At 63.9% G+C, this 52,383-nt stretch carries 60 protein-coding genes and 2 pseudogenes (2 of these 62 cut by a window edge); 30 read left to right on the top strand and 32 right to left on the bottom strand.

The annotated features are described in order from the left end of the window. Positions 1-764: the 5' portion of a hypothetical protein gene (locus tag AC0L20_RS00825; protein WP_473287057.1), read on the bottom strand. 256 nt of this gene lie to the left of the window's left edge; only the first 764 of its 1,020 coding nucleotides appear in the window; it begins with the start codon at positions 762-764; the stop codon falls past the left edge of the window. Between the two features lie 355 nt (positions 765-1,119). On the opposite strand from AC0L20_RS00825, the gene AC0L20_RS00820 reads away from it, so the two are divergent. Next, positions 1,120-1,737, top strand: a complete 618-nt coding sequence (locus AC0L20_RS00820) for a L,D-transpeptidase (RefSeq protein ID WP_456769638.1) — start codon at positions 1,120-1,122, stop codon at positions 1,735-1,737. Between the two features lie 7 nt (positions 1,738-1,744). Here AC0L20_RS00820 and AC0L20_RS00815 read toward each other — a convergent pair whose 3' ends face one another. Further along, positions 1,745-2,173 (bottom strand): COG4315 family predicted lipoprotein, encoded by a 429-nt coding sequence (locus AC0L20_RS00815; RefSeq protein ID WP_473287055.1) that lies wholly within the window; start codon positions 2,171-2,173, stop codon positions 1,745-1,747. Positions 2,174-2,352: 179 nt separating this feature from the next. Next, complete coding sequence (locus tag AC0L20_RS00810) at positions 2,353-2,817, bottom strand: MarR family winged helix-turn-helix transcriptional regulator (RefSeq protein ID WP_063992621.1); 465 nt, start codon at positions 2,815-2,817, stop codon at positions 2,353-2,355. A 103-nt stretch (positions 2,818-2,920) separates the two neighbouring features. Here AC0L20_RS00810 and AC0L20_RS00805 point away from each other — a divergent pair, with 103 nt between their 5' ends. The 3 genes from AC0L20_RS00805 to AC0L20_RS00795 all read left to right on the top strand — a co-directional run bounded on the left by AC0L20_RS00805 (position 2,921) and on the right by AC0L20_RS00795 (position 6,445). Then, positions 2,921-4,843, top strand: a complete 1,923-nt coding sequence (locus AC0L20_RS00805; protein WP_473287052.1) for an FAD-binding monooxygenase — start codon at positions 2,921-2,923, stop codon at positions 4,841-4,843. 162 nt (positions 4,844-5,005) lie between these two features. Then, complete coding sequence (locus tag AC0L20_RS00800) at positions 5,006-5,992, top strand: SH3 domain-containing protein (protein WP_473287050.1); 987 nt, start codon at positions 5,006-5,008, stop codon at positions 5,990-5,992. A gap of 174 nt (positions 5,993-6,166) precedes the next feature. Then, on the top strand, positions 6,167-6,445 hold the full coding sequence (locus AC0L20_RS00795; RefSeq protein WP_456764566.1) for a hypothetical protein: 279 nt from the start codon (positions 6,167-6,169) through the stop codon (positions 6,443-6,445). Positions 6,446-6,464: 19 nt separating this feature from the next. Here the strand turns inward: AC0L20_RS00795 and AC0L20_RS00790 are convergent, their stop codons facing one another. Beyond that, entirely contained in the window at positions 6,465-6,755 is a 291-nt protein-coding gene (locus AC0L20_RS00790) for a DUF3551 domain-containing protein (protein WP_473287048.1), read from the bottom strand. A 126-nt stretch (positions 6,756-6,881) separates the two neighbouring features. Here AC0L20_RS00790 and AC0L20_RS00785 point away from each other — a divergent pair, with 126 nt between their 5' ends. After that, positions 6,882-7,061, top strand: a complete 180-nt coding sequence (locus tag AC0L20_RS00785; RefSeq protein WP_027517643.1) for a hypothetical protein — start codon at positions 6,882-6,884, stop codon at positions 7,059-7,061. Between the two features lie 85 nt (positions 7,062-7,146). Next, positions 7,147-7,461: a hypothetical protein gene (locus tag AC0L20_RS00780; RefSeq protein WP_473287046.1), complete on the top strand. Its 315-nt coding sequence runs from the start codon at positions 7,147-7,149 to the stop codon at positions 7,459-7,461. Between the two features lie 67 nt (positions 7,462-7,528). On the opposite strand, the gene AC0L20_RS00775 is transcribed toward AC0L20_RS00780, so the two are convergent. Both AC0L20_RS00775 and AC0L20_RS00770 read right to left on the bottom strand, forming a co-directional pair. Continuing rightward, entirely contained in the window at positions 7,529-7,873 is a 345-nt protein-coding gene (locus tag AC0L20_RS00775) for a DMT family transporter (protein ID WP_473287044.1), read from the bottom strand. A gap of 164 nt (positions 7,874-8,037) precedes the next feature. Beyond that, positions 8,038-8,703: an O-methyltransferase gene (locus tag AC0L20_RS00770; protein ID WP_473287042.1), complete on the bottom strand. Its 666-nt coding sequence runs from the start codon at positions 8,701-8,703 to the stop codon at positions 8,038-8,040. Between the two features lie 97 nt (positions 8,704-8,800). Here AC0L20_RS00770 and AC0L20_RS00765 point away from each other — a divergent pair, with 97 nt between their 5' ends. The 3 genes from AC0L20_RS00765 to pdxY all read left to right on the top strand — a co-directional run bounded on the left by AC0L20_RS00765 (position 8,801) and on the right by pdxY (position 11,038). Continuing rightward, positions 8,801-9,445, top strand: a complete 645-nt coding sequence (locus AC0L20_RS00765) for a TetR/AcrR family transcriptional regulator (RefSeq protein ID WP_473287455.1) — start codon at positions 8,801-8,803, stop codon at positions 9,443-9,445. Between the two features lie 92 nt (positions 9,446-9,537). Then, positions 9,538-10,179 carry an FMN-binding negative transcriptional regulator gene (locus AC0L20_RS00760; RefSeq protein WP_473287040.1) on the top strand — a complete coding sequence of 214 codons (642 nt, stop codon included), beginning with the start codon at positions 9,538-9,540 and terminating at the stop codon, positions 10,177-10,179. A 46-nt stretch (positions 10,180-10,225) separates the two neighbouring features. Then, complete coding sequence (pdxY, locus tag AC0L20_RS00755; protein ID WP_473287038.1) at positions 10,226-11,038, top strand: pyridoxal kinase; 813 nt, start codon at positions 10,226-10,228, stop codon at positions 11,036-11,038. Positions 11,039-11,048: 10 nt separating this feature from the next. On the opposite strand, the gene AC0L20_RS00750 is transcribed toward pdxY, so the two are convergent. Next, the gene (locus AC0L20_RS00750) at positions 11,049-12,347 is read right to left on the bottom strand and encodes a M15 family metallopeptidase domain-containing protein (RefSeq protein WP_473287036.1); all 1,299 of its coding nucleotides are present in this window, start codon (positions 12,345-12,347) and stop codon (positions 11,049-11,051) included. Positions 12,348-12,673: 326 nt separating this feature from the next. Here AC0L20_RS00750 and AC0L20_RS00745 point away from each other — a divergent pair, with 326 nt between their 5' ends. The 4 genes from AC0L20_RS00745 to AC0L20_RS00730 all read left to right on the top strand — a co-directional run bounded on the left by AC0L20_RS00745 (position 12,674) and on the right by AC0L20_RS00730 (position 14,709). Further along, positions 12,674-12,877, top strand: a complete 204-nt coding sequence (locus AC0L20_RS00745) for a hypothetical protein (protein WP_456764559.1) — start codon at positions 12,674-12,676, stop codon at positions 12,875-12,877. Positions 12,878-13,049: 172 nt separating this feature from the next. Further along, on the top strand, positions 13,050-13,304 hold the full coding sequence (locus AC0L20_RS00740; protein WP_211396075.1) for a hypothetical protein: 255 nt from the start codon (positions 13,050-13,052) through the stop codon (positions 13,302-13,304). Between the two features lie 246 nt (positions 13,305-13,550). After that, positions 13,551-13,697, top strand: coding sequence for a hypothetical protein (locus AC0L20_RS00735; RefSeq protein ID WP_018454523.1), 147 nt, complete (start codon positions 13,551-13,553; stop codon positions 13,695-13,697). 91 nt (positions 13,698-13,788) lie between these two features. Then, the gene (locus tag AC0L20_RS00730; protein ID WP_473287033.1) at positions 13,789-14,709 is read left to right on the top strand and encodes a DMT family transporter; all 921 of its coding nucleotides are present in this window, start codon (positions 13,789-13,791) and stop codon (positions 14,707-14,709) included. 21 nt (positions 14,710-14,730) lie between these two features. On the opposite strand, the gene AC0L20_RS00725 is transcribed toward AC0L20_RS00730, so the two are convergent. The 3 genes from AC0L20_RS00725 to AC0L20_RS00715 all read right to left on the bottom strand — a co-directional run bounded on the left by AC0L20_RS00725 (position 14,731) and on the right by AC0L20_RS00715 (position 15,758). Further along, positions 14,731-14,916 carry a hypothetical protein gene (locus AC0L20_RS00725; RefSeq protein WP_035962695.1) on the bottom strand — a complete coding sequence of 62 codons (186 nt, stop codon included), beginning with the start codon at positions 14,914-14,916 and terminating at the stop codon, positions 14,731-14,733. Positions 14,917-15,078: 162 nt separating this feature from the next. Next, on the bottom strand, positions 15,079-15,294 hold the full coding sequence (locus AC0L20_RS00720; RefSeq protein ID WP_473287031.1) for a hypothetical protein: 216 nt from the start codon (positions 15,292-15,294) through the stop codon (positions 15,079-15,081). Positions 15,295-15,407: 113 nt separating this feature from the next. Further along, positions 15,408-15,758, bottom strand: a complete 351-nt coding sequence (locus AC0L20_RS00715; RefSeq protein WP_473287029.1) for a zinc ribbon domain-containing protein YjdM — start codon at positions 15,756-15,758, stop codon at positions 15,408-15,410. A 200-nt stretch (positions 15,759-15,958) separates the two neighbouring features. Here AC0L20_RS00715 and AC0L20_RS00710 point away from each other — a divergent pair, with 200 nt between their 5' ends. From AC0L20_RS00710 to AC0L20_RS00695, 4 genes are all read left to right on the top strand, one after another. After that, positions 15,959-16,495, top strand: coding sequence for a helix-turn-helix domain-containing protein (locus AC0L20_RS00710; RefSeq protein ID WP_473287027.1), 537 nt, complete (start codon positions 15,959-15,961; stop codon positions 16,493-16,495). Between the two features lie 306 nt (positions 16,496-16,801). After that, the gene (locus AC0L20_RS00705; RefSeq protein ID WP_473287025.1) at positions 16,802-17,461 is read left to right on the top strand and encodes a cell envelope biogenesis protein TolA; all 660 of its coding nucleotides are present in this window, start codon (positions 16,802-16,804) and stop codon (positions 17,459-17,461) included. Positions 17,462-17,550: 89 nt separating this feature from the next. Further along, positions 17,551-17,877 carry a hypothetical protein gene (locus AC0L20_RS00700; RefSeq protein ID WP_473287023.1) on the top strand — a complete coding sequence of 109 codons (327 nt, stop codon included), beginning with the start codon at positions 17,551-17,553 and terminating at the stop codon, positions 17,875-17,877. A gap of 90 nt (positions 17,878-17,967) precedes the next feature. Then, complete coding sequence (locus tag AC0L20_RS00695; RefSeq protein WP_247325252.1) at positions 17,968-18,243, top strand: hypothetical protein; 276 nt, start codon at positions 17,968-17,970, stop codon at positions 18,241-18,243. Between the two features lie 117 nt (positions 18,244-18,360). On the opposite strand, the pseudogene AC0L20_RS00690 reads toward AC0L20_RS00695, so the two are convergent. Beyond that, a pseudogene (locus AC0L20_RS00690) lies at positions 18,361-19,157 on the bottom strand (lytic transglycosylase domain-containing protein). A gap of 204 nt (positions 19,158-19,361) precedes the next feature. Between AC0L20_RS00690 and AC0L20_RS00685 the strand changes: the two are divergent. From AC0L20_RS00685 to AC0L20_RS00675, 3 genes are all read left to right on the top strand, one after another. After that, the gene (locus AC0L20_RS00685) at positions 19,362-20,369 is read left to right on the top strand and encodes an acyl-CoA desaturase (RefSeq protein ID WP_473287021.1); all 1,008 of its coding nucleotides are present in this window, start codon (positions 19,362-19,364) and stop codon (positions 20,367-20,369) included. 308 nt (positions 20,370-20,677) lie between these two features. Beyond that, positions 20,678-20,896 (top strand): hypothetical protein, encoded by a 219-nt coding sequence (locus tag AC0L20_RS00680; RefSeq protein ID WP_456764551.1) that lies wholly within the window; start codon positions 20,678-20,680, stop codon positions 20,894-20,896. Then, on the top strand, positions 20,890-21,108 hold the full coding sequence (locus AC0L20_RS00675; protein ID WP_027517660.1) for a hypothetical protein: 219 nt from the start codon (positions 20,890-20,892) through the stop codon (positions 21,106-21,108). Before AC0L20_RS00680 ends, AC0L20_RS00675 begins: the two co-directional genes overlap by 7 nt. A 54-nt stretch (positions 21,109-21,162) precedes the next feature. Here the strand turns inward: AC0L20_RS00675 and AC0L20_RS00670 are convergent, their stop codons facing one another. Continuing rightward, entirely contained in the window at positions 21,163-22,206 is a 1,044-nt protein-coding gene (locus tag AC0L20_RS00670; RefSeq protein ID WP_473287019.1) for a hypothetical protein, read from the bottom strand. A 219-nt stretch (positions 22,207-22,425) separates the two neighbouring features. Here AC0L20_RS00670 and AC0L20_RS00665 point away from each other — a divergent pair, with 219 nt between their 5' ends. Continuing rightward, positions 22,426-22,722 carry an HdeA/HdeB family chaperone gene (locus tag AC0L20_RS00665; RefSeq protein ID WP_473287017.1) on the top strand — a complete coding sequence of 99 codons (297 nt, stop codon included), beginning with the start codon at positions 22,426-22,428 and terminating at the stop codon, positions 22,720-22,722. 118 nt (positions 22,723-22,840) lie between these two features. Here the strand turns inward: AC0L20_RS00665 and AC0L20_RS00660 are convergent, their stop codons facing one another. From AC0L20_RS00660 to AC0L20_RS00630, 7 genes are all read right to left on the bottom strand, one after another. Further along, positions 22,841-23,356 (bottom strand): ParB N-terminal domain-containing protein, encoded by a 516-nt coding sequence (locus tag AC0L20_RS00660; RefSeq protein WP_473287015.1) that lies wholly within the window; start codon positions 23,354-23,356, stop codon positions 22,841-22,843. A gap of 492 nt (positions 23,357-23,848) precedes the next feature. Beyond that, positions 23,849-25,000 carry a KAP family P-loop NTPase fold protein gene (locus AC0L20_RS00655; protein WP_473287013.1) on the bottom strand — a complete coding sequence of 384 codons (1,152 nt, stop codon included), beginning with the start codon at positions 24,998-25,000 and terminating at the stop codon, positions 23,849-23,851. After that, a complete protein-coding gene (locus tag AC0L20_RS00650; protein WP_473287011.1) occupies positions 24,912-25,334 on the bottom strand; it encodes a P-loop NTPase fold protein in 423 nt (140 codons plus the stop codon). Before AC0L20_RS00650 ends, AC0L20_RS00655 begins: the two co-directional genes overlap by 89 nt. Positions 25,335-25,570: 236 nt before the next feature. After that, positions 25,571-25,819: a DUF2442 domain-containing protein gene (locus tag AC0L20_RS00645; protein ID WP_473287009.1), complete on the bottom strand. Its 249-nt coding sequence runs from the start codon at positions 25,817-25,819 to the stop codon at positions 25,571-25,573. After that, positions 25,800-26,045, bottom strand: coding sequence for a DUF4160 domain-containing protein (locus tag AC0L20_RS00640; protein WP_473287007.1), 246 nt, complete (start codon positions 26,043-26,045; stop codon positions 25,800-25,802). Before AC0L20_RS00640 ends, AC0L20_RS00645 begins: the two co-directional genes overlap by 20 nt. Positions 26,046-26,076: 31 nt before the next feature. After that, entirely contained in the window at positions 26,077-29,841 is a 3,765-nt protein-coding gene (locus AC0L20_RS00635; RefSeq protein WP_473287005.1) for a vitamin B12-dependent ribonucleotide reductase, read from the bottom strand. A 61-nt stretch (positions 29,842-29,902) separates the two neighbouring features. Further along, positions 29,903-30,097 carry a hypothetical protein gene (locus AC0L20_RS00630; protein ID WP_473287003.1) on the bottom strand — a complete coding sequence of 65 codons (195 nt, stop codon included), beginning with the start codon at positions 30,095-30,097 and terminating at the stop codon, positions 29,903-29,905. Positions 30,098-30,599: 502 nt separating this feature from the next. Between AC0L20_RS00630 and AC0L20_RS00625 the strand changes: the two genes are divergently transcribed. Next, the gene (locus AC0L20_RS00625; protein WP_473287001.1) at positions 30,600-31,496 is read left to right on the top strand and encodes a DMT family transporter; all 897 of its coding nucleotides are present in this window, start codon (positions 30,600-30,602) and stop codon (positions 31,494-31,496) included. A 33-nt stretch (positions 31,497-31,529) separates the two neighbouring features. Here AC0L20_RS00625 and AC0L20_RS00620 read toward each other — a convergent pair whose 3' ends face one another. Beyond that, complete coding sequence (locus AC0L20_RS00620; protein WP_473286999.1) at positions 31,530-34,409, bottom strand: ATP-binding protein; 2,880 nt, start codon at positions 34,407-34,409, stop codon at positions 31,530-31,532. A 238-nt stretch (positions 34,410-34,647) separates the two neighbouring features. Between AC0L20_RS00620 and AC0L20_RS00615 the strand changes: the two genes are divergently transcribed. The 3 genes from AC0L20_RS00615 (at position 34,648) to AC0L20_RS00605 (ending at position 36,593) form a co-directional block, all read left to right on the top strand. Continuing rightward, positions 34,648-35,406 carry an alpha/beta fold hydrolase gene (locus AC0L20_RS00615; RefSeq protein ID WP_473286997.1) on the top strand — a complete coding sequence of 253 codons (759 nt, stop codon included), beginning with the start codon at positions 34,648-34,650 and terminating at the stop codon, positions 35,404-35,406. Between the two features lie 156 nt (positions 35,407-35,562). Further along, complete coding sequence (locus tag AC0L20_RS00610) at positions 35,563-36,231, top strand: type 1 glutamine amidotransferase domain-containing protein (protein ID WP_473286995.1); 669 nt, start codon at positions 35,563-35,565, stop codon at positions 36,229-36,231. A gap of 65 nt (positions 36,232-36,296) precedes the next feature. Beyond that, complete coding sequence (locus AC0L20_RS00605; protein WP_473286993.1) at positions 36,297-36,593, top strand: putative quinol monooxygenase; 297 nt, start codon at positions 36,297-36,299, stop codon at positions 36,591-36,593. A 245-nt stretch (positions 36,594-36,838) separates the two neighbouring features. Here the strand turns inward: AC0L20_RS00605 and AC0L20_RS00600 are convergent, their stop codons facing one another. Continuing rightward, the gene (locus AC0L20_RS00600; RefSeq protein ID WP_473286991.1) at positions 36,839-37,618 is read right to left on the bottom strand and encodes an outer membrane protein; all 780 of its coding nucleotides are present in this window, start codon (positions 37,616-37,618) and stop codon (positions 36,839-36,841) included. Positions 37,619-37,929: 311 nt separating this feature from the next. Between AC0L20_RS00600 and AC0L20_RS00595 the strand changes: the two genes are divergently transcribed. Then, positions 37,930-38,865 (top strand): arginase family protein, encoded by a 936-nt coding sequence (locus AC0L20_RS00595; protein WP_473286989.1) that lies wholly within the window; start codon positions 37,930-37,932, stop codon positions 38,863-38,865. Here the strand turns inward: AC0L20_RS00595 and AC0L20_RS00590 are convergent. The 3 genes from AC0L20_RS00590 to AC0L20_RS00580 form a co-directional block, all read right to left on the bottom strand. Then, positions 38,862-41,114, bottom strand: coding sequence for a CHASE3 domain-containing protein (locus tag AC0L20_RS00590; RefSeq protein WP_473286987.1), 2,253 nt, complete (start codon positions 41,112-41,114; stop codon positions 38,862-38,864). The two genes, AC0L20_RS00595 and AC0L20_RS00590, sit on opposite strands and share 4 nt — an antisense overlap. Then, on the bottom strand, positions 41,111-41,533 hold the full coding sequence (locus tag AC0L20_RS00585) for a response regulator (RefSeq protein ID WP_027569815.1): 423 nt from the start codon (positions 41,531-41,533) through the stop codon (positions 41,111-41,113). Before AC0L20_RS00585 ends, AC0L20_RS00590 begins: the two co-directional genes overlap by 4 nt. Positions 41,534-41,775: 242 nt before the next feature. Continuing rightward, positions 41,776-42,453, bottom strand: a complete 678-nt coding sequence (locus AC0L20_RS00580) for a BA14K family protein (protein ID WP_473286984.1) — start codon at positions 42,451-42,453, stop codon at positions 41,776-41,778. Positions 42,454-42,700: 247 nt separating this feature from the next. Between AC0L20_RS00580 and AC0L20_RS00575 the strand changes: the two genes are divergently transcribed. Next, a complete protein-coding gene (locus AC0L20_RS00575) occupies positions 42,701-43,108 on the top strand; it encodes an NADH:ubiquinone oxidoreductase subunit NDUFA12 (protein WP_354054866.1) in 408 nt (135 codons plus the stop codon). 498 nt (positions 43,109-43,606) lie between these two features. Here AC0L20_RS00575 and AC0L20_RS00570 read toward each other — a convergent pair whose 3' ends face one another. Then, entirely contained in the window at positions 43,607-44,293 is a 687-nt protein-coding gene (locus AC0L20_RS00570; RefSeq protein ID WP_473286982.1) for a DJ-1/PfpI family protein, read from the bottom strand. A gap of 91 nt (positions 44,294-44,384) precedes the next feature. Between AC0L20_RS00570 and AC0L20_RS00565 the strand changes: the two genes are divergently transcribed. Further along, positions 44,385-45,326 carry a GlxA family transcriptional regulator gene (locus tag AC0L20_RS00565; RefSeq protein ID WP_473286981.1) on the top strand — a complete coding sequence of 314 codons (942 nt, stop codon included), beginning with the start codon at positions 44,385-44,387 and terminating at the stop codon, positions 45,324-45,326. Positions 45,327-45,436: 110 nt separating this feature from the next. Further along, the gene (locus AC0L20_RS00560; RefSeq protein ID WP_473286980.1) at positions 45,437-45,613 is read left to right on the top strand and encodes a hypothetical protein; all 177 of its coding nucleotides are present in this window, start codon (positions 45,437-45,439) and stop codon (positions 45,611-45,613) included. Between the two features lie 59 nt (positions 45,614-45,672). On the opposite strand, the gene AC0L20_RS00555 is transcribed toward AC0L20_RS00560, so the two are convergent. Further along, positions 45,673-46,689 (bottom strand): Na+-dependent transporter, encoded by a 1,017-nt coding sequence (locus AC0L20_RS00555; RefSeq protein ID WP_473287454.1) that lies wholly within the window; start codon positions 46,687-46,689, stop codon positions 45,673-45,675. Between the two features lie 14 nt (positions 46,690-46,703). Further along, positions 46,704-46,835 (bottom strand): annotated as a pseudogene (locus AC0L20_RS00550) (alpha/beta hydrolase); the annotation flags it as partial. A 253-nt stretch (positions 46,836-47,088) separates the two neighbouring features. On the opposite strand from AC0L20_RS00550, the gene AC0L20_RS00545 reads away from it, so the two are divergent. Next, positions 47,089-48,135 (top strand): DUF2155 domain-containing protein, encoded by a 1,047-nt coding sequence (locus AC0L20_RS00545; protein ID WP_473286978.1) that lies wholly within the window; start codon positions 47,089-47,091, stop codon positions 48,133-48,135. A gap of 34 nt (positions 48,136-48,169) precedes the next feature. On the opposite strand, the gene aat is transcribed toward AC0L20_RS00545, so the two are convergent. The 5 genes from aat to accC all read right to left on the bottom strand — a co-directional run. Continuing rightward, positions 48,170-48,850: a leucyl/phenylalanyl-tRNA--protein transferase gene (aat, locus tag AC0L20_RS00540; protein WP_473250023.1), complete on the bottom strand. Its 681-nt coding sequence runs from the start codon at positions 48,848-48,850 to the stop codon at positions 48,170-48,172. A 50-nt stretch (positions 48,851-48,900) separates the two neighbouring features. Beyond that, the gene (locus AC0L20_RS00535) at positions 48,901-50,016 is read right to left on the bottom strand and encodes a sensor histidine kinase (RefSeq protein ID WP_473286976.1); all 1,116 of its coding nucleotides are present in this window, start codon (positions 50,014-50,016) and stop codon (positions 48,901-48,903) included. Further along, on the bottom strand, positions 50,013-50,453 hold the full coding sequence (locus AC0L20_RS00530) for a response regulator (RefSeq protein WP_007609730.1): 441 nt from the start codon (positions 50,451-50,453) through the stop codon (positions 50,013-50,015). Before AC0L20_RS00530 ends, AC0L20_RS00535 begins: the two co-directional genes overlap by 4 nt. Next, on the bottom strand, positions 50,450-51,967 hold the full coding sequence (locus AC0L20_RS00525; protein WP_473286974.1) for a sensor histidine kinase: 1,518 nt from the start codon (positions 51,965-51,967) through the stop codon (positions 50,450-50,452). Before AC0L20_RS00525 ends, AC0L20_RS00530 begins: the two co-directional genes overlap by 4 nt. A 106-nt stretch (positions 51,968-52,073) precedes the next feature. Next, positions 52,074-52,383, bottom strand: the 3' portion of a protein-coding gene (gene accC, locus AC0L20_RS00520) for an acetyl-CoA carboxylase biotin carboxylase subunit (RefSeq protein WP_473286971.1). The gene runs 1,049 nt beyond the window's last position; the window shows 310 of its 1,359 coding nt (coding positions 1,050-1,359); its start codon lies beyond the right edge, outside the window; its stop codon occupies positions 52,074-52,076.

Here is a 52,383-nt window from a genome sequence, read left to right as displayed (position 1 = left end):
TTCAGCGCGGGCGGCTTCGCCATCTCGCGCGCCATCTGCTCCTGCCCGGCCTTCAACTCGGCGATGTTGGCCTTGAGCTGCTCGATCTGTTGCGCCATCGCGGCGAGATCGCGCGTCATCGACTGCACCGATTGTGCAGGATCGGATTGTGTTGCCGTGGGCACTGCTGCCGCAACCTGGGTTGCGGGCGGGGCCGCAGATTGGTCGGCCGCTTGATCCGTTGCGGCCTGGTCCGTCGCGGCCTGGTCCGCAGGCGGCGCGGCCTGTGCGGCGGCGACCGGTGCCGTCTGCGAGGTCGAAGGCAGCAGCGACGCCAATACCGGCGTCCATTCGGCGAGCATCTGTTTTGCGGTGTCGCCATGTTTCTCCCAGGCGACAGTGGCGGCCGCGCTTCCGCCCGCAAACAGCATCGTGACGAACGCACCGCGCAGCCATTTTCCGGCCGAGGAGCGCTTCTGCCGGCTGAGACCATCACCGGGCGCGACGCGCACGGCGGTGTCGACCGAGGGCGCTGCCGCCTGCGGCTCTACGAGTGGACTGAACTTCGGCTCCGGATCCGTTCGGGACTTCAGAGTGAACGCCGGATCTATCTTGGGTTCCGGTCGGCTCTTGATCTCAGGCGCGAGCGCGGGGGCGACGCTGAGAGGCCGCGAGGCCAGCACAATGTCAGGCGAAATCTGCACGGCGTCGTGCGGGTCGTTGTTCGTGACCGTGTCCTTCACGATCTCATCGACGATTTGCCGAGAGTTCAGCGTCGCGAGCATCGCAGCTCCTTTGAAGCCCGGGTGTTTTGATGCCCGGGTGTTGAGTAGTTGAAGTGTTGGCCGTCCGCATTCGCGCGAGCAGATCCGTTGAGGTGAGCCCGTCCAATTCCCCGAGGCCCAAGCCATGACGCACGAGTCCAGCCGGGTTTGACCAAAGCAAGGCGAGGGGATGGAGACTGTGCGACGCTCTTGCGCCGTTTGTGGTGATGGAACCCGCCTCAGAAAACACGCGCAATTGTTCCGCAATGCCTTGTTTTCAGCACGATTTTGGCAGCATCTGGCGTCGCTGGGGGCGCTGCTATCGCTATCGGGGCCGGCGGTGCCAAGATCCTTATTCGTTCTATTCGTCCTTGCCATGCTGCCGTTGGGCGGCTGCATGCAGACGACGCTTTCGCCATCGACAGATGCGAGCATGACGTCGCGCGACCGGCAGTTGCTGGCGCATACGCCGTACGCGCAGGCGAACGTGCCCGAGCAATATCTTCGTCACATCGTCGATTATCCGCGCAAGGAGCAGCCGGGCACGATCCTGGTCGATACCGATGCGCGCTATCTCTATTTCGTGCTGCCCGACGGCAAGGCGATCCGCTACGGCGTCGCGGTCGGCGAGGAAGCCATGGCGTTCTCCGGGGTTGCGCGGGTCGGTCGTCTGGCGGAATGGCCGGACTGGGTTCCAACGGCGGACATCCAGGCGCGGCTCGGGCCCTATCCGGCGCGCGTCCCCGGTGGCCCCGCCAATCCCCTGGGTGCGCGGGGCATCTATCTCTATGCCGGCAACAAGGACACGCTCTACCGCATCCACGGCACCAACCAGCCGGAATATATCGGGCAGGCGATCTCGTCCGGATGCATCCGGATGCGCAACGAGGACGTGATCGATCTCTATGACCGGGTGAAGCTCAATTCGATGGTCGTGGTGTTGCCGCCCGGACAGAACGCGCAAGTCGAGGCGCGGCCCAGCTGGCGCGGGTGAGGTCGCCCTAGTTCTCGGGACGGGCAATGCGCCATTGCAGCGTTGTCGCATTGCCGTTGGCCTCGCCCGGCGCCTTGTCGGCCGGCGAGGTGTAGAGCGGACGATAGCGATATGCCCACATCTTGCTGCCGTCGTTGCGGTTGATCACGGTGAAATCGCCGATCGCCTTGGCATCGGCCGTTGCGGACAACGGGACCCAGCTCTCGACGCATTTGCCGTTGCAGTTCGACGTCTTGCCCGTGGTATCGCGCTCGTAATAGTAGAGCGTCATGCCATTGAGGTCGACAAGCGTGGGGCCCTGCTTGGTCAGGATCACCTTCGCCGGTGAGGTCGCGGGCTTCGGCGGAGGAGGGGCATCGCCGCCGCCATGGCCGTTCGCCAGCGACGGAGCGGTCGAGAGTGCGATGGCCGCCGCCGCAATGAGGAACCTGAACATCCGAAACTCCAGACCGGCAAAGTTAATCGCGCGTTAAACGCCGAATGCGGCCGAGCCTAACAGCCGAAGGTTAGTTCCTGGTTTCGCGGATCTGCGACTATTAGGGGTAGAATTACGGGGCTTTCTGTCTTGGCGCGTTTTCTTGACGCGAACCGGTATCCACTTCGCTCGAAAACGCTCTATGCCTGCACCTCGCGCAGCGGGGCGCGGCTGAGCTCGTTGCCGGCGGCGATGGCCTTGTGCAGAAGGCGCATCAGATCCTCACCTTCCTTCGCGCTGAGGCCACGCAGCATGATGCGTTGCGCGGATTCGACGGCCGGCGTGATCTTGCGCAGGGTGCGGCGGCCTTCGTCGGTGATCTCGAGCTCGCGGGCACGGCGGTCGCGGCGCGAGGCGCGGCGCTCCGCGAGGCCCTTCTGCACGAGGCGGTCGATCACGCCGGTGATGGTGGTGCGGTCGTAGGCAATCAATCCCGCGAGCGTCACCTGGTCGAGTCCCGGATTGGCCTTGATGGTTGCGAGCGCGGCGTATTGCACCGGCGTAAGGTCGAAGCCGGCATCCCCGACCTCGGCCAGAAACACCGCGACCGCGATCTGCTGGAATCGGCGCGCCAGATGTCCGGGCATGTCGTTATTGTCTTTCACCGAATTTCTCCGTTGGGGCAGGACGGCCGGGATCATTGACAAGTATACTGATAGTCAGCATACTGAGCAATATCCAAACAGAACGTTTCCGGGAGAGGTGCTCATGCAATTCCATCTCAATGGATTTCAGCCGGGCGACCCTGAAATCGCCGATCCCGCCGCGCGCATTCAGGCTTCGGGCGCAACGGGGGGCGTGCCCGAAGAGGTCGATGTCCTCATCGTCGGCTGTGGCCCTGCGGGCCTGACGCTCGCGGCCCAGCTTGCGCAGTTTGCCGACATCAAGACCTGCATCGTCGAGCAGAAGCCGGCCCGCTTGCTGGTCGGGCAGGCCGACGGCATTGCCTGCCGCACCATGGAGATGTTTCACGCCTTCGGATTCAGTGAGCGCGTCCTGAAGGAAGCCTGTTGGGTGAACGAGACGACGTTCTGGAAGCCGGACGAGCGGATGCCGGAACATATCGTGCGCAGCGGCCGGGTGCAGGACGTCGAGGACGGTTTGTCGGAATTCCCGCATGTCATCCTCAACCAGGCGCGCATCCATGACGGTTTTCTCGACGTCATGCGCAAGGCGCCGGCCAGGCTCGAGCCCCATTACAGCCGGCGCCTGCTCGACCTTCAGGTCGATCCGGCCGCGGGTCCCGCCGACCACGCCGTGACGGCGCGGCTCGAACGGGTCGATGCCGAGAACGCGGGCAAGGTGGAGACGATCAAGGCGCGCTACGTCGTCGGCTGCGACGGCGCCCGCAGCATGGTGCGCAAATCGATCGGCCGCGAGTTGCTCGGCGATTCCGCCAATCATGCCTGGGGCGTGATGGACGTGCTGGCGGTGACCGATTTTCCGGACATCCGCTTCAAGGCTCTGATCCAGTCGGCAAAGGACGGCAGCCTGCTGATCATTCCGCGCGAGGGCGGCTACATGGTCCGCCTCTATGTCGAGCTCGCCAAGCTCGACATCGGCGAGCGCGTCGCCAATCGCAACATCACCGCCGATGACGTGATCGCGAAAGCGCAGCGGATCCTGAAGCCGCATACGCTCGATGTGAAGGAGATCGCGTGGTGGTCGGTCTACGAGATCGGCCAGCGCCTGACCGATAAGTTCGACGACGTGCCGGAGACCGAGATCGCTACGCGTCTGCCGCGGATCTTCATCGCCGGCGATGCGTGCCACACCCACAGCCCGAAGGCAGGGCAGGGCATGAACGTCTCGATGCAAGACGCCTTCAATCTCGGCTGGAAGCTCGCTGCCGTCTTGCGGAAGCAGTCTGCGCCAAGCCTACTGCACTCCTATTCGGCCGAGCGCCAGGCGGTTGCGAAAGAGCTGATCGATTTCGACCGCGAATGGGCGGGGATTCTTGCGTCCGCCGCCAAGGCCGGCGGCGCCGATGCCGCCAGGACGCAGGACTATTTCGTCAGGCACGGTCGCTACACCGCGGGCACGGCGACGCATTACCGCCCGTCGGTTCTGACCGGAGCGACGTCCCACCAGCATCTCGCGCAAGGCTTCGTCATCGGCACGCGCTTTCATTCCGCGCCCGTGATCCGGCTTGCGGATGCCAAGCCGGTGCATCTCGGTCACGCAGCGTCCGCGGATGGCCGCTTCCGCATCTACGCTTTCTCCCGCGCCGAGAATCCGGCAGCAGCCGGCTCGGCCATTCGCGCCTTGTGCAATTTTCTTTCCGAGGCGCGGGAGTCGCCGGTCCGGCGTTACACGCCGGCGGCCGCCGACATCGACAGCGTGATCGACCTGCGGGCGGTCTTCCAGCAGGATCATCGCGAGCTCGCCGTGGAGGCGATGCCGGCGCTGCTGCTTCCGCGCAAGGGCCGGTACGGCCTGATCGACTACGAGAAGATGTTCTGTCCGGACCTCAAGAATGGTCAAGACGTTTTCGCCATGCGCAGTATCGACCGCAAGGCGGGCTGCATGGTCGTAGTGCGGCCGGATCAGTATGTCGCGACCGTGCTGCCGCTCGATGATTTTGCTGCGCTTGCTGCGTACTTCGACGGGTTTATGCTGCAAGTGAACTGACGGGACGGCGGCGCACACTCTCTCTGCGCGTGGTGTCGATGAACGGCGAATGAATATTGAACCGCGCGCTGCATCCGTCTCGATCTTTCGACGAATGACACCTTCGTACGCGGAACGCCCGTTCCGCTGGCGCGTTCCGTCTCGAAAGAGGAGGACTACGCCATGAAATTCCGAAGCGTGTTGTTAGCCGCATTGCTGCTTGCCCCGACGGCCACGCTGGCCGCACCGGGCATGGTCACCGTCTCGACCGGCCTGCGGGCCGGGCCGGGTCCGGGCTTTCCGCTGGTCGATCGCATCCCCGAGGGCGCCCGCGTCGACATCCATGGTTGCCTGCGCGGCAATGCCTGGTGCGACGTGAGCTTCTCGGATGACCGCGGCTGGGTGTCGTCGCAATATCTCGAATATCTCTACCGCAATCACTACGTCTATCTCCCCGACTATGTCGACGAGATCGACGTGCCGATCGTCCCCTTCGTGCTGACCTCGTACTGGTCGAGCTATTATCAGGGGCGGCCGTGGTATCGGCGGCATGCCCACTGGAATACTTACTGGACTTCACATCAGCGCGACGCGACGCGGATGACGATCGATCCGCGCGTGGCTCGGATCGGCCGCGCGGCAACGCGCGACGCGGCGGTTGCACTCGGGCGCAACGGTGCGAATACCAAGGAAAATATGAAGGGCGCGGCTGCGGTCTCCGGACGTGATGCCGCAACTTCACGGCACGACGCCGCGATGGGCAGGCACGAGACTGCGGTGACGACGGACCGGAGCCGTGCGGGACGAAGCGACCGCATCGCGCATGAGCGGACTAATCTTCAGGGCCGCAATCCGCACGATGCACAGGCCCGCATGATGCACGAGCAGGCCGCACACCGCGCGGCTATGCCTGCGCAACCGATGGCGCGCCCGCATGAGGCGCCGCGTATATCAGCGGCGCCGGCCAGCCGGCCCGCGATGCCGCATGTGGCCCAACCCAACGTCAGCCACGGCTCGCCGATGAACGCTCATGCCCAAATGCCGGCGCCGCGCGCGGCTGCGCCTGCGATGCCTCATGGCGGTGGCGGCGGCGCTCCTCACATCAACGCCGCGCCGCACGGCGGCGGTGCGCCGGCCGGCGGTCCCGGTGGCGGGCACCAGAAGCACTAGCTTTGCCAACGAAAGCCCGGCCCTCGCGCCGGGCTTTCTGCTGAGGCTCGATCGGGTTCCGTGCGCGTACAATTTAAGAAGCTTCTTCGCGGACAGATTTCATCGATCGTAATATGTCTACTCAAAGCTGTAAGCATTCCACTCGGGGCAGCGGGGCACGGGAGGATGACGACGATGAGACAGAACCAGGCGGAGACGCGCCGCCACAATGTCGCGAAGCGGTCGATGACCAGAGAAGCCAAGCAGCTGTCCGGCCTGATTGCCGGATTGCGCCAATCTCTCGAGGTGATTCACAAGGAGCGATCGAGCACCAAACTCTCCGGCGCCGAGATGGGCCTTCTCGACGAACGCCGCAACAATCTGTTGCTGACCATCGCAGCCCTCGACGACCGTCTCTCGGCGGTGCAGGGGCTGATCGATCTTGGCCGCCCCCACATCATTCGCGTCCACTGATCGGAGCGCAGACCTGATGCTATCGGCTTCGTCGCGGCGGCGACGGAACCGGGCTCAGCTGCCGGCTCTGCGTGGCATAGGGACTGGCGTAGCACTGGGCGGATTGCCCGGAGGCGGTCGCGGCGCACTGCGCGATTGTCGCAAAGCTGCAATCGATGCTGCGGCCGTCGATGGTGTAGATCTCGATGCAGACGGGATGGCGCGGATCGTAGGTCTGCGCCGCTGCGGGCGCCGAGCCAAGCAGGCCCGCACCAAACAAGCCCGCGACAAGCAGAATCGCATTCTGATGCGACGCACGATCAACCTCCATCGTTCGGCCGGAACCAGGCACAATGCTGCCGCGGATGGCACCAAATTGCCACGCTCCCGGCGAATTGCCGCCAAAGCCCGCTGCCACGACGAGAGCGGGTGCAGGGACAACGCAAGGGGATGCGCATTGGCCTACAAGATGATCGCAGAACGCGACAACGAGAAGTGCAGTTTTGCCCGCGAGAGCCGTTTGCTCATCGTGGCGAAGGCGAAGGTTTGGGCGAGCGAGGGGTGGAAGGTCGTCATCACCGACCAGGACGGCAAGGCCTACGCGCCGCCCGAATTCGATCAGCTATTGGCGGCCTGACCGCAAGACCGGGCAGGGGACGACATTGATTTCGCACTTTCGACCGGGGCGCGACCTGATCGCGCCCCTGATGACTCTTCCAACGATGAGTCTTGCAGCCGCGGCCGTCCTGACAACGACATTTGCCGCCGCACAAAATCTCGATGCCGGCAAATCGCCGCAAAAGCTCTTCGCCGATGGATGCGCGACCTGCCATCGCAGCCCGCGCGGCCTTGCCAAGGGGCGCTTCAACCTGACGCTGTCCTGGTTCCTGAAGGACCATTACGCAACCAGTTCGGACACAGCCAAGGCGCTTGCCGCTTATCTGGAATCGGTCGACACGGTGCCGCCGCGAGCTGCGGCCAAGCCTGGCGCGAAGCGCTCCGGGCCGCGTACTCCCAAGCCGTCGCAAAGCCAGTAGGCGTGAGTCGGCCGCTGGCAGGGCGTCGCGAAGCAAGACCTTGCCGGTGACACCGTGCTTGCCGGCATCAATGCACCGTGGTCGCCGAGAACAGGTTGATGACCACCACTCCGGACACGATCAGCGCGATGCCGACGAAGGCCGCAGCGTCGAGCATCTGGCGAAACAGCACGAAGGAGACCGTTGCAGTCAGAATGATGCCGACCCCGCCCCAGATCGCATAGGCGATGCTCAGGGGGATGACCCGGATCGCGACCGACAGCGCGTAGAACGAGGCGACATAGAACAGCACCATCGCCAGTGTCGGCCACAGCCGCGTGAACTGCATGGATTGCTGGAGGAAGGCGGACGCCGTGACCTCGAGGACGATAGCGAAGGCAAGCGCTGCGTAGGCATTGAAGGCGGAAGTCATCACGGGCTCGGGCGTATTGTGCAAAGAAAGATACCGCGCGGTACGGGGAATATGACGTTTGCCCGGGTCCAGCTATCACGTGTCAGTGACGAGCCTGCGACACGGCGGAGCGCAGCACGAAACTGCCGCGCGATGGTTCGCGCGGCGGCTCATTGGTGGTGGCGTTAGTTGATCCGCACGGAGAGTTCGACATCCTCGGCAAAGGCCGTGGACATGTAGCCGCTTCCGGGCCTGCGCATGCGCGCCAGATAGTCGGGGCTGTCGTCGGCGTTGTCGGCGACGATGATCGCGCCCGGCCGGAGATGGCCTTCGACCAGATCCAGGATATCGGGGTAGAGCGCCTTGGCGCCGTCGAGCAGCACGAGATCGATCGTATCAGGCAGATCGACTCGAAGCATATTCAGCGCGTCGCCTTCGCGGATTTCGACGAGATCCAGCAACCCGCCGGCCGTGAGGTTCTCGCGCGCCCGGGCCGCCTTGGACGGTTCGAATTCGCTGGTGATGAGGCGACCGCCGCCATTGTCGCGCAAGCCCGCGGCAAGGTGCAGGGTCGAGATGCCGAACGAGGTGCCGAACTCGACGATCGCCTTGGCGCGGGAGCTGCGTGCGAGCATGTAAAGCAGGTGACCGGTCTCGCGGGAGACTGCGAGCGGTGCGTCCTTCAGCCGCCCGTAGAGGTCGCGGTAAGCGGTCTTGCTCCGCATCATCCGTGCGCGGTCGGCGTCGGTCACATCGGCGAAGGCGGCTCGCATCGCGCCGCGCGCCGCTTCGTCCTGGTCGAACAGACGATCGAGCAGTGGCGCAAGTGATGTGATGGTCGGAATGGTCATGTGTAGTCTCCAGATGTCGCCGCGAGGCGAGTGCTTGCGTGAGAATTGAAATACGACTAATTCGTCGCATTCGCTATTCGCATTGCCCGAGGGCGCCATGGCCGATCGCCGAAGCCGTTCAGTTTCCTCACGAAAACAGCCGCAGCAGGCCCGCTCGAACGAGCTGGTGGCGGCCATCCTGGACGCCGCTGTTCAGGTCCTGGCCAAGCAGGGGGCGCAGCGCTTCACGACGGCGCGGGTGGCCGAGCGGGCCGGGGTGAGCGTCGGGTCGCTCTATCAATATTTTCCGAACAAGGCGGCGATCCTGTTCCGCCTCCAGAGCGACGAGTGGCGGCGCACGAGCGAGCTCCTGCGCTGCATCCTGGCCGACGGAGCGAAACCGCCACTGGTGCGGCTGCGCGCGCTGGTCCACGCCTTCATTCGTTCCGAGTGCGAGGAGGCTGCGATCCGCACGGCGCTCAGCGACGCCGCGCCGCTCTATCGCGATGCGCCCGAAGCACACGACGCGCGGGCCGCCGGTAAAGGCATCGTCGCGGCCTTCATGCGGGAGGCCCTGCCCAAGGCGCCGGATGCGACGCGGGAGCTTGCCGGCGAGCTGATCAAGACGACGCTGAGCGAGGTCGGCAAGCAGTTCTCGGAGACACCGCGCAACGAGGCGGAGATTGCGCGTCATGCCGACGCAATGGCCGACATGTTCTGCGCCTATATCGATGAGCTCGCGCGGCGGCGAGATCATTCCTGACATCTGCGTTTGCGGGCCAATATCGCTTCTGACTTGACCGGATCATGAGTTAGCCTCGATTTGTCCTCCAGCCAGTCAACGAGCGCCCCGCCATGCATGTCCTCCGCCCCCAATTCCGCATCGAGGAGCAGCAAGCGCTGGAATTCGCAACCCAGCGCGGCTTCGGCATGATCGTCGCGGCGGATGAGCGCGGTCCGCGCGCCTCGCATGTGCCCTTCGTGCTGGAGCAACACGAGGGGCGTGCGATCGTCCAGATCCATCTCACCGCCAGGAATCCGCTCGTTCCGCTCGCGGACGGCGCGCGGCGCTTTCTGCTGATCGTTGCCGGCGACGACGCCTACATCTCCAATGACTGGTATTCTTCGCGCGACAACGTCTCGACCTGGCTGTACGAGGCCGTGCACCTGTCGGGCGTGGCGCATCTGCGCGGGCTCGACGAGAACCGCGGGCACGGCGATGCGCTACTCGCGGTCGCCGAAGCGCGACTGCCGAAGGCGCCCTGGGACCTGGCGCAGATGGAGCCGGACAAGCGCGAGACCATGTTGGCTACCATTCGCGTCATCGATCTCGTGGTGGATACCGTCGAGGGGCAGGCCAAGCTCAACCAGCACAAGAGCGATGCGGATCACGTCGCGGTCGCCGGCCGGCTGGCGCGATCGGAGGAGAGCGGGCATCGGCGGCTGGCGCGGAAGATGCAAGCGCTGCGGCCCGGGCTTGGGTATGGTCTTTCGTGATCCGGGCGACCCTTGTCTCGCGCGGCATTTGACCCTACGGACTTTCATGCTTGTCATCTCCATTCAAAGCCAGGTGGTCCACGGCCACGTCGGCAACAGCGCCGCCGCCTATGCCATGCAGGCGGAAGGCGTGAATGTCGCCGCGGTGCCGACCACGCTGCTGTCGAACCATCCGCGCTATCCGACCCTCCGCGGGCGGGTGCTGGAGACCGAGCTCGTTGCAGATCTGCTGAGAGGCGTCGAGGAGCGCGATCTCGTCGACGAGGCCGCGGTCCTCGTCACCGGCTATCTCGGTTCGCCCGGCAATGCCGCCGTCATTGCCGATTTCGTCGAGCGGGCGCTGACCCGCAATTCAAAACTGGTCTATCTCTGCGATCCCGTGATCGGCGATGACGGCCGGGTCTATGTCGCCGACGGCATCCTGGACGTGGTCCGGCACCGGCTGCTGCCGGCCGCCGATCTGACCACGCCGAACCAGTTCGAGCTCGGGCTGCTCGCAGGCCTCGACATCGCGGATGCGCAGGGTCTGCGCGCGGCGTGCGCGGCGCTGGCCGGGACCGGCCACATCGACGTGGTCGCCACCGGTTGCACGCTCAGTGATACGGCGGAAGGGCAGGTGGAAACGATTCTGTGCGCCGACGGTCAGTTGTCGCGCTTTGCGACGCCGCGCCTGCCGATCCGCCCCTCAGGCACCGGCGATCTTCTCACGGGCCTGATCGCGGCGCATCTGGCCAAGGACACGGCAACCGAGGCGGCTGTGCGGCTCGCGGTCGAAACCATCTTTGCCGTGTTGGTGCGCACGCAGGAGGCAGGCACCGCCGAGATGCGGCTCGTGCCGCTGCCGACGCCGGGACGGTAAGCTCTGATACTCAGGTCGCGCGCTTCGCGGCCGATTGCGCTGATTTCTGCGGCTTCGCGGGGACCTTCTGCTCGCGCGTCGCCTGTGCCTTCGCCTTTGGCAGCTTTGCGCTTGCCACGGCCCGCGCTTTCCTCGGCTTGACGTTGGCTTCCTTGCGGTCCGACGTGCCTCGGCGCGAGACGTATTCCGTACCGTCAACCGGGCCGACATGCGGGGGATCGCGGCCGAGATAGGGTCGGCCGATACCGAGCGCCTTGCCATTGGCATCAACCCACTTCCACAGCACCTCGGTCGAGACCCAGCGCTGCGCGCGGTTGTCGCCCTTGGTGCTGACGATGTCGGCGGCCATGCCGTGGCCGTAGCCGCCGCGCGTGCTGCCGCCGTGATAGGAACGGTCGGAGGCAGCCTTCAGGCCGCTCGCGATCGACTGGCGATAGTCGTCGCGGAACGCGCTGGTGATGCCCGGCGAAAGTCCGGCAGCCTCAGCCGCGAGCAACGTGCGAAACAGCTTTTTCTTGAAACTCTTGTCCATGCCGCCGATGACGTAGTCCATCATCGACATGCCGGCGCGGTCGGCCGCTTTCGGATCCTTCCAGCCAAAGTCCTCGTCGACCAGTTTCGTGAAGCTGCGCATCACGGTCACCATCTTGCCCTTGCGCTTGACGGTGACGGCGCGGCGATCCTCGACCTTGACCGAGTCTTCCTTGGGCGTGCGCTGGTAGAGCGCCCAGAGATAACCGTCGATGCAGGCGTCCATGACGTAGCATTCGTCAAGGACCGCGGTCGTGTCCGCGGACGGCGAGGCCTTGCTCGCCGCGGGCACGGGGCCGGTCGCGATCGTCGCGGGCGACAGCGCGTCCGTCGTCACGATCTCGGTGGGATCGGCGGATGCGAGCTTTATCACGGGCTCCGGCGCCACCTCGCTGGCGACTGGTGCCGGGTCAGGCGCAATCTGCGGCGTGAGCGGCGCTTCGGTCGGCAAGATCAGCACCGGGTCGGCCGAGGCGAGCTTGATGGCTGGAGCTGGCGCCTCGGGCGCTGCCGCTTCAGCATTGACCAACCCTGGTGTCGCAGCGACAGCGGCCGCGATATCGGCGGTCAGGGCGACGCCGTCCTCGATGGAAGCAGCGTGCGGGATGTCGGCGAGGTCGAGCCGGCTGAGATCTTTCGCGCGCGAGACGGCGGAAGCATTCGCGCCGCTGTTCTCGAGGAGTGCAGGGGCATAGGCGGACAAAGAGAGTGCCAGCCAGCCGGCGAGAACCGCCGAGGGGCAGGAGACCGCCACCAGAAGAGACCGCCGATCATTCATGATCCCTGCCTCCAAACGGTTCTGTCGAACCTCGTCTTCTCCGAACAGTCTTGACCAATCTTGGGCAAACAGTCTTGCACGAAAAGGCACGCCGCGCGTCGATTGTTCGGAGGACGGTGTGGCGGCGCAATGGCGCAATTCGGCGAAAGCGGGCTTTTCGAGCAGGTGTTGCGCGGCGGCAACGCGGGTTCCATTGCGGTTCCACGGGCGCTTGCTCGCGGGCGGTGTGCAAAATTCGATAAAGGCGAATATTTGGCACGGGCCGCCGTAACCGTGTTTCGCCGACACATTGCGCAACCTTGTCACGGCCGGCGCGTTAGGCGCGCATGACGCACTCCTCGCTTCGTCCCATGGACGGCTTCGACCCCACCGAGCCCGCCATCCTGCACGACCAGCTCTCCGATACGATCATCACCTGGACCGCTGAGCAGGCCGACGATTTCAGGCGCGCCAGCCGGCCGGGCCAGGACGGAACCGTAATCTGGAAGGCCTACGTCTTCGATGGCTGGGGCCACGTGCTCGGCGGCTGACCGCCACTCATAAAAGCGTCATGTCGCAGCCGGCGGTGATTCGACCAAAGCCTTGTGCGCATTAAACATATTGCCATGCACCCGGCGCGTTGTTGCAATGCAGCAGTGCATGTCGCAATGCAGCAAAATGGGCTTAGATGTGCTCCGAACGTTTCATTCAGGAGCATCACCCATGAACAAGAAGACTCTGTCGATCGCCGCCGCCATCCTGACGATCGCGGGCAGCACCGCGGCTTTCGCTGCCGAGCTGCCGACTTATGAGGCCAACGGCTTTCCGGTCTCCCCAATGCAGGTGCGCGTGCTCGGTGCCGCGCATGTCGAGCAGCAGGCCTCGGCGCCCACTACTGTCGCTTCGGTCCACCAGACCCGCGTTCTGTCCCCGCGCAAGGTGAAAACGGCTGACGTCACGACGGGCAGCGCCCGCTGATCTGGGGACGCCACAAGCCAACGTCAAGCCAACGTGCTGCAGGCTCGTTTTCTCCGAGCCTGCCTGGACCGCGTTCCCTTCGGGAGCGCGGTCTTTTTTTTGGCGCAGCGAGTCATGATCACGTGCGGTTGTGTACGGCCGTTCAAAGCGAGTGTGATCTCTTTAATAGTTGCTTTGCAGATCGCGGCGCTTGATGCGGGCGCCGCTTATTGAGCAGCCAAGAATCATTTTCATAATGGAGTAGTCATGCCCGTTGCACAGAAAGCCGTTGTTGCAAGCGTCTCGCCGCGCGCGTTCATTCTCAAGCATCTCGCCTTGTTCGCAGCCGCCGCGCTGTTCGTGTTCGTGCTCAGCCTGACCTATGGGCTCGATCTCAGCCCGGGATTTTTCTGAGCGAAAGGCGCGCTGGCGTTTCTCGCTTGCGTGCCAGCCTTGCAGGCACATGGGTTGAGCCATGGCCTCTGTCGGCGTACCGCTTTGTCCCATGGATCAGCGGACGAGCGGCGCCGACGCTCTCACCCAAAAGAACGATGCGGCGTCGGCGCTTGTCGGCGTGCTCTGCGGCCTCGCCGCGGCGCTGTTCTGGGCGCTCGGCTTTGCCGGCACGCGGCACGGGCTCAAGGTCGGCTTCACGCCGGTCGATTTGCTGGTGCAACGCTATGTCTGGTCCGGCATCGCGTTCCTGCCGCTGGTGATACGCGGCGGGATCTCCGATCTCTGCGGCATCGGCTGGGGCAGGGGCCTTGCGCTGATGGTGCTCGGCGGCCCCGTGATGTCGCTGATCTCCTACACTGGTTTTCTGTTCGTGCCGCTCGGCCATGGCAGCGTGATCCAGCCCTCCTGCGCGACGCTCGGGGGCCTGCTGCTCGCAGCCCTCTTCCTGAAAGAGCATGTCTCCGCGTCGCGCATCGCCGGCGCTGTCGTCATCGTCGGCGGGCTCGGCGTGATCGGCGCGGAATCGATCGGCCATATCGGCGTCGATGGCGTGCTCGGCGATCTCACCTTCGTGCTGACCGGACTGATGTTCGCAGGTTTCGGCGCGCTGCTGCGCCACTGGCGGGTCTCCGCCGTGTCGGCTGCGCTCGTCATCAACGTGCTTTCGCTGCTGCTGCTGCCGATCTACCTCATGACCGGCGGCCTCGCACGGATCGCGGCGATAGGTATCGGTGAGAACGCCATCCAGGCGCTGGCGCAGGGCGTGCTGGCGGGCCCGGCCGCGCTTTATCTGTTCGCCGTCTCGGTGCAACGCCTCGGCGTCGCCCGCGCTGCCGTCGTCCCGGCCTGCGTGCCGGCGCTGACGGTGCTCACCGGCTGGCTCCTGCTCGGCGAGCCGCCGACACTATTGCAGACGGCGGGATTGGTGACGGTGCTGTGCGGATTCTATCTGGCGCAGAGGCAGCGATAGACCGCGGCCCCTAAACGGCGCTTACCATTCGATGGTGGTGAACTTGACGCCGCGGCCGGTCAGCTCCCGCCCGAGCCGCTCGGCGCGCTCGCTGGCGGATTTGCCGAGCAACCGATACCTGCCTCCGAGCGCCTTGTCGGCGACAACCTGATGCCGGATGTTTTCGTACAATCGTAAGACGGCCTGATCGCTCAGATTGTCGAACATGTCATCGGTCGGGTTTGGTTTGGTCGCGTCGCTTGTTGGCGGTCCTCGCAGAGCGGCCTCCCAAAATTGTCGTGCGGATGCTGAGTGATCGGTACCGGTCCGGCGCAGCAGCGTATGTCCACTTTTGAACAGGACATGCGGCTGGCGGGATCGTAGGGCGGGTTATTTTCGCGTAGCGGCCGCTGAAGCGGACGATGGCGTCGCGGGCTCCCATGGCGCAGGCAGAACGACGCGAATGGGGCGCGCCTCGCTTGCGGGGCCGCTCGTGCCGGCGGCAGCCGAGGACGGCTGTTCGTGCAGATCGCTGGCTGCGGCAACCGCGATCGAAGCCAAAACGAGACTCGCCGAGATCGCGACGATCCGCAAATCAAAAACCATTTTCCGCCATCCTCTGTTGACACAGAGAACGGCCGAACTCGCGAAAAGTTCAGGCCGACGCACCTCTTCTTCGCCCCGATGCGTCGTTGGCGGTCGCCTGGCGTTCGCGGCGGTTACGCCTTCCTCACGAACTCCGATTTCAAATTCATCGCGCCGATGCCGTCGATCTTGCAGGCGATGTTGTGGCCGTCGGTCGCGTCCTGCAGGCGGATGTTGCGGACCTTGGTGCCGCCCTTGACGACGGAGGAGGAGCCCTTGACCTTGAGATCCTTCATCACGATGACGCTGTCGCCATCAGTGAGCGCATTGCCGTTGGCATCGCGCACGCCGGCCTCCTGAGTGGCGTCCGCGGCGGCCTCCGCCGTGCCGCTCCATTCATGGCCGCATTCCGGGCAGACCCAGAGGCCGCGATCCTGATAGGCGTGCTCGGATTTGCAGGTCGGACATTTCATCGCGTCGGTCATTGTTGCCTCGTCGCCCGTCACGGGCGCGCCGCACGCTTTCCGCCGGAAAAAGATGGATTGGGAGCAAATCCTTTACCATGGCTTTCAGTCCTGGCGGAACCCTTGGAAACTTAGGAGTTCAGGAAAAACTCTGCGGTATCGAGGTCCGGAATTTGTAGCTGCGTCGGTTCGACGTCGCGGCGGAAGGGAGTGTTCTGGTCATGAGCGAGCATCGCGCCGCAGTCAGACATCACACGCTGCGTACCGGCATTGTCGAATTCGACAACGGCACCGGCAAGATCATCAGCGCGCCCTGCACGATCCGCGATGTCTCGGGCAGCGGCGCGCGCCTCGGCCTCAACGCCTCGCTCTGGGTCGCCGAGCGGTTCACGCTGGTCTTCAGCAGCGGACTGCGCAAGGACTGCCGTGTCGCCTGGCGCAAAGGCAGGCTGATCGGCAGCGCGTTCGCGGACGGCTATGCGAGCGCGGACGAGCAGGCCGTGATGATGACCGCGGACGAGCAGTCCCGCCACCGGCTCGGGATCGGTGCTCGCCTCAAGGCTGCGCGCGAAAAGCGCGGCTACACGCAAGGCCAGCTCGCCGAGCTCATCGGCGCCACGCCGGTCTTCGTGGTGCTGGCTGAGCAGGGCGAGGCGGACATTCCGCTGTACCAGCTGATGCACATCGCCGATCTCCTGATGATCGGCCTCGACGGGCTCGTCGCAGGGCCGGCGCCTGAGGATGTCGACGCGGCGTAGTTGACACCCCGTCAAAACAAAAATGTCGAAAACAACCCCATGCACAGTAGAAATCCCGAGGGATTTCAGTGTGTTGGAAATCCGAAGAATCGGTGGTGTTGCGCCGTAGCCCGGGTGAGCGAAGCGATACCCGGGAAGGCCGCCAGCAAAGGTCCCGGATGTCGCTTCGCTCATCCGGGCTACGGGCCTATGCGCGCCGCCTCGACTTCGGCGATACCGAATCGAGTTTGACTCGTCGGGCAAAACAGGGGCAGTATGGCATGATGGCGCCGCAGGAAGCTGGTGGCTCGCCAGCTGCGGAGCGACATGCCGAAAAAAGCAAAACCAAAAAGAAAACTGAAGACCTACCAGACCTCGCTCGGCTTCTACGACCAGGCGATCGCCGCGCCCTCGATGAAGGCGGCGCTGGATGCCTGGGGCGCCAGGTCCAATCTGTTTCATCAGGGCGCCGCGAAGGAGACCGACGATCCCGACATCGTCGCGGCGACGATGGAGAAGCCGGGCGTGGTGCTCAGGCGGCCGGTCGGATCGGACGGGGCGTTCACCGAGCATTCCGAGTTGCCGACCGATCTCGCTGACGACGAGGCCGGGCCGAAGCGCAAGGCCAAGTCCAAAGCCAAGTCCACGCCGAAAAAGCGTCCCGCAAAGGCAGCAAGGCAACCAGCCCGCAAGATCGACGATCAACAGGCGCGCAAGGCCGCCGCGGCGTTCGAGAAGGAAGAGAAGCGGCGGGAAGCCGAGCGCCGCAAGGAGGAGGCCGCCCGCGCCAAGGAGCGCGCGCGCCGCGAGAAGGCCGTCGCGAGTGCGCAGGCCGCATTGGACGAGGCGAGGCGGGAGCACGAATCGCGGGCGGAGGCGATCGAAGCGGAGCGCGCTGCGCTCGACCAACGCGCGGAGGCGGAGGCGACGCGCTGGGACAAGCAGAGGATGAAATTGACCGAGGCTGTGCGTCGCGCGCGGGAGTAAATGCCCGGCCATGCGTGCCGCGTCGCCGTCTCCGTCGGCAAGATCGCGGTTCCATGCCTATATAGACTGCAGTCCCATATAGGTCTGCAATGCCTGAAAATCCCTCGAATTCCAAAATCCCGATGATCGTGCGCCCGCGCCGCGCGGCGCCGGTCCTGGTGTGCCGCAAATGCCTCAAGCGTAGCGACGAGGGCCGCGACGTCAGGCGTGCGCTGAAATCCGAACTGAAGGCGAACAAGCGCAACGGCACCAAGCCGGCCAAGCTGATCGTGACCGGATGCTTCGGCCTCTGCCCGAAACAATCAATCGTGATCGCGAGCGGCGCCAGTCTGGCGCGGCAGGAGTATGTGCTGGTTGCGGACCGCGATCAGGTGCCGCGAGCGCTCGCGTTGTTGGACGGCAACCCCGTCGCGTGACAATCGGTCTGCGTTGCGCGGAAGACTCTGGACAAATTCGCTTGCCTTGCTTGGCGTCCTTTTGCACTCTGGCGGCAAGGAGACCAACGCATGAAGATCATGACTGTCGCGTGTGCGCTCGGAACCACCCTGGTGCTGTGCAATCTCGGGATATCGGATGCCGAAGCCCGGACGCGGAAGGCCCGCGTGGTGGATGAACAACGGCTGAGGGTGGATGTCCCGGTGCTCAGGCCGACGCCGTGGGATTACAATATCGTTCCGCGCTATCGTTATCGCCCCGAAGACGACCGGGTCGATCCCTACGGCCCGCCTTTGGTGTCGTCGTATGTCCGCTATGAGGGCTGGCGCTGGCCGTACTGGTGGTGATGCCGTAGCCCGGATGGAGCGCAAGCGTAATCCGGGGCCGGACCATCCGCATCGCGTGACCGCCCGCATGGCACGAATCCCGGATGTCGCTTCGCTCATCCGGGCTACGCTCCTTTGCTAACCGCCATCCTCCGCAGCAAGCCGCAGAAACTGCCGCTTCATCGCGTTGACCCTGGCGACGTAGCTCGCGACGAGGTGATCGCCGCAGCGCTCGTCGGCGATCATCTGGAACTTGCGGCGCGCGTAGGCCGTGGCGGGACCGGCGCCGCAGAGATGGATGAAGGCGGCGAGATCCTGCCTCTCGCGCGCGCTCGCCTTCACATCGCCCGCGCGGGCGAGAACATCGGCGACATTGCGGTCGAGATACACCGATGCCAGCTCGATGGCGTGGCTCGGGATCGCGCGGACATAGAGGAAGGGCGAACCGCAGCCGGCTTCCGTGACCGCGTTGCCGCGAACACAGAACCGCGCGGCGTCGGCGTAGGCCGCGTCCAGCATCTGGAAGAGGCCGACGGCGCTGGAGGCGGGCCGGTAGATCGCGAGCGGATTAAAACTCCATCGCCAGCGCCAGTAGGTGCGCGCCAGCGGATTGCCAGATGTCTCGACCTGCGCCAGCGCGGCCAGCAATTCGGGCGCGATCGTCGCGGTGGAATGCTTGCGGAACAGTGGCCCGTATTGCCGCCAGGTCTCCGATGGCTCCTTGTCGAGCGCGTGGCCGACCAGGACGAACAGCTCGGTCGGCTTCGCATGGTTTGATAGGCGATGTTCACGAGCACGACGACCGCAAGCAGCATCGCCACGCCGCCCGCGATCCGAACCATCCGCGGTGCGCGCGCGAAAGTCTTTCGCACCCAACGCGCGCGTCGCCTGAGCTTGCGAAGGCGAGAGAGGAGGGGCTTGCTTCGTCCTGGCATCGGTCTCTGCGAGTGCATTGCGGAGGCTTTGCACCTGGTTAACGCTGTCATGAGGCCTTGAAATCCGGCTTCTTTTCCCTCTGGTCGCCTCGTTTCAAGTCGCCGCTCCGTACTCCCACGGCAGCTCGCATCCTTGATGGAAATAACCCGAGGTTGTACTGTGCGCCGCAACAGGGTTAATTTTGTGTGAATGGATCGACTGGAATGACCGTAATCGAAAGCGTGGTGTCGGCGGAAGCTGCGGAGCGGAAAATGCCGCCAGGCGTGCTGGTCGAAGGGCCGGTGGTCGAGGCCAAGTTTCGCGATTCCTACATCTCCTTCGTCATCATGATCGGTGGGTCGATCGCGGCGCTGGTCTGGGCCTTCTGGCAAGGCATCGGCTGGCTGGAGGTTTCGGTCTTCGCCGGGACGTTCGCGTTGTCCACGGTCGGCATCGGCTTCATGCATCGCTACTTCGTGCACCGCAGCTTCCGCTGCGGTCCGGTGATGCGGACGCTGTTCGCGGCCATCGCCACCATGGCGGTGCAGGGCTCGATCCTGAAATGGGTGAGCAATCATCGCCGACATCATCTGCACTCCGACAAGCCCGGCGACGTCCACAGCCCTTATTACGACGGCGATGGCAACCCCTATGTCACCTTCGCCAAGGGGATGATGCATGCGCAAGGCGGCTGGGTGTGGGACCAGGCCACCACCGATGCCGGATACTACGCCAAGGATATTCTGGCCGACCCGATCGCGATGTTCTTCACCAGGACGCGCTGGTACTGGTACGCGCTCTCGGCGGTGATCATTCCGGGCGCGATCGGCTACGCGTTCGGCGGCGTGCACACGATGACCGGCTGCATCCTGTTCTCCGGCCTGTTCCGCAGCTACCTCATGACCATGGCGACGTCGCTGGTCAACTCGGTCTGCCACAGCGACGGGCGCTACGGCTACCGCCGCTTCGATCTCGACGACGGCACCACTAACGAGTTCATGACCACGATCCTCACCTTCGGTGAAGGCCTGCACAACAACCATCACCGGTTTCCGCGCGACGCCTACATCTCGCACGCCTGGTACGAGATCGACATCAACGGCCTGATCATTCTCGGGCTCGGGAAACTCGGCCTCGTGCACGACATTTTCGCGGCCGGAAGCCGGGCTGTTCGCTCCGGAGATTCAGAAGACGGAAAGCGTCCAGTCGCCGATACGGAAGCGATGGTCTGATGCGCGCCTGTAGCCCGGATGGAGCGTAGCGCAATCCGGGAATCCTGCCGCGAGCACCGTCCCGGATTTCGCTGCGCTCCATCCGGGCTACGGTCCTTAACCGCCGCAAGCCGCAGAAACTGCTGCTTCCGTGAAATCCAAACATGAGTTGTGTTCGGACGGAACTCTGGCCCAATGGGGCCGTTAAGTCCGGGATCCCCGAGCGTAGCGAGATCGAACCTCCGATCCTCGCCTGAACAAGACTGCAGTCGCCTTGTGAGAGCGGCTCGGCGCGAAGCGTCCTCCGTGCGTATCAACCGGAAACCTTCATGAACAGCCCCGATGTTCGCAATGCCATTCAGATCGACCGCGGCTCCAGCCTGGCGATCTGCAATGAAATAGGCGACCGCCTGCGGATCAAGCTTCGGGGCGAGCACGACCCATTGCCGCAACATCTGACGGCCCTGGTCGACCGGATTGCGCAGATCAGCAGCCATTCGAACCAGGCGACGCTCGTGATGACCTCCAGATCGGATCCAGCATGCTAGATTTTTCGAATGCATCTTTTACGCCTGAAACCATCGGCATCATGAAAACTGCGCTGGACACGGCGGTTGCGTCACTGCCGGCCCCGGTCAGCTCTGCGCATGTCAAGTCGATCGCGGAAACAATCCTTCGCACGGCGAAGGAGGGCGAGCGAGACCCCGCTGTGCTGGAGCGCATGGCGTTGATGGAGCTCCAGATCTCGCCGCGTGATTGACGCCGGCAGGCCAGCTTGCGTGCCGGCGCAGAATTGCTCGCGTGGCCTGCGGGCTCACCAATCCGGATCGCCGTAGTAGGGATCGAGCATATAGGGTGGGGGCATCCAGGGCCCTCGCGACGGCCGGGGCCGCCGAGGTGCGGCGGCTTGCACGTGCGGCCGCGCAGGCGCAGCGGTATCGTTGTTGATCGCGCTCCGCGGGACGGGTTTAGCGGATGCAGGTGCGGATGACGATGCGGACGGCGTCGTCAGCTCCTTTTGCAGCGCCTGGACCTGTGCAGCGAGGCGCGCATTGGCCGCCGCATCTTTCTCCTGCGTCGCCTTGAGCTGTTGAATGGTGTCGGCCTGCTCGCGCAGCGTCTGCTCGTTGCGGCTTTTCAGTTGCTCGAGCTTTCCGTTGATGTTCGCGAGCTCGCTGGTGATGGACTTGAGCGATTGCGCGAGATCGGACGACGGCGAGTCAGGGGCTGTGGCGCCCGTTGTTGATGCGTTGGGTCTTGAAGCGTCAAACCCTGCATTGCTCTCCGTATCCTTGCCGGTCGGCGGCGCGGGCATCGTGCCGGGCTCATCCGCGGCAGCGAGCTGCACGACCGGCGGTTGCGCCGGACTTTCAACCGCGGCTGCTTGCGGAGGCGGACTGGCGGCCGGCGGAGCCCATCGCGCCATGATCGACCTGCTCATAGACCTGGCCTCGTCGCGATATTGCGAAGCGAAGGCCGCACCGAGAATGCCGATCGCCAGCACGAGGCCGACCAGAGCGCGCAGCATGGGCCGGTCTCCCTTGAGGCCTTGATTTCGAACCCTGCTATCCGGCGCCGGCGCCGCGGCCTTGGGGGTCTTGTCCTCGGGAATCTTGTCCTTGGGAGCCTGGACAGTCTCCGCACCGGCGCTTGCTCGCGAGACCCGCGGGCCTTCGTTGCCGCGTTCCATTCCGGAAACCAGCCGGTCCAGCCGCGCCAGGTCTTGCTCCGCGCTCTTGATCCGGTCGTAGGCCCGCGCCAGCCCGCCGTCGGCGCGCTCTGCGTCCGGCTTGGGGGCGTCAGGCTTGGGCGCGTCTGGCTTGTGGTCGTCAGGTTTGGGGTCGTTCGTCTCGGGCACCGATGCGCTCTCGATTCCGTCGGGCGTCAATGGGAGTGCGGCAGTCCGATCGGAACGATAAGACTCGCCGCCGTCCAACACAACGCGCGTGCGAAGGAGAAATTATGGCGAGGCCTCGGGGTGGGGCGGTCGCGGGGTCTGCAACAGGCGCCCTTGATCTGGATCAAGCATGCGGCGCCCGACCGTCGCCACCGTGCAGACATTCATCGGAAGGAACACATGGTTCAGACAAGAGCGATCATCCTCGGTGCCTTCGCGGCCCTGCTGCTGGCCGTGCCGGTCAAGGCCCAGGTGCTGGTCGACGTTTCCAAGATCAGCTGCGACCAGTACATCACCCAGCGCATTACCCACATGCAGACCGTGAACGTCTGGCTCGCCGGGTTCTACGCCGGCCGCCGCAACAATCCCGTTGTGGACACGCAAGCGCTGAACAGGAACGGCAACAAGCTCTCGCGCTTCTGCGAGTCGCATCGCGAGATGCCGCTGCTCGACGCGGTCGAGGCCAATACGAAGTAGGGGCCGAGGGACGCGGGCGTTTGCGGTCGTGTCCGGCCTGACCATATCGCGCATTACGGCGACGCGCATGGACTCTACATCGACAGGTGAAGTGCACTGGCACCGTCATCGCCGGCCATCAATAGCGGCCGCCGTGGCCCTTTTGCTGCGTGATCCAGTCCGACAATGTTTTCGGTGTCGATCCCACGGTCCGGCCCGGTGATGCCTTCGGATTGTCGCGAGCGCCTTTCGTCGGACGGGTGCGCGGCGCTTCCGTTCCGTTGACGCTCTTCGAGCCAGCCATAGATGCTTCCGCAGCTTCCTTCTCGAGGCGCAGCTGTTTCAATCGCGCCATCTTGAGGCGCTCTGCCTCGACTGCGGGTCCTTCGGACAGCAGCGGCCTGTGTTGAGCGACCTCCGCCGGGACGATGACACCGAGAATGGTCGTCTCGCCGAGCGCCTTGCAGGCTTCGAGCCGATGCAGGCCCTCGACCAGAACGAGGCGGTCTCCGTCGAGCCGGACGGAAATGGGTTCCTGTTGTCCGATGTCCAGCATGCTTTCAGCGATCTCCCCGACGATCTCGGGCTTGATGGCTTTCTTCTGCTTCGTAGGAACGAAGATCGTCTCGATCGGGAAGCTTTCCGGTTTGGGCATAACTTGACTCCGCTTCTACCGGGCCCGTCGGAACCCATGCCGGCGGTGGTCGGAGTTTAGGAGGGAAGGGCTCGACCGCAAAGGTAATTCGGCGGCAGGGTGTTGATGAGCAACGAAGCTGGAACCAGTCTCGATGACGGTCACAGCTCGTAGGGTGGGTTAGCGAAGCGTAACCCACCACCTTTGTCGCCGCGAAAAAAGAGGTGGATTACGCCTTCGGCTAATCCACCCTACGAGCTGCGAGTCGCATCGCGAGATGCCGCTGCTGGAGGCGGTCGAGGCCAATACGAAGTAGGGACGGGGCCGCCCAGCCTTGGAAGTGCGGCAGTCCGATCGTTGGAACGATAGGCCGCGCCGCAATCCAACACAACGCGCCTGCGAAGGGGAAATTGTGTCTCACCTGATGGGCAGTCCAGCTCTGTCACCGGATTCGAAACGACGCGGAGCTGGCAGCCGAAAAGAAGAGCTGCCGGAGTTGAGTACGAAGCATCGCTAGTCGAGCTTGCCTTTTTGCGGAAGCAATCTACCTGCACTCCGAACCAATTCTGGATATCGCCGTAGAATCGAGAAGGGCTCTGAACCTTGTCGCCAACTATTTCCATGAAGGACCGAAAATTCGGTCGACAGTCTTTCGACGACCCATTGGGCGTACGATGCCGTCAGTTCGCGGTTGATATCGTTCAAAGCGCGGTCTGACTGGCTGACGAATTCACCTGCCAAACTGATCGCAGGAACCTCTTCAGGCCTCTGGTTATAATTTCTTGCGGGAAATGTGACCGACCAGTTGGTGTTGCCGCCACGTTTCTTGCGAAGATTGTGGAGAGACGTGGAGAAGTCGTCGAATTGCAATGGCCATCTCTGCTGATGGGCTACTGCGATCGGAAAGAGAACGCAAATTTCCAATTGTAGCCGATTGTTCCAGGCGGTTACGGTGCTGCGCAGAATGTCATAAACTTGCTCAATATCCCGAAGAGCGAGACCAAAAAAATCAAAGCCCTCGGAAAGATACGTTGTCAGGCCGATTTTGGGAGGCAGCGATATCTTCTCTAAGTTGAGGGGATTCTTCTCTAATAAGGCATCCACGAAACCAACCTTCGAAGCTTGATCGAAATAGTACGTTCGGTTGAAAAAGCGAGAGAGATAGCCCGTGCTATTAAAGTCGCCGCCGTAAACAGCTCCAACAGAGTGACTAAGTTGCTGAGTATCAGTGGCAACCACAAAGGCGACTTGATCAATTTCAAAGAGATGCTTCACGCGCTCGAGCATTGCGATGGCGAACGGTGGGCGACACCGATCAAGTTCATCAATCAAAACGAAAAGTGGCAAGGATTGCTTGTTAAGAGCAGCTTCTCGCAAGAAGGCAGTCAAGCTTAGTCGGAATTGCGCGATTGTTCGTTTGCCTTCGCGAAAGTTGGCTAAGAGCGCCTTGCCCTGCTCGTCAACGATGTCGCCCAGGGATTTTGCGAGTTCGTCCGAGGTCTTATCGGGTACGGCTAATCCTCTTTGGATAGGATCACCCCGATTTCCTCGACGCCAGAGCCGATGAGTTTTCGAGCTATTTGAACGGTTGCCCCCTTGCCGCAGCGAGCGCAATTGCTGCGCCGGCGCGTTTGGCTTCATTCCATCGCTTTCGGACTTGTTCATCTCGCTTTACCAATGGGACTACTGCTTGGTCGATAGCGTCCATAACCGAGAGAAGAGGGTCGTCTGCGTGGTCGTCTTGCCAGGCGTTGACCTCGGCGACGAGAAAGCCTTCCTTGCGCAGCAGTTTCCCTAACCGAGACAAAAAGAACGACTTGCCCTGTCCCCATTCGGCGTCAATGTTCAGTACGTATGATGCCGGCAGGCCTGATTTCTTTTGTTCACTTACCCTATTTAGAAGAAAAGATTTTAGGAAGGCGGCCTCCTCGCTTCGGCCGAGCTTGTCCTCTTTCCATATTTCATCATTGCTCGACTCGGGAGCTTCGTGTTGCGGCATGTCAATCAAGCCTCAGCGTTATTGAACGACTTCTTGTCGAAACGAAAGGATTGCTAGAGCTCATAGGATGGGTTGAGTCGTTGCGAACCCATCATGTTGAATGATTGATGATGGGTATCGCTTCGCTCCACCCATCCTACGAGCTGTCGCCGCAATACCGAGCACATGTCGCTGTCGTAGACCTCGGGCTTTGCCTGCAGCTTCCGAGCGACGCATCCGCAGGGCAGATCGGCCACTTAGGCGGCGTGTTCCGCGGAGCGCGTGACATCGCCGCGTCCCGCGAGAAGGCCGGCAACGGAGATATCTTCGTCAAGCGCTTCCCAGTGCAAGCCGACGCGGCTGAGCTCGACCTGGTTGCGTTCGTCTGGCGTTGCATGGAGCAGGCGCGGAAACCACGCAAGCGGGATCCCGAGTGTCCTTCCATCGGACAGTTCGACCCACATCGTGTGTTCGTCGAAGCGAACGCTAGTTGCCGAAATGGTCATGCCAAGCCTTCAGAAGAAGCTCGCGGTTGTCTTCCACGACGCGCAGGATATTCGAAAGTTCCCGCGGATTGAAGCCATAACTGTCGGCTATTGATATGCCAGGCTCAAGCCAAATCTTGGCGTCCCGGCCGCCACCTTTGACGTGAATATGGGGCAGCTCGGGTGGCTGCCCCTCGTTTGAGAAGAAGTAGTAACGCAAGCCGCCCTGGCGTAATGCAATCGGCATCGATGCCTCCGGGCGGCTTGCGCTATTAGTATCAGCTACACCCCGTCGTGCTGCCGCACGTATCGCACTTCATGCACGTGCCATTCCGCACCAGCGTGAAGTTGCCGCACTCGCTGCACATCTCGCCCTCATAGCCCTTGGCCTTCGCTTCCGCGCGGCGCTCGGCCTTGCTGGGCACTGCCACTTGCGCGCTGCCGGCCTTGCTCCATTGCAGAGCCTCCAGCTTCTCGGTGGGCGAGAGGTCGTGGGCCACTTCCTGCTTCAGCGCGACCGCGCCTTCCGGGACGTCGCCGGCACGGCCCGCGCCGTGGGAGGCGAGCGAGGTGACCTTGCTGCCGCCGGCCGGTGCGCTGTCGTTGCCCTGGGCGACCGCGGTCGAGCCGCCGCGCATCACCACGAGGTTGTCGGTGCGGGAGCGGGTGAGGCCGCGCGACACCAGCTTGGAGGCGCCGTGGCTGTGATCGCCGGGCTCCTTGCCTTCCTCGACGCCCTTGCCGAGCACGTCGAACCCGGTCTCGCTGGGATCGACATGGGCGAGGTCGAAGCGGCTGAGATAGCTCACCGCCAGCTCGCGGAAGACGTAGTCGAGGATCGAGGTCGCGTATTTGATGCTGTCGTTGCCCTGCACGGGGCCCGCCGGCTCGAAGCGGGTGAAGGTGAAGGCGTCGACATATTCGTCGAGCGGCACGCCGTACTGGAGACCCAGCGACACCGCGATGGCGAAGTTGTTGATGAAGGAGCGCAGTGCGGCGCCTTCCTTGTGCATGTCGATGAAGATCTCGCCGATGCGGCCGTCGTCATACTCGCCGGTTCGCAGATAGACCTTGTGGCCGCCGACGACCGCCTTCTGGGTGTAGCCTTTGCGGCGATCCGGCATCTTCTCGCGCTCGCGCATCACGATGATGCGCTCGACCAGCTTCTCGACGATCTTCTCCGAGACCTGGGCGGTGCGTGCCGCCATCGGCTTGTCGTAGAGATGCTCGATCGCATCGTCCTCGTCCTCATCGTCGGCGATGAGCTGCGAGTTGAGCGGCTGGCTGAGCTTGGAGCCGTCGCGATAGAGCGCGTTGGCCTTGAGCGCCAGCTTCCACGACAGCATGTAGGCGGACTTGCAGTCCTCTACAGTTGCGTCGTTCGGCATGTTGATGGTCTTGGAGATCGCACCCGAGATGAAGGGCTGCGCCGCCGACATCATGCGGATGTGGCTCTCGACCGAGAGATAGCGCTTGCCGACCTTGCCGCAAGGGTTGGCGCAGTCGAACACCGGATAGTGCTCGGCCTTGAGGTGCGGGGCACCTTCCACCGTCATCGCGCCGCAGATGTGGACGTTGGCCGCCTCGATCTCGCGTTTGGTGAAGCCCACGGCCTGCAGCAGGTCGAAGCCGGGGGCCGCGATCGCCTCGGCACCGATGCCGAGCTGGTCGCGGATGAAGTCTTCGCCAAAGGTCCATTTGTTGAAGGCGAACTTGATGTCGAAGGCAGTCGGCAGCGCCTTCTCGACCTTGGCGATGGCCTCGTCCGTGAAGCCCTTGGCCTTCAGCGTCGAGGCGTTGATGCCGGGCGCGTTGGAGAGCGAGCCGTGGCCGACGGCGTAGGCCTCGATCTCCGCGATCTCGCTCTCGCGATAGCCGAGCGCGCGAAGTGCTGCGGGGACCGCGCGGTTGATGATCTTGAAGTAGCCGCCGCCGGCGAGCTTCTTGAATTTCACCAGGGCGAAGTCGGGCTCGATGCCGGTGGTGTCGCAATCCATCACGAGGCCGATCGTGCCGGTCGGCGCGATCACCGTGGTCTGGGCGTTGCGATAGCCGTGCTTCTCGCCGAGCTCGAGCGCCGCATCCCAGGCCGCTTGCGCGTGGGTGACGAGGTCGGTCTGCGGGCAGGACACCAAATCCATCGGCACGGGATTCACGCTCAGCGCCTCGTAGCCGTTGGACTGGCCATGGGCGGCGCGGCGGTGGTTGCGGATCACGCGCAGCATGTGCGCGGCGTTCTTCTTGTAGCCGGGGAAGGTGCCGAGCTCTGACGCCATCTCGGCCGAGGTCTTGTAGGTGATGCCGGTCATGATCGCGGTCAGCGCGCCGGCGATGGCGCGGCCTTCCTTGCTGTCATAGGACAGGCCCATGGTCATCAGCAGGCCGCCGATATTGGCGTAGCCGAGGCCGAGCGTGCGAAACTCGTAGGAGAGCTCGGCGATCGACTTCGACGGGAACTGCGCCATCATCACCGAGATTTCGAGCACGACGGTCCAGAGCCGGCAGAGGTGCTCGTAGCCTTCGACGTCGAAACGCTTGGAGGGGATGTCGTAGAACGTCAGCAGATTGGCGGAGGCGAGGTTGCACGCCGTGTCGTCCAGGAACATGTATTCCGAGCACGGATTGGAGGCGCGGATGTCGCCGGACGCCTTGCAGGTGTGCCAGTCGTTCATGGTGGTGTTGAAGTGCAGGCCCGGGTCGGCCGACGCCCAGGCGGCGTAGCCGATCTTTTCCCAGAGGTCGCGCGCCTTCAGGGTCTTGGTGATCTTCTTGGTGGTGCGTCCGACGAGATTCCAGTCGCCGTCGGTCTCGACCGCGCGCAGGAAGTCGTCCTTGAGCGAGACCGAGTTGTTGGAGTTCTGGCCTGATACCGTGAGATAGGCTTCCGAATCCCAGTCGGTGTCGTAGACGTCGAACTGGATGTCCTTGTAGCCTTGCTTGGCAAACTGGATGACGCGCTTGATGTAATTGTCGGGCACCAGGCTGCGGCGCGCGAGCTTAATCTCGCGGCGGAGCGCCGGGTTCTTCTCGGGATCGAAGCAATCGTCGCCCGAGCCTTCGCAGTTGACGCAGGCCTTGAGCACGGCCTTGAGGTGCTTCTGGTTGATCTTGGATCCGGTGACGAGAGCGGCGACCTTCTGCTCCTCCTTCACCTTCCAGTCGATATAGGTCTCGATGTCGGGGTGATCGACGTCGACCACGACCATCTTGGCGGCGCGGCGCGTGGTGCCGCCCGACTTGATCGCGCCCGCCGCGCGGTCGCCGATCTTGAGGAAGCTCATCAGGCCGGACGAGCGGCCGCCGCCGGAGAGGCGTTCGCCTTCGCCGCGCAGGCGCGAGAAGTTGGAGCCGGTGCCGGAGCCGTATTTGAACAGGCGGGCTTCGCGGACCCAGAGGTCCATGATGCCGCCCTCGTTGACGAGGTCGTCACCGACGCCCTGGATGAAGCAGGCGTGCGGCTGCGGATGCTCGTAGGAGGATTTCGAGCGGGTCAGCTTGCCGGTGAAGGGGTCGACGTAATAATGGCCCTGGCCGGGGCCGTCGATGCCGTAGGCCCAATGCAGGCCGGTGTTGAACCATTGCGGCGAGTTTGGCGCGACCATCTGCATGGTCAGCATGTAGCGGAGCTCGTCGTAGAAGGTCTGGGCGTCCTCGTCGGAGGAGAAATAGTTGCCCTTCCAGCCCCAATAGGTCCAGCAGCCGGCGAGACGGTCGAACACCTGCTTGGCCGAGAGCTCGCTGACGAAGCGCTCTTTCTCGGGCAGCAGCGCAAGCGCCTCGGTGTCGGGCACGGAGCGCCACAGGAAGGAGGGAACGGACTCTTCCTCGACCTTCTTCAGGCGCGCGGCAACGCCGGCCTTGCGAAAATACTTCTGGGCCAGCACGTCGGAGGCGACCTGCGACCACGCGGTCGGCACCTCGACATTGTCGAGCTTGAACACGACCGAGCCGTCGGGATTCCTGATCTCCGACGTGGTCAGCCGGAACTCGATGCCGGCGTAAGGTGACTGTCCCGAAGTGGTGTGGCGCCGCTCAATCCGCATGGTCTTGCCCCGTCCTATCTTTGACCGAACCGCCTCCGTTCAGGCGTGCCGGGTCATCATTTCAATTCGCGGTGCTCGAGGCCGCCTGGCCCTTGGCATCGCAGTTCAGCCGGTAGACCCGGCCCATTTTCTCCCGACGCGATTCCTCGATGCGCGCACCGATCATCCGCCGGCACGTCCAGACCCATCCGCCCCAAAGGGATGAGCCCGACATGCGTTCAACGCCCCACAACGTCACGTCTTCAACCATTGCCATCCGAGCCTGTTTCCAGCCCGTTCAGGCGCCCGAAAAGTCCGCTCGCCGGGCAGACAAGCCCGTATCCCGCTGCCTTTGTCTGGCTTGGCGGAGTGCTGTTTTGCAGACCCTTTGGGGGAGTGCCGGCGGGACGCAAACACACTCGCGCCGAACGGATCGAAAACTAGGACTCTCCGTTACGCCCGTCAAGAACTAGTGCGAGTTCCTGAATCAAATACTAAATATGGTGGATTGTGGGGGATAACAGGGGGCAGGCCCGCGCCTGTTGTTGAGCCAAGTATCAGTGAGTCCTCAGGGATTCCCAACCGAAAAAATTTGCATCTTGTGGTGCTGGCGAGGCTTCACCCCGCTGTTCACAGGGCAGGTATATTTTTGAATGGCGGGCTTGCCTCCGGGGGACTCACGTAGGGCTACGGAAGGTGAGGGCAGGCATGCCCGCCGGGGTGGTGGTGGGAGGGGCGAATCCGCGCCAAGCTGCCCTCGATTTTGCCGGACTACCCACATGCTTGATTCGACTCGGCCGGTGCTGCGACCGCGCATCGCTCCGGCCGGCCTGATGTTCCTCGCCATCACCTCGGTGGGCTGGGGCTTCAACTGGCCGGTGACGAAATTCCTGCTCTCCGAGCTGCCGCCGCTGACTTTGCGCGGGGTGACGGGCGTGCTCGGCGCGGTGCTGCTGGCGGCGCTGGCGCTGATCCGCGCTGACAGCCTCAGTGTCCCGCGCGAGATCTGGCCGCGGCTCGTGACCGCCGCGCTCCTCAACGTCACCGGCTGGATGGTGCTGATGGGCCTGGCGCTGCTGTGGCTGCCGGCGAGCGAAGCGGCGCTGATCGCCTACACCATGCCGGTCTGGGCCTCGCTGATCGCCTGGCCGGTGCTGGGCGAGCGGCCGACCTTGTTGCGCACCATCGCGCTGGTGATGGCCTTTGCCGGCCTCGCCTCGATCATGGGCGGCAATGGCTTTGCCGCCACCGCGGACAAGCTGCCGGGCATCGTCATGGCGCTGTGCGGCGCGTTCGGCTTCGCGCTCGGCACGGTGTTTTCGAAGAAGTACCCGATCCGTCTGCCGCCGATCACCGCCGCGGCCTGGCAGATCGGGATCGGCTGCCTGCCCATCACGATCATCGGCCTCGCCGTCGAGACCACGCATCTGGAGCTGGTGACGCCGCTCGGCTGGTGGCTCCTGGTCTATTCGACCGTGGTGCAGTTCTGCATCGCTTATGTCAGCTGGTTCGCAGCGCTGGCGCGCCTGCCGGCCTCCGTCGCCGCGATCGGCACCATGGCGGTGCCTGTGATCGGCGTCGTGGCATCCGCGATCGCGCTCCACGAGCCGCTGGGAGCAGGGCAGATCGCCGCGCTGATTTTCACGCTGGCGGCGGTGGTGCTGGCGACGCGGTAGGGCGTGTGCTGAAGCGGCCGGCCGCCTTATGTCCTACGGGGACGCTCGCGCGCGCTCCAACTGGCACGCGGCAGCGAGCAGATCGTGAGTTTGGAATCCCTCACTGAACTGCTCGTAGATCGGAGTGAGCAATCGGGCGGCCTTCGGCCGGCGCCCGGCCGCTATCCAGCGCGCTGCAAGATCGGTGGCTACACGCAGCTCAAAGGTCTTCGCCCCTATCGCGCGCGCCTCGGCCAGTGCCTGCTGTAACAGGCTTTCGGCGCGAAGCGGCTCACCTTCGGAAAGGAGAACGGACGCCTCGACCCGCTGAAGCTCCGAACGACACCAGCGCTCTCCCTGATTTTCCTGATGGTGAATAGCCCTTGCGATCGCCTTTCGCGCCTCGTCGATCCGCCCTTGTCGCAGATAGGCGCGGCTGAGGATGGCGAGATAGCTGCCGATCCGCATCAGGAAGCGACAGTCGATCAGCTCCTCGATCGCCGCACGGATGTCCTCCACCGCCGCAAGATCTCCGCGCAAATCGCGAAGGCAGGCCGAGAAATAGCGTTCGACCGGAATCCAGCGCGAGATGCGCTCCCGATCCAGATTGCGACGCAGCCGCTCCGCGTAATGCTCGAGCGCCGCCAAATTCCCGGTTTCGAGTGAGATCGGAAGCGCGGCGAGGCCTAGCGCATTCGACTGCGACACCCAGTGACCGCCGCGATCCGCGGCCTCGACGGCATCATTGGCCAGCTTCGCCGCATATTCGGCTTGCCCCTGCATCCAGGCCACAAAAGGCAGATTGAAGCGAACGGTGATGAAACGATAAACCTCGTTCGCGTCCTTCCGCGAACGGCTTTCGGCCAGCGAATAGGTCGCTGCGAGGCGATCGAGAACCAGGCGACTCTTGCCCAATTCTCCGGCGAAGGCGTGAGCCCATGCCCAAGCGCGATCGGCTTCGGACGTCGCGGTCAGGTCGCGGTCCCGATCGGCCAGCGCCGTTGCTTCTTCAAGATGGGTCATCGCACGCGGGATTTGACCGATCTGCAGCAGGTAAAAAGCAAACCCCACCAATGCACGTTGTTGATACTCGACATCCCCGGCACGCCTTGCGAAGGCAATTGCATCGAGCCATGCAAGCGCGTTTTCGTTCGAGAGCTTGCGCGCGTAGAACAGACTCCATCCCAGCGCACAGGCGAGCTTTGCACGCAGCAGATCGTCACAAGCAATGGACTTGGCCAAGCTGAGCGCAGTCTCCAACCGTGCCTGCGCCTCCGAAAGAATCGACGTCTCCGACCACAAGGTGATGCCGGCCACCGCCAGCCTGATCGCGAGGACAGGGTCCCCGTCCTCGCCAAACGCCCATGACAAAGCTGCCCTCAAGTCGGCGATACGACCAAGGTAGCGGTGCGTCCAATCGGCGGGTTCGCGCCAGTTCCACTCCTCCTCGGACTGTTCGAACAGAGCGAGCACCCGCTGTGCGTGACGGTGTAGAGCATGGCGGGATGCAGGATCTGCCAGCCGGCGCTCCGCTGCATAATGCCGTGTGCTGTCCAGCAGCCGATAGCGAAGACTGGCTCCCTGCACTTGCGCGTTCAACAGCGATTTGGCCACCAGACCGCCGAGGCCGGTGACGACGTCGACCGGCGTGAGCCCCGCAGCCTCGGCGACAAAAACGACATCCTCGGCGTCGAAGGCGCCACTGAACACCGACAGCAAGCCGAACAGTCTGGCTTCCCTCTGCGACAGGAGCTTGAAGCTCCAGTCGATCGTCGCCATCAGGGTCTCATGACGCGGCGTCGCGCCGTCGATGCCGGGGGCGCGAAAACCCAGGTTTTGATCGAGAAGCGTCACCAGTTCGCGAGGCGTGAACCTGCCGAGCTGGGCTGCCGCCAATTCAATGGCAAGAGGGAGCCCGTCGAGCGCGTGGCATGTCCGGGCGACCGCTTCGCAGTCGTCATCGACGAACTGATAGTCCGACCATTCTGCGGCGCGGCGGACAAACAACTGCACCCCAGGGAATTTGATGGCCTGATCGATTGTAAGGGCTGAGCCGGGCCTGGGCGAGCCAAGCGAACCGAGCCGCATCAGATGCTCAGCGGGGGTGCCTAGCGGCTCACGGCTGGTGGCCAGCAGCCTGGAAGACGATGTGTCCGTCATGAACCGGCCGGCAAACATGATGGCGGCAGGCAACACATGTTCGCAATTGTCCAGAACCACCAGCATTTGCCGCGACCTCAGATAATCGAGGACGGCAGTCATGTTGTTGTCCGGATTGCCCCTGATCCCCAAGGCCGCTACCAGCGCAGCGCCGAAAAGCATGGGGTCAGCAATCGTCGCGAGGTCGACGAAGCACACGCCGTCACGGCAGCGGGGTGCGAAGACCTGTGCGGCTGCGACGGCGACCGTTGTCTTGCCGATGCCGCCGGCGCCTGCCAGCGTGATATGCCTACTCCCGATCAACGCCTGGGCAATATCGGCGATTTCGGCTTCGCGACCAACGATGCCTCGCACCACGGGCGGCCCCGACAAGCTGGCCGGCTCCGTGTTCGCAAGTTCGTCCCCGATCTCGCCGATGCTGGCTTGCACATCCGCAATGAACTTGTAACCCCGCCGCGCCACCGTCGCGATGTAGACGGGTTCAACCTGCGTGTCGCCCAACGAGCGCCTCAAGCTCCACATATTGACCTTGAGATTGCTCTCGTGGAGGAAGGTGCCGGGCCAAGCCGCCTCCATCAACTCATTCTTGCTGACGAGTTCGCCGGGACGCTGCACCAGCAGCTGTAACAGCTCAAAGGCGCGGCCGCCCATTTTGACCGGGCGGCCTTCGAAAAGAAGAAGCTGGCGGCGCGGAACGAGTTGGAATCGCCCAAAGGAAAACGTGAGTTCCTCTCGACGCCGGCCTCTTTGCAATGTCTCCGTGGTAGCCCGCATTCTTAACAGCCAAGCGACGCGACAGTCCGCTGGAATATCATGCGCCACAAGGCTGCTGAACACCGCGATTTTGAAAAAGCACGATCGCAGCGAGCATTTGGTCGCAGGATCCGAAGCGTTCCTTAGGCCTCATGCGGGCCCTGCCACGAACGGCGGATTTACCTGATTTAACCGGCCCGCACCGCCCACCGGACTATAGTCGCTCGATCGCAGTTGCGTCCGTCCGAAAGGTATCGCAATGAAACACCTGATCCTGGGAGCACTCCTCTCCATGGCCGCCGGCCTTCCTTCGTTCGCGCAGACGCCCGCAGGTAAGCCCGTCTCGATCGTTCTCGTACACGGCGCCTTCGTTGACGGCTCGGGCTGGAAGGCTGTCTACGACATTCTGACCCGCGACGGTTATGAGGTTTTGGTCGTCCAGAACTCGACTGCAACGCTCGACGGTGATGTCGAGACAACGCGGGAGGTCATACGCAAGGCGGGAAAGCCCGTCATTTTGGTGGGCCACTCGTATGGTGGTGCCGTCATCACCGAAGCCGGAAGCGATCCCAAGGTTCGCAAGCTTGTCTATATTGCGGCTTTCGCGCCAGAGGTCGGAGAGTCCGTCTACGAGCTCGCGACGCGTCCTACTCCGGGCGAGGCTGGAGCACCGTTGTTGCCGCCGAGCGGCGGCTTTCTTCTGGTTGATCCGGCGAAGTTTCCGAGTGCGTTTGCGCAGGATGTTGATGTGTCCATCACCGCCTTCATGGCCGCAGCACAAGTTCCGTGGGGACTCAAAGCGGTCGAACACAAGATCGTTGGCGCAGCATGGAAAGACAAGCCCGTGCACTACATGCTGACAACGCAAGATCACATGGTGCCGCCCAGCACACAGCGCTTCATGTCATCGCGAGCAAAAGCGAAACTTACCGAGCTGCCGAGCAGCCATGCCGCGATGCTCTCCCACCCGCGGGAAGTTGCAGCCTTCATCGAAATCGCTGCCGGAGAAGCAGATTGATATCACCGGCCCTCTAAACAAGGGCCGATTTGAAGAGGCTTGTTGTCCTTTCTTCAGCGGCCCGCTCTACGCTGCGTGAACCCAGCTGCCCAATGCCATGTTGGCAATAGGACGACGCTTTGGCTTAGCGCCTTCACAAGACTCAAGGGGAATATCATGACTCAACACGTCCTGGTTATTGTCAGCAACGCGGCCGTCATCGGTCCGCACAATCGTAAGACGGGCTTCTTTTTTGCCGAGGTCGCGCATCCGTTCGATGTGCTTGACAAGGCAGGCATTGCCGTTGAGTTCGCCTCTTTAAGGGGCGGATGGACGCCATATGATGCCTACGACGAGAAAGATCCTGCGGAGAAGGCTTTTCTCGAAAGCAAGGCCTTTCGCCGCTTGAATCGCGGTCGCAAACTAGCTGAAGTGGATGCTGCCGATTACGAAGCCATCTTCGTGCCAGGCGGTCTTGGACCGATGGTCGACATTCAGCGTAACCCAGTCGTTCAAAATGCAGTCGTGCGCGCCTGGAGCACTGGAAAGTTTGTAACTGCCGTTTGTCACGGTCCGTGCGCGCTCCTTGGGGTAGACCTTGGCGATGGCAAGCCGTTCGTGCAGGGCAAGAAGCTCACATCGTTCTCGAAGAAGGAAGAGTACGACTACGCACGCGAAGACGTTCCTTACGAGCTTGAAGATGCCCTGAGGGCAGAGGGTGCCGAGTATACGTCCGCAGCAAACTGGCAACCTCACGTCGTCGTCGACGGACGCCTCATCACTGGCCAGAATCCCGCCTCGGCCGGGCTCCTGGCCAAGGAGTTGCTGGCGGCACTCAGAAAATAGAACAAGGCAGCCGAGCATCGCTTGGCTGCCCTGAAGGCTGCGGTAACCCTGAAAAGGCCTGGTCGATGACAATGCCCTCGAAGATCACTGCCATTCTAGTTGCTCACCCAGGCAAGAGCGTTGAGCTTAGTGAACTGCTTGTTGGTCTGGCGCCGCATTGCAGGGCCGAACCCGGCAATCTGCGCTGGGACGTCTGGCGCGACGGTTCGGACGACCATCGTTACGTCCTTGATGAGCTTTACCGGGACGCCGCGGCGGTCGAAGCGCATCGAACCTCGCAGCACTACCAGGCCTACTTGGCCAAGGTTCCCGAACTGGCGGAACGTACGGCAGTCATCGCGAAAGCCGTGGATGTTAGATGATTGCTGTCATCGACAACATTCGCACGGCCGTTACCACGGCATATTGCGAATGAGGCGCGGCGGTGGTGCTGGCGACGCGGTAGCGGGTGTAGTCGTGAAGCGGCTGGCCGCCTGATGTCCGGTTTACCGGCATCATCGGCCGGCGAGCGGAAGGCTTCCGAGGTCGCAGATGGACCGATCGGCGACATGCTGAGCACACAAAAAAGCCCCGGAGGATGCCGGGGCTTTCGCAGTGCTCTTACGGATCAGTACCTGGCGACGACCGGGCCGCCGAAGTTGAACTTGTAGTTTACGCCCACCGTCGCGGTAGATACCTCCAGCCGAGTCGAGATGACTTCGGAGGGAAGTCCCGCCACGAAGCCACTGCCGGTAACGGCCGAGATGTGCTGAACGTCTCGACGGCCGAAGTCCATATAATTGTACTCGGCAAAAGCCGACCAGCCCGGAGCGAACATCCACTCGAGACCGCCACCCACTGTCCAACCAGAACGGTTCACACCCAGAGCCGTTTCGGAAAGAGCTCCGGTGGGCTGCACGACGATATTGTCCTGCCGGGTCCAAGCGCCACCGCCCTTGATATAGCCAAGCAGCTGCGGAACGAATAAATAGCCGACGCGGCCCGTGACAGTCCAAACGTCTTTGGTCTCATTAACGGAGGTAAAGGTCGGGAACGCTGGCAAAGCGTGCGAGCTGCCGATGCGAGCATAATCGTACATGCCTTGGATGCCGACCACCCAATTTCCAGCAAATTGATAATCGCATCCGATCTGACCGCCGCCAATGACCTCGCTGTTATCGCTAGAACCATAGTTCGCCGGAAACGGTACACCGAGTCGCGACACTCGGGTTTGATCAGTCCGGGCCCAACCACCGCCGACGTTGCCGCCGACATAGCAACCCGTCCAGTTATAGACCGTGACAGGTGCGGGGGGTGGAGCCTTCGCATAACGAGGAGCCATATCTGCGGCGATAGCTGATCCGGTGAATGCTGCTATAGCGGCGATAGAGATCACGATCTTTTTCATGTCCACTCTCCCATGGCGCATCTGAAATCGTGGCCCGAAAGTAGCGCTATTCTGGCAAATTACTGTCCCCGGAAAGTCACACTCGCCTGTTGTCGCGGCGATTGGTAGGCATCGCTTGGGGTCCCAAGCCGCCGATCACGCCTAAGGTGAGAGCTTCTGCTTTGCCCTGGTAAGCCGACGATTACGTACAGTCCTAGGCGAGAACGGCCCCGGCGTTCGGCTCGGCGCCGGGCCAAGAGCAAATCAGGAACTCGTCCAAGCGTTGCGGATTAGGTCTCTCTGCCGGACTGAGTGCCTCCAACGAGTCGGTTATGGCGAGCGAGCGCAACACATTCCTCGGCGTCGCGGCGTGCGACCTTGCCCTGCCTGTTCCCTTTGCTCTTGGCGAAGTCGACATGGTGATCTTCGGAGCTGCCGATGCCACGCCGCATTTGAAGGGCAGGACCAGCCATGCCGCGAATGGCCCAACGGCCATTCGCAATGCTTTGCGCGTTTACCAGACCGACCTTGTCAGGTGGGATTTCGACCAGGACGGAATCCTGCTCGACCCGGAGCAAATCCGGGTCACCGATGGCGGCGATCTTCCGACGTCACCCGATGCTCCCGAGGAAAACCGGAATACAATCAGGAGAGCCACCAAAAAGATCCTGACGTCCGGCGCGGTACCTATGCTGCTGGGCGGAGATGATTCCGTCCCCATACCGTTTTTCGAGGCGTTCGAAGATATCGGCAGGCTGACCATCCTGCAGATCGACGCGCATCTGGATTGGAAGGACCGGCGCGACGGCTCAGCACATACTTTCTCCAGCACAATGCGGCGCGCCAGCGAGTTGCCTTGGGTCGAACGGATTGTGCAGGTCGGTTTACGGGGGATCGGCGGCTCGGGGCCGCAGGAGCTCAGTTGCGCGCGGAATTGGGGCTCCAGGATTTTTATAGCACGAGACGTCAAAAGCCGGGGCGTTCAAGCTGTCCTCAGCGCAATCGAGGACAACGCGAATTGCCTGATCACGATCGACTGCGACGGCCTCGATCCGTCCGTCATTCCCGGCGTGCTTCTGCCGCAACCCGGCGGGCTGTCCTATTTCGAAGTCATAGATTTGATCGCAGGCGTCGCCTCGAAGGCCAGAATTGTCGGTCTCGATCTGGTGGAATTGGTGCCGGAGCGTGACGTGCAGAATATCGGGGCGATCTGCGCAGCGCGGATCATCTGCAACGCCATTGGACATATCGCCAAGCAGAAGCGCTAGCCGGCCGGCCTGTCTCCCAGCGCCTTCCGGATCATCTCGGCGAGCTGGTTGCGGCGGTAGGGTTTTGTCAGGAGCATGACGCCGTCGTCGAGCTTGCCGTGGTGGACTATGGCGTTGTCGGTGTAGCCGGAGGTGTAGAGCACCTTCACCCCGGGGCGGATCGTCGCCACCTTGTCGGCGAGATCGCGCCCGCTCATGCCGCCGGGAATGACGACGTCGGTGAACAGCAGGTCGAACGGCTGGCCGGCCTGGATCAACTCGAGCGCGGCCTTGCCGTCGGGCGCGGCGACGGTCTGGTAGCCGAGGCTCTGGAGCTGCACGGTGACGAAGTTGCGCACCAGCGGGTCATCCTCGACCACGAAAATGGTCTCGGCGCCGCCTTCCGCCTGCGGCGTCGTGGTGGGGGCCACCTCGGCCATGCCTTCGCCCGGCGGCAGATAGAGCTTGATCGTGGTGCCGTGGCCTTCCTCGCTGTAGATCTTGATGTGGCCGCCGGACTGCTTGACGAATCCGTAGACCATGGAAAGGCCGAGGCCGCTTCCCTTGCCGACCTCCTTGGTGGTGAAGAACGGCTCGAACGCCTGTTGCTGCACCTCGGCCGGCATGCCCGTGCCGGTGTCGCTGACGGCGAGCATCACGTAGGGGCCAGGCCGAACGTCGGGATTGTTTTGCGCATAGGCCTGGTCGAGCACGACGCGGTGGGCCTCGAGCAGCAGCTTGCCGCCGTTCGGCATGGCGTCGCGGGCGTTGATCGCCATGTTGAGCAGGGCATTGGTGAGGCGGGACGGATCGATGTGTGCGGTCATCTGCCCCTGTTCGAGCACGGTCTCGATCTCGATCTGCTCGCCGAGGGTAGGACGCAGCAGTTTGGCGATGTCCGCGACCGCGGTGTTGATCTCGACGTTGCGCGGCTGCAGCGGCTGCCTGCGCGCAAAGGCGAGCAGATGCTGGATCAGCTCGGCGCAGCGCTCGGCGGCCTCGTCGATCAGGCGCGCCACGCGCTGGAGCTCGGGCTGCTGCTTCAGGCTTGCCACCAGCGTCTCGGTATTGCCGGAGATCACGGTCAGCATGTTGTTGAAGTCGTGCGCGACGCCGCCGGTGAGCTTGCCGATCGCATCCAGCCTCTGCGACTGGTACAATTGCCGCTCGGTCTCGCGCGAAATGGTCGCGTCGTGATAGACCAGCACCGCGCCGGAGACTTTGCCTTGCCCGTCCAGCATCGGCCGGCCGCTGATCATGAGATGGCGGGAAGGATTGCCGCTGTGCGGGCGGACGATCATCTCCATGTTCTCGAACGGTTCGCCACGCAGCACGCGTGCAGACGGCAGCTCGTCGGGCTTGAGCGGGGTGACGCCGTCGCCGTGAAGCACGCTGGACATCGCGCGCAGATTGCGCAGGTTCATGCCGGTCCTGTGCAGCAGCATGCGCTCGGCGGCCGGATTGGACAGAAGGACATTGCCCTCGGCATCGATGACCAGCACTGCCTCCGCCATGCTGTGAAAGGTGCTCTGGAGCACGTTGACCGAGAGGCGCAGCTCGTCATGCGCGGTGACCAGATGGTCCGTACGCTCGGCCACCGCGGCCTCGAGCTGATGCTTGGCGGCCGTGGTTTCCAATAGCGTGCTCTTGAGGGCGCCCTCAGTGCGCCGGCTCTCGCGCATCATCATCACGACCAGCAGCAGGATCACCAGCGCGCCGGCGACGTCGATCCCGAGCAGCACGATGCCGGTGCGGCGCGAATCCTGGGAGCGCGCCGCGAGCAATCGTTCTTCCTCGGCGCTCAAATGATCGAAATTGCCCATCACCGTGTCCATGAGGCCACGGCCCTCGCCCTTGCCCTGGAGCGCGGCAATGCCGGCCTGATCGTTTCCGGCGCGCAGGCGCATCACTTCGGCGGCGATCTCGATCCGGCGTAGCGCCAGCGGCTCGGTGCCCTCGAGCAGCGCGACATGTTCGGGAGTGTCGCGCACGCTGCGCTTGAGGTCGGCGAGTGCCGGTGCGATCCGGGCGTGCACCGCCTGGAATTCCTCGCTGAAGCTCGGGTTGCGATAGATCTCGTAGCCGCGTGCGGCGCTCTCGGCACTGCGCATCAGCACACGCAGGTCGGAGATCTTCTTCAGCACCTGGACGGTGTGATTGACCCAGGCCGCGTCGGACCGCGACTTGACGTCGAGGCCGATAGAGGCTGCGGTGATGATCAGGAGGATGGCAAGTCCAGCACCGAGAATGACGCGCTGCGTTGGGATCAAGGGGCTTCTTTCTTGTCCTTCGGCTGCGAGCCATCGCCCGGCGCGGCGATGCATTCCCGGATCGTGGTCAGCAGCGCGTCCGGCGTGAACGGCTTGCGCAGGCAGCGGGTCGCGCCGAGCTCCAGCGCCATCCGGAGGAAGTCGGGAGAGGGCGAGGCGGATGAGGCGAAGGCGTAGCCGGACATCGCGATCAGCGGAACCGCCGGCGCGCGCTCGTGAAAGATGCGAATGGACTCGAAGCCGCGCATATGCGGCATGAAGATGTCGACCAGCATCACGTCGAAACTCTGGGTTTCGAGCGCAGCCAAACCCGTTTCTCCGCCGTCAGTCAACGTGACGTCGAAGCCCTGACGTTGGAGGAGGACCTCGATGGTCGCACCGACCATCGGATCGTCATCGACCACGAGAATACGCGGCATGACACTTCCCAGTCATCGAAGTCCCCATAGCCAAGTTGATACAGGTGAATCGCGCGTCGGGTCAATTTGGGATTGGATAAGGGTAGGTATGCACGGTGCGGTGAATAAAGGTCCGCTCGCATCGGTTGTACGTGACAATCGCCGATGGCGAACACGAGGCGAGCGAAACAGGTGAGGCGCCCGCATGCGAAAAAGGCGCCGCATCGCTGCGACGCCTTCTTCTTCAAATGTTGCAGGTCGGCTTACGGGCAGGGATGACGCTGGCCGTCATAGCCGAGATAGGTGCCGGACGCCGGATCGTAGGACTTGTAGCGCTGCGCACAGTAGCCCGCAGAGTCGCCGCCGCTATCGGGGACCACGGCGACTGACGGCTCATCATAATAGCTGTCGTCGCCATAGTAATAGGGGTCGTTGTAATAGCCGCCGCCGTAATAGGCGTACGATCCGAGGCCGCCGATCGCAGCACCCGCGGCAACACCAGGCCAGAAGCCGCCGCCGTGACGATGATGCCAGTGACGACCGCTCCAATTGCCGCTACCGCCCTGCCAGTTGCCCGCAGTCGCGACGCTGCGTGTACCGCTGAAGGACGGCGAGAAGGCCTGTCGGCTCGCGCCGCCTACGAAGCTGCCACCGCTGGGACGTACCGCTGTGCCGGCGGCGAAATTGCCACCGCCGCCGCCGATCCTCGCGCCGCCGAAATTGCCGCCGCCCATGCGGGCGCCGCCACCGCCAAAGTGAGCCCCGCCACCACCGAAGTGAGCGCCGCCGCCACCGCCGCCGAAGTGGGCACCGCCACCTCCGCCGAAATGGCCACCGCCGCCCCCGCCATGTCCGCCGCGACCTTGCGCGAAGCTTGGCGTCGCCAACGGGAGAACCAGTGCTACGGCCGCAGCCGCGCTCAAGACTTTCAGACTTTTCATGATCAAAACTCCTTTTCCCGGAAGCAAACCCCATGAAAGGGCCGGAGTTCCTGGGATCACGGGGGTTTGCGTGCGAGGACAGGCTCTCATGGCGACGCTGTATCCGGCATGAACGGATCGCGTCCGCTTTGCGGCAGCGTTCCGTGCCGGTAGACCGCATCTGCAGCGGGGCGCCGCCGCCCGCGCCGAACTGGACATTTCGCCGTCCGGATGGCATCAGGACCCGACGAAGCAGGGCCCTTGCCGCATGAAACAATTCTTCCTCAAGTTCTTCACCTGGTGGAATGGCCAGACGTTTGGCACCCAACTCTGGACCAAGCGCTACGGCGAGCTGGTCGGCCAGGACGAGCAGGGCAACCTCTATTATCGCACCCGCGGCGGGGCGATCGACCCGGCGCTCGGCTTCGAGCGGCGCTGGGTGGTCTATAACGGGTATGCCGAGGCCAGCCGGATTCCGCCGTCCTGGCACGGCTGGATGCATCACACCGTCGATGTGCCGCCGACGCAGGACAATTACCAGCCGCGCGAGTGGGAAAAGCCGCACCAGCCCAATCTCACCGGCACGGCCAACGCCTACCGTCCCTCGGGCTCGACGCTCGCCAGCGGCAAGCGGCCCAAGGCGACCGGCGACTACCAGCCCTGGACGCCCAGCTAGGCTTCCGATCCCCGTCTCAATCCTCGTCGTGGGAGTGGATGCACCCGCATCCGCCTCGCTTTGCTGTGGACAGCGGGAACAGCGGGGATGAGTCCTGCGCGGGCGTTGCAGCCACGCGGGCGATGCGGCTCAATGGTCGCATCTTACGGAGATGGGAGACCATCGCGTTCGGTTCGGGCAACAGTTCGCGACTGTCCCGAAATGCAGCGGCCGCCGACCAGGACTCGATCGGGAAATAGGCCCCCGGTCTGGAAGCTCCGAAATCGCCCGATGAAATGTGCAGCCGCCGTAAGACAGGAAAGGCCGCTCGGGAAACCGGGCGGCCTTTTTCTTTGGCGGACTGCCTGACTTCTTGTGTCCCGGACGCGGCGCGGCATGAAATGACGCGACGCCGAGCCAGGACCCAGCCACTTGCTAGCGTTGCTGGGCCCCGGCTCTGCAGCGCACCGCTGAAGTAGCGCTGCGCTGCGTCCGGGGCACGAGATTGCCCGAAACGAATTACATCATCCGCTCAGCCGCGCGCTTCACCGCCTCTAGCCGCCGCGACTGACCCTGCGCGCCGCGCTCTTTCAGCAACGCCAGCACCTCTGCGGGTGCGGTGTCGGGCGAGCCTGCATTGAACGGCGGGGCGGGATTGTATTCGAGCTGAAGCTGGATCGCCTCCGCGGTGGTGCGATCGACCATGATCGACACCAGGGTCAGCGCGAAATCGATTCCCGCGGTGACGCCGCCGCCGGTGATGCGGTTGCGGTCGACGCAGACGCGCGTCTTGGTCGGCGTCGCGCCGAACTGAGCGAGCATCTCCATCGCGCTCCAATGCGTGGCGGCGCGGTAGCCCTTCAACAGGCCCGCGGCGCCGAGCGCCAGCGATCCCGTGCAGACCGAGGTGACGTATTTGGCGCCCTCGGCCTGCCGGCGCAGGAAACCGAGCACCTCCTCGTCATTGAGCAGATCGTTGGTGCCGCCGCCGCCGGGCACGCAGATCACGTCGAGCTGCGGGCAGTCGGCGAACGTTGTGGTCGGCGTCAGCGTCAGCACGGAATCGCTCGGCACCGGCTCGATCCGTTTCCAGATCAAATGCAGTTTTGCGCCGGGGACGGAGGAGAACACCTGCAGGGGACCCGTAAAATCGAGCTGGGTGACGCGCGGAAACACCAAGAGACCGATCTGGAGCGGGGACGACATGAGAGCCTCCAATTATGAGCTTGACGGACGCAGCCTCTCATGATGCCCTTCTGTCCAAAATGGCGTATTTCCCTCGCTTTCGGACATGACCATGATCGGCATCCTGATCTTCCCGGACTTCCAGTTGCTCGATGCGGCCGGCCCGATCTCCGTGTTCGAGATCGCGGCGCGCTGCACGGGCCAGACGACGACCGGAATCCGCGTGCTGGCGGTGAACGCGGGGCCCGTGCGCAGCTCGTCCGGCGTCGAGATGATGGCGCGCGACTTCAAGTCGGCGAATGCGATCACGACGCTGGTCGTGGCGGGAGGCGCGGGCGTGACGGACGCCGCGCGCTGCGAGGTCACGCGCGCCTTCGTGCAGCGGCTGGCGCGGCGCGGCGTGCGGGTGGCGAGCGTTTGCTCGGGCGCCTATGTGCTGGCCGAGGCGGGATTGCTCGACGGCCGTCGCGCCACCACGCATTGGGGGCGGACACGCGATTTCGTTGCGCGCTATCCCAAGGTGAAGTTCGAGCCGGACCAGATTTTCACGCGCGACGGCAATGTGTGGACGTCGGCAGGCATCACGGCGGGCATCGACCTTGCGCTCGCGATGGTGACGGAGGATCACGGCGAGCAGATCGCGCAGGACACGGCGCGGCAGCTCGTGCTCTATCATCGCCGCAGCGGCGGCCAGTCGCAATTCTCGTCACTTCTGGAATTGAAGACGCCGAACGGCCGCTTCGGCGCGCTGCTGTCCTGGGCGCGCGAGAACCTCGATAGCCGGTTGACGGTGGAAGATCTCGCCGACCGCGCCGGCATGAGTGCGCGGCATTTTGCCCGCGCCTTTGCCGCCGAGACTGGCACGACGCCCTCGAAGGCCATCGAGCGCTTGCGCATCGAGGTCGCGCGGGAGCGCGTGCAGTCCTCGCGCGAGGCGATCGAACTCGTCGCGGAGGCGACCGGTTTCCGCGATCCCGAGCGCATGCGGCGCGCCTTCATCCGCGCCTTCGGCCAGCCGCCGCAGGCGCTGCGGCGCGCGGCAAGGGCCGGGTAGGCCCGGCCTTCCGCCTTTTTGACCCGGAACGGACCTCGTCAAGCGAATGCACCCGTTGTAGACGATGCGTACAACACGTACCGTCGCTGATCCCGATGCAAGGAACCCCAATGACCGATCGAGAAAAGATTCTGATTGCCCTTCGCGAAAAACCTTTGAAGACTTTCGACATCATGAAGCGCGTGAACATCAAGAACCAGGACGACTGCCAATCGCTCCTGTTGAAGATGCGTGACGAAGGCGCCGTGAAGTTCGATATTCACAAGGGAAATTGGCGCGCTGCGTGACGACGTTCACTTGGTCACCAGCGGCCTCGCATGGCAGCGGACATGACTTGCGGACTGGTTCAGCCCGATGCGGCCTTGCCGCCGGTTGCCGCGGCGCCCGAGGCCTGCGCGCGCGCCGTCAAGCGCCGCGCGATCGGCATCAGCATGTAGGGCGCCAGGTGAATGGGAAACTGCGTCATCGCGAAATAGAGCCAGGTGGTGGGCGGCAGCGCGCCGGCGGTCGCGGCGAGCATCAGGCCCAGATTGCGCTGTGATACCATCAGCCCGAGCGCCAGCGCGCGCTCATAGCCGATGCGGCGGAACAGCAGCGTGGTGATGGCAAGCAGCGTGAAATAGATCGCGAAGGCGAGCGCCGCGAAGCCGAGGGTGGAGACCGGCCGGGCGACGAGATCGCTGGCGACGTCGCCCATGATCGCAGTCGCGAAGACCAGCAGGATGACGATGTTGAAGCCGTCGATCGGCTGCCTGTGGCGCTGGATCGCGGTCGCGCCGAAGACCTGCCGGATCACGGTCGCGGCCAGCAGCGATGCGGCGAGGATGCCGAGCAGCTTCAGCCCCAGCGCAGGCGGCGAGATGCTGAGCATGCCATCGAGGAACAGGCTTGCGAACAGCGAGGCCGTGAACGGCACCAGCGCGGTCGCGCTCACCAGCGTGACCAGCACCAGCGTGGCGTCGAGGCCCATCAGCGCGGCCAGCGCCGGCGCGGCCATCATCGGCGAGGCCATGCTCTGCAGCACCAAGGCGAGCGCAAGGTCGGGCGCGCGCGCCGTGAGTCCGGTGAAATGGACGATCAGCCCGACGATCACGGGCACGCCGATCATGGTCCAGACGGTGGCGGTCCCGACCAGCGCCGGCCGCCGCAGATGGCCGGTGAGCGCGGCGAGATCGACCCGCATGAAGGAGATGCAGAGCAGAACGAAGATCGCCTCGGTGACGTAGGGGCGCAGCAACGCCCCGAGCGGCGGCACCGCGAGCGCGATGAACACGACGGCCGCCACCGCGCGGGTGCCTTGGCCGCCAAGCCATGTCAGCCCGCGCAGGGGGAGGGCGAATATGCTTTGAAGAACGGGTGGCATCGGGAACGGGCGTTTCAGCCCGATCCTTTCAGCCACGCGCCGATCTCGCTCACGGCGACATTGGCCTCTCGCAGCAATTTCCCCATCGTGAAAAAGCCGTGGAATTGGCCGGGATCATGCTTGGTAGCCATGGGCACGCCGGCCTCTTGGAAGGCCTGGTAGACGGCGGCGGCATCGGGATCGAGCACGACGGGCATGGGGGAGCGACCTTGCGGGTTTCCAGTTATGGTTGGAGTTCTTTTTGGTCGGAGCCGCCTCGGCCCCCAGGGAGGTGCTCGACTATCCCATCCGGGGGCCGATCTGGCCAGACCGGGCCGGGAAGGGCAGGGATGCCGCCCTTCCCCCGCCGTATTCGCCGTGTTAACCGGATGGCCTGCGAGCGGCGGTATCCCCTGTAGAATGTCCAGCAAGCCCGATTCGCTGTTGAAGCCGCGCGAGATGTTTCGAACATTTACCCTGACAGGTCTTGCGGCGCTTCTGGCCGCCACCGCACTGACGGCTGCAACGCCGGCGCAGGCACAGATCGGCACGATCTTCTCCGATCCGCCGCCGCTGCGGCCGCCCGGCAACATTCCGCGTGGCCAGCCCCAGCCGCAGCCGCAGATCCCCGACGACGACGAAGAGGTGCCGGAGCTGCCGCCGCAAGGCCGTGTGCTGCCGTCGCGTCCGATGGCACCGCCGCCGGGTCGGCAGGGCAATGTGATGCCGGGGCCGGTCGAGACCCAGCCTCTGGCGCCGCCGCCCGGGTCTAGTGCTGCTCCGCCAAACCAGCCGCCGCCCGTCGCGGTCGCTCCACCCAATCCGCAAGGCGCCCCGGGCGCGCCCGGTCAGCGCCAGCCACAGCAGAAGGGCGGGCCGGGCGGCGCTGTCCCGCAGACGCCGGCGAGCCTTCAGCCGGGCGACGAGGTCGTCACCGAGCCGCCGGCCCAGAAGATCGTGAACAAGAAGGCGACCTTCTCCGGTCTCGACAAGATCACCGGGCGCATCATCAATTTCGACGAGGAGATCGGCGAGACCGTGCAGTTCGGTGCGCTGCGCGTCAAAACCGACGCCTGCTACACGCGACCGGCGACCGAGGCCGCCAACACCGACGCCTTCGTCGAGGTCGACGAGATCACCTTGCAGGGTGAGGTGAAGCGCATCTTCTCGGGCTGGATGTACGCGGCAAGTCCGGGCCTGCACGGCGTCGAGCACCCGATCTACGATATCTGGCTCACCGACTGCAAAGAGCCGCAGCAGACGATTGCGACCGCGGCACCCGATCCCGGCACCAAGCTGGCAGCACCGCCGCCCCCCGCGCAGAAGAAAGCCGCGCCCAAGCAGGTGCAGCAGCGTCCGCCGCAGCCCTTGCCGCCGATCCAGCAGCAGCAGCCGGCACCACCGCCGCCACCTCCGCCGCCCGAGCAGCGGCCGGGTCTGTTCGGTATCCCCGGGTTTGGCCGCTAGGCCAAATCCCCTGAGTTCGGTCAGAAAGCCCTGATTATTGGCGCGCGGCGATGATCTCGAGGGCGCGTGCGCCCGGGATCGCTTCACCGGCGGAGAGCCTCAGGAAATCCCCGGGCTCGCCCGCGAGCGCCTTGTCGAGCAACGCGGTGTAGCGCCGCCGCGAAATCTCGGCCGCACCAAAACTCTTCAGGTGCTCGGTGACGTATTGGGTGTCGAGCAGCTCGAAGCCGCCATGGATGAGCCGCGCGACCAGATGCACCAGCGCGACCTTGGAGGCATCGCGCACGGTGTGGAACATGCTCTCGCCGAAAAAGGCCCGGCCCAGGCTGACGCCGTAAAGCCCGCCGACGAGGTCCTCGCCCTGCCAGGCCTCGACGCTGTGGCAATGGCCGAGCTCGTACAGCCCGCCATAGAGGTCGCGGATGCGCTTGTTGATCCAGGTGTCCTCGCGCCCGGCCTGCGGCGCGGCGCAGCCGGCGATGGTGGCCTTGAAGGCGGTATTGACGGTGACGCGGAATGAATCCGAACGCACGGTGCGCGCGAGCCGCGAAGCCACGCGAAATCCGTCGAGCGGGATGACCCCGCGCAACTCCGGCTCGACCCAGAACAGGGTCGGATCATCGGCGCTTTCGGCCATCGGAAAGATGCCGCAGGCATAGGCGCGCAGCAGCACGGCTGGCGTGATTTCAGACGGGGCAGAGTCGCGCGAAGTCATGGCTCGCCACAATAGCAGGATCGCAAGGCGGTTGCGATGGGCGGTGCGGATCAGTTCGCTGCGGCAGCAGCCGGCTTGCCGGCGGCAGCGGGGACACGGCGGAACGTCAAGACAACGCGGGTTCCGGAATGGGTGGGGTCGCGCTCGACCGAAGCGTCGAGCTTCGTGGCCATGGCTGCGACGATACGCTGGCCCATGCCGGTGGAGCGCGGATCGGCCTTGACGTTGTCGCCGACACCATCGTCGCTGATCGACAGCAGGAGATCGTCGCCCTGCGAGGTCAGCTCGACATGGATCGGGCCGGCGCCGTCAGGGTAGGCGTATTTCACCGCATTCATCACCAGCTCGTTGACGATGATGCCGACGGCGACAGCACGGTCCGGATCGATCTCGATCGGTTCGGCCTTCAGCGTCAGGCGCGACATCCGGTTGCCCTCGGCCGAGCGGCGCAAATCCTCGAGCAGCGAGTCCAGATACTGGTTCAGGACCACGCTCTTCAGGTCCTGCGAGGTGTAGAGGCGGCGGTGCACCTGCGCGACCGCGGCGACGCGGCCCATCGCATTGGTCAACGCAGCTTTGACCTCGTCCTGCGCGGCGGAGCTTGCCTGCAGGTGCAGCAGGGAGGCGATGATCTGGAGCGAGTTGCCGACGCGGTGGTTGACCTCGCGCAGCAGCAGCTCGCGTTCGGCTGCGAGAGCAGCGTAGCGGTCGCGCGAGGCATGGATCTCGGCTTCGGCTTCCTCGCGCGCCTTCTGCAATTCGGCCTGGCGCAGCGCGCCCTCGGCCGCGACGTGAAGCAGGGGGATGAAGTCGCCCTTGACGTCCTTGACGAGATAATCGGCCGCGCCCGCTTTCAGCGCCGTCACCGCAATGCTGGAATCCTGCGACGCCGTGACGAACACCACCGGCGGCGCGCCCGGGATCGCCATGATCTGCTCCAGGGTCTCCAGTCCATCGAGGCCGGGCATGTACTGGTCGAGCGCCACGACGTCGATGCCGCCGTCAATGCTGTCCTGCGCGCCCGCGCGGCGGATGAGCTCGAGGCCTTCCTCGCCGCTTGCGGCGTGAACGACCTTGTAGCCGCGTCGTGTCAGGCCGCGATCGACCAGGCGCGCAAGCGCCCCGTCGTCGTCGATGTAGAGCAGTGTGGGCATGCGCTGGTTCATGGGGCGGCGGGCGGGACCTGGATGACCGAGAAGAACAAGCCGAGCTGCCGGATGGCATTGGCGAAATTCTCGTAGTTCACGGGCTTGGTGATGTAGACATTGCAGCCGAGCTCGTAGCAGCGCTTGATTTCCTGGGAATCGTCGGTGGTAGTCAGCACCACCACGGGCGAGGCCTTCAGATATTTGTTCTCCTTGATCTGCTTGAGAATGTCGATCCCGGTCATGTCGGGAAGGTTGAGATCGAGCAGGATCAGGAGCGCATTACCTTTCTGCACGAGCCCGCTGCCGTCGGGGCCGAACAGGTGTTTCATCGCGTCCGTGCCGTTGGCAAAGGAGATGATCTCGTTGTTGACGCCGGATCTTCGGATGTTCCGCTCGATCAGCCGCGCGTGCCCTTCGTCGTCCTCGATCATGATGATGCTGACGGGTTGAGTCATTGATCCGCGTTCCGGTTGCTGGCGTTCCAGGTGATGGGCAGCGTGATGGTGAAGGTACTGCCCGTATTCAGTTCCGATGATACCGACATGGTGCCGCCGAGGCGACGCACAAGTGCACGCACATGCGCAAGACCGATGCCCTGACCGGGCTTGTCCTGGGTTCCGGCGCGGCGAAACAGGTCGAAGATCCGCTGGTGGTCCTTGGGGTCGATGCCGCGGCCGTTATCGCTGATCTCGAAGATAGCGTAGCCGAGCTTGGTGCGCCCGCGAATTCTGATCTCGCCGGGGACGCCGGGCTTGAGATATTTGATGGCGTTGTCGATCAGATTGGAGAAGATCTGCTCCAGCGCTAGGCGATCGCTGACGAGATTGGGCAGGGGTGCGACATGGATCTCCGCCTGCGCCTCGGCGGCCTGATGCGCCAGCGTCGATACGATCGCTTCGATCAGCTCGGCGGTGTCGATCTTTTCCGGCTGGAACTCGCGCCGGCCCTCGCGGGTGAGATTGAGGATCGCCGAGATCAGGCGGTCCATCTTGGCGATCGACGACTTGATGAAGCCCAGCGCTTCGGAAAAATCCGCTGAGAGCTGCTTGTCGGGGCCTTCGAGCGCGATCTCGCCGTCCGGCAGCGGCGGCCCGTCGGCCGGGACGTGGGTGAGGCCGCCGATACGGCGGAAAATGTCGCCGCCGAGCTCTTCGAGTTCGCTGGTGAAGCCCATGATGTTGACGAGTGGCGAGCGCAGATCGTGGCTGACGATATAGGCGAAGCGCTGGATCTCGTTATTGGCTTCGCGCAGATCGGCCGTGCGTTCGTCGACCACGGCCTCCAGATTGACGTTGGCGTCGCGCAGGCGCCCCTCGGCATCGTCACGGGCACCGGCCGAGCGCCGCACCAGCCAGATCGATATCAGCGCCAGCAGCACGACGAGGCCGGAGCCGATGCCGGTCATCGACGCGGCGAGGGTCTGGCTGCGATCCGAATTGACCGATCGGAGCCGGAACAGCCGTTCTTCTTCCTGGATCATCCCGGTCGCGACTTTGGCGATGGCGGCTGTCGCGTCCGTGGAGACAACCTCGCGGACCAGCGCTGCGGCCTTCTCCGGCTCGCCCCGCCGGATGAAGTCCATCTCCTGCACGAACTGCCCGAGCCGGGTCTCGATCGCCGCGCTCAGCTTCTCGATGTTCTCGCGTTGCGCCGGGTTGTCGCCGATCAGGCGCGTGAGCTTGTCGAGAGCCGGAATGATGGCTGCCACGGCCTTGTCATGGTCGACCTTGAAATCCTCTCCTTGGGTCAGAAGGTAGCCGCGGGCGGTGCTCTCAGCCCTCCGGATTTCCAGCAGGAGGGCGTTGATCTGGTTCTCCGCCTCGATGGTGTGAACCACCCATTTGCTGTCGTCCCTCGCCTTGTTGACAAGGTAGACGGAGCCGGAGCTGATCACGGTCAGCACCAGCAGTCCCGCTGCGAACAGCAGGATCTGCCAGAATGTGCGCCGTCGCTGCGCGTCAGCGGTCACGACGGTCTCGCTCGATCAGGATTGCCGGACTTCAAAACGCCCCCTCGGAACTGTCCCCATCGTCCCAAACGCGATTAGGGCCAAAGGGTTCCATGCCGAGGGACGGCTACTTCGGGGCGGGTTCCACCTTGCCGGCAAGATATTGTTCCAGCCAGTGGATGTGGTAGTCGCCGTTGATGATGTCGTCTTCGCGCACCAGAGCGCGGAACAGGGGCAGGGTGGTCTCGATGCCTTCGACCACCATCTCGTCCAGCGCCCGGCGCAGCCGCATCAGGCACTCGCCGCGGGTCTTGCCGTGCACGATCAGCTTGCCGACCAGCGAGTCGTAATAAGGCGGGATCGTGTAGCCCTGATAGACGGCGGAATCGATCCGCACACCGAGCCCGCCGGGCGGGTGATATTGCGTGATGCGGCCG

This window comes from Bradyrhizobium sp. Kon58, assembly GCF_055807455.1.
The sequence above is the reverse complement of the archived record's forward strand: the minus strand, read 5'-3'. Positions and strand labels throughout refer to the sequence as shown.

What these genes read in the sequence shown, in the direction of transcription:
- AC0L20_RS00820 (WP_456769638.1), top strand. Translation starts at nt 1,120, where the DNA reads ATGCTGCCGTTGGGCGGCTGCATGCAGACGACGCTTTCGCCATCGACA.
- AC0L20_RS00815 (WP_473287055.1), bottom strand. Translation starts at nt 2,173, where the DNA reads ATGTTCAGGTTCCTCATTGCGGCGGCGGCCATCGCACTCTCGACCGCT.
- AC0L20_RS00805 (WP_473287052.1), top strand. Translation starts at nt 2,921, where the DNA reads ATGCAATTCCATCTCAATGGATTTCAGCCGGGCGACCCTGAAATCGCC.
- AC0L20_RS00800 (WP_473287050.1), top strand. Translation starts at nt 5,006, where the DNA reads ATGAAATTCCGAAGCGTGTTGTTAGCCGCATTGCTGCTTGCCCCGACG.
- AC0L20_RS00795 (WP_456764566.1), top strand. Translation starts at nt 6,167, where the DNA reads ATGAGACAGAACCAGGCGGAGACGCGCCGCCACAATGTCGCGAAGCGG.
- AC0L20_RS00790 (WP_473287048.1), bottom strand. Translation starts at nt 6,755, where the DNA reads ATGGAGGTTGATCGTGCGTCGCATCAGAATGCGATTCTGCTTGTCGCG.
- AC0L20_RS00780 (WP_473287046.1), top strand. Translation starts at nt 7,147, where the DNA reads ATGAGTCTTGCAGCCGCGGCCGTCCTGACAACGACATTTGCCGCCGCA.
- AC0L20_RS00775 (WP_473287044.1), bottom strand. Translation starts at nt 7,873, where the DNA reads ATGACTTCCGCCTTCAATGCCTACGCAGCGCTTGCCTTCGCTATCGTC.
- AC0L20_RS00770 (WP_473287042.1), bottom strand. Translation starts at nt 8,703, where the DNA reads ATGACCATTCCGACCATCACATCACTTGCGCCACTGCTCGATCGTCTG.
- AC0L20_RS00765 (WP_473287455.1), top strand. Translation starts at nt 8,801, where the DNA reads ATGGCCGATCGCCGAAGCCGTTCAGTTTCCTCACGAAAACAGCCGCAG.
- AC0L20_RS00760 (WP_473287040.1), top strand. Translation starts at nt 9,538, where the DNA reads ATGCATGTCCTCCGCCCCCAATTCCGCATCGAGGAGCAGCAAGCGCTG.
- pdxY (WP_473287038.1), top strand. Translation starts at nt 10,226, where the DNA reads ATGCTTGTCATCTCCATTCAAAGCCAGGTGGTCCACGGCCACGTCGGC.
- AC0L20_RS00750 (WP_473287036.1), bottom strand. Translation starts at nt 12,347, where the DNA reads ATGAATGATCGGCGGTCTCTTCTGGTGGCGGTCTCCTGCCCCTCGGCG.
- AC0L20_RS00745 (WP_456764559.1), top strand. Translation starts at nt 12,674, where the DNA reads ATGACGCACTCCTCGCTTCGTCCCATGGACGGCTTCGACCCCACCGAG.
- AC0L20_RS00740 (WP_211396075.1), top strand. Translation starts at nt 13,050, where the DNA reads ATGAACAAGAAGACTCTGTCGATCGCCGCCGCCATCCTGACGATCGCG.
- AC0L20_RS00735 (WP_018454523.1), top strand. Translation starts at nt 13,551, where the DNA reads ATGCCCGTTGCACAGAAAGCCGTTGTTGCAAGCGTCTCGCCGCGCGCG.
- AC0L20_RS00730 (WP_473287033.1), top strand. Translation starts at nt 13,789, where the DNA reads ATGGATCAGCGGACGAGCGGCGCCGACGCTCTCACCCAAAAGAACGAT.
- AC0L20_RS00725 (WP_035962695.1), bottom strand. Translation starts at nt 14,916, where the DNA reads ATGTTCGACAATCTGAGCGATCAGGCCGTCTTACGATTGTACGAAAAC.
- AC0L20_RS00720 (WP_473287031.1), bottom strand. Translation starts at nt 15,294, where the DNA reads ATGGTTTTTGATTTGCGGATCGTCGCGATCTCGGCGAGTCTCGTTTTG.
- AC0L20_RS00715 (WP_473287029.1), bottom strand. Translation starts at nt 15,758, where the DNA reads ATGACCGACGCGATGAAATGTCCGACCTGCAAATCCGAGCACGCCTAT.
- AC0L20_RS00710 (WP_473287027.1), top strand. Translation starts at nt 15,959, where the DNA reads ATGAGCGAGCATCGCGCCGCAGTCAGACATCACACGCTGCGTACCGGC.
- AC0L20_RS00705 (WP_473287025.1), top strand. Translation starts at nt 16,802, where the DNA reads ATGCCGAAAAAAGCAAAACCAAAAAGAAAACTGAAGACCTACCAGACC.
- AC0L20_RS00700 (WP_473287023.1), top strand. Translation starts at nt 17,551, where the DNA reads ATGCCTGAAAATCCCTCGAATTCCAAAATCCCGATGATCGTGCGCCCG.
- AC0L20_RS00695 (WP_247325252.1), top strand. Translation starts at nt 17,968, where the DNA reads ATGAAGATCATGACTGTCGCGTGTGCGCTCGGAACCACCCTGGTGCTG.
- AC0L20_RS00685 (WP_473287021.1), top strand. Translation starts at nt 19,362, where the DNA reads ATGACCGTAATCGAAAGCGTGGTGTCGGCGGAAGCTGCGGAGCGGAAA.
- AC0L20_RS00680 (WP_456764551.1), top strand. Translation starts at nt 20,678, where the DNA reads ATGAACAGCCCCGATGTTCGCAATGCCATTCAGATCGACCGCGGCTCC.
- AC0L20_RS00675 (WP_027517660.1), top strand. Translation starts at nt 20,890, where the DNA reads ATGCTAGATTTTTCGAATGCATCTTTTACGCCTGAAACCATCGGCATC.
- AC0L20_RS00665 (WP_473287017.1), top strand. Translation starts at nt 22,426, where the DNA reads ATGGTTCAGACAAGAGCGATCATCCTCGGTGCCTTCGCGGCCCTGCTG.
- AC0L20_RS00660 (WP_473287015.1), bottom strand. Translation starts at nt 23,356, where the DNA reads ATGCCCAAACCGGAAAGCTTCCCGATCGAGACGATCTTCGTTCCTACG.
- AC0L20_RS00655 (WP_473287013.1), bottom strand. Translation starts at nt 25,000, where the DNA reads ATGAACAAGTCCGAAAGCGATGGAATGAAGCCAAACGCGCCGGCGCAG.
- AC0L20_RS00650 (WP_473287011.1), bottom strand. Translation starts at nt 25,334, where the DNA reads ATGCCGCAACACGAAGCTCCCGAGTCGAGCAATGATGAAATATGGAAA.
- AC0L20_RS00645 (WP_473287009.1), bottom strand. Translation starts at nt 25,819, where the DNA reads ATGACCATTTCGGCAACTAGCGTTCGCTTCGACGAACACACGATGTGG.
- AC0L20_RS00640 (WP_473287007.1), bottom strand. Translation starts at nt 26,045, where the DNA reads ATGCCGATTGCATTACGCCAGGGCGGCTTGCGTTACTACTTCTTCTCA.
- AC0L20_RS00635 (WP_473287005.1), bottom strand. Translation starts at nt 29,841, where the DNA reads ATGCGGATTGAGCGGCGCCACACCACTTCGGGACAGTCACCTTACGCC.
- AC0L20_RS00630 (WP_473287003.1), bottom strand. Translation starts at nt 30,097, where the DNA reads ATGGCAATGGTTGAAGACGTGACGTTGTGGGGCGTTGAACGCATGTCG.
- AC0L20_RS00625 (WP_473287001.1), top strand. Translation starts at nt 30,600, where the DNA reads ATGCTTGATTCGACTCGGCCGGTGCTGCGACCGCGCATCGCTCCGGCC.
- AC0L20_RS00620 (WP_473286999.1), bottom strand. Translation starts at nt 34,409, where the DNA reads ATGCGGGCTACCACGGAGACATTGCAAAGAGGCCGGCGTCGAGAGGAA.
- AC0L20_RS00615 (WP_473286997.1), top strand. Translation starts at nt 34,648, where the DNA reads ATGAAACACCTGATCCTGGGAGCACTCCTCTCCATGGCCGCCGGCCTT.
- AC0L20_RS00610 (WP_473286995.1), top strand. Translation starts at nt 35,563, where the DNA reads ATGACTCAACACGTCCTGGTTATTGTCAGCAACGCGGCCGTCATCGGT.
- AC0L20_RS00605 (WP_473286993.1), top strand. Translation starts at nt 36,297, where the DNA reads ATGACAATGCCCTCGAAGATCACTGCCATTCTAGTTGCTCACCCAGGC.
- AC0L20_RS00600 (WP_473286991.1), bottom strand. Translation starts at nt 37,618, where the DNA reads ATGAAAAAGATCGTGATCTCTATCGCCGCTATAGCAGCATTCACCGGA.
- AC0L20_RS00595 (WP_473286989.1), top strand. Translation starts at nt 37,930, where the DNA reads ATGGCGAGCGAGCGCAACACATTCCTCGGCGTCGCGGCGTGCGACCTT.
- AC0L20_RS00585 (WP_027569815.1), bottom strand. Translation starts at nt 41,533, where the DNA reads ATGCCGCGTATTCTCGTGGTCGATGACGATCCGATGGTCGGTGCGACC.
- AC0L20_RS00580 (WP_473286984.1), bottom strand. Translation starts at nt 42,453, where the DNA reads ATGAAAAGTCTGAAAGTCTTGAGCGCGGCTGCGGCCGTAGCACTGGTT.
- AC0L20_RS00575 (WP_354054866.1), top strand. Translation starts at nt 42,701, where the DNA reads ATGAAACAATTCTTCCTCAAGTTCTTCACCTGGTGGAATGGCCAGACG.
- AC0L20_RS00570 (WP_473286982.1), bottom strand. Translation starts at nt 44,293, where the DNA reads ATGTCGTCCCCGCTCCAGATCGGTCTCTTGGTGTTTCCGCGCGTCACC.
- AC0L20_RS00565 (WP_473286981.1), top strand. Translation starts at nt 44,385, where the DNA reads ATGATCGGCATCCTGATCTTCCCGGACTTCCAGTTGCTCGATGCGGCC.
- AC0L20_RS00560 (WP_473286980.1), top strand. Translation starts at nt 45,437, where the DNA reads ATGACCGATCGAGAAAAGATTCTGATTGCCCTTCGCGAAAAACCTTTG.
- AC0L20_RS00555 (WP_473287454.1), bottom strand. Translation starts at nt 46,689, where the DNA reads ATGCCACCCGTTCTTCAAAGCATATTCGCCCTCCCCCTGCGCGGGCTG.
- AC0L20_RS00545 (WP_473286978.1), top strand. Translation starts at nt 47,089, where the DNA reads ATGTCCAGCAAGCCCGATTCGCTGTTGAAGCCGCGCGAGATGTTTCGA.
- aat (WP_473250023.1), bottom strand. Translation starts at nt 48,850, where the DNA reads ATGACTTCGCGCGACTCTGCCCCGTCTGAAATCACGCCAGCCGTGCTG.
- AC0L20_RS00535 (WP_473286976.1), bottom strand. Translation starts at nt 50,016, where the DNA reads ATGAACCAGCGCATGCCCACACTGCTCTACATCGACGACGACGGGGCG.
- AC0L20_RS00530 (WP_007609730.1), bottom strand. Translation starts at nt 50,453, where the DNA reads ATGACTCAACCCGTCAGCATCATCATGATCGAGGACGACGAAGGGCAC.